Annotated in this window: 45 protein-coding genes (2 of these 45 only partly in view); 16 read left to right on the forward strand and 29 right to left on the reverse strand. The window is 67.2% G+C overall.

The window, feature by feature from the left end; all coding sequences use genetic code 11:
• The 14 genes from B0I08_RS11155 to B0I08_RS11220 form a co-directional block, all read right to left on the reverse strand.
• Positions 1–2,497: the 5' portion of a transglutaminase TgpA family protein gene (locus tag B0I08_RS11155; RefSeq protein ID WP_106212807.1), read on the reverse strand. The gene continues 26 nt to the left of window position 1, outside the view; 2,497 of the gene's 2,523 nt are visible here — the first part of the coding sequence; the start codon lies at positions 2,495–2,497; the stop codon falls past the left edge of the window.
• On the reverse strand, positions 2,494–3,861 hold the full coding sequence (locus B0I08_RS11160) for a DUF58 domain-containing protein (RefSeq protein ID WP_106212809.1): 1,368 nt from the start codon (positions 3,859–3,861) through the stop codon (positions 2,494–2,496). The genes B0I08_RS11155 and B0I08_RS11160 overlap by 4 nt, the downstream gene beginning before the upstream one ends.
• Complete coding sequence (locus B0I08_RS11165) at positions 3,858–4,823, reverse strand: AAA family ATPase (RefSeq protein WP_106212811.1); 966 nt, start codon at positions 4,821–4,823, stop codon at positions 3,858–3,860. The genes B0I08_RS11160 and B0I08_RS11165 overlap by 4 nt, the downstream gene beginning before the upstream one ends.
• A 39-nt stretch (positions 4,824–4,862) precedes the next feature.
• Positions 4,863–10,943, reverse strand: a complete 6,081-nt coding sequence (locus B0I08_RS11170; protein WP_106212813.1) for an Ig-like domain-containing protein — start codon at positions 10,941–10,943, stop codon at positions 4,863–4,865.
• Positions 10,944–12,092: a serine/threonine-protein kinase gene (locus B0I08_RS11175; protein WP_106212815.1), complete on the reverse strand. Its 1,149-nt coding sequence runs from the start codon at positions 12,090–12,092 to the stop codon at positions 10,944–10,946.
• Between the two features lie 143 nt (positions 12,093–12,235).
• The gene (locus B0I08_RS11180; RefSeq protein ID WP_146134392.1) at positions 12,236–12,775 is read right to left on the reverse strand and encodes a hypothetical protein; all 540 of its coding nucleotides are present in this window, start codon (positions 12,773–12,775) and stop codon (positions 12,236–12,238) included.
• A 73-nt stretch (positions 12,776–12,848) separates the two neighbouring features.
• Complete coding sequence (locus B0I08_RS11185; protein ID WP_146134393.1) at positions 12,849–13,418, reverse strand: hypothetical protein; 570 nt, start codon at positions 13,416–13,418, stop codon at positions 12,849–12,851.
• Between the two features lie 6 nt (positions 13,419–13,424).
• Positions 13,425–13,994, reverse strand: coding sequence for a hypothetical protein (locus tag B0I08_RS11190; protein WP_106212821.1), 570 nt, complete (start codon positions 13,992–13,994; stop codon positions 13,425–13,427).
• 584 nt (positions 13,995–14,578) lie between these two features.
• Positions 14,579–14,896: a hypothetical protein gene (locus B0I08_RS11195; protein ID WP_106212823.1), complete on the reverse strand. Its 318-nt coding sequence runs from the start codon at positions 14,894–14,896 to the stop codon at positions 14,579–14,581.
• 22 nt (positions 14,897–14,918) lie between these two features.
• Entirely contained in the window at positions 14,919–15,215 is a 297-nt protein-coding gene (locus B0I08_RS11200; protein ID WP_106212825.1) for a WXG100 family type VII secretion target, read from the reverse strand.
• A 154-nt stretch (positions 15,216–15,369) separates the two neighbouring features.
• Positions 15,370–19,866 (reverse strand): type VII secretion EssC family protein, encoded by a 4,497-nt coding sequence (locus tag B0I08_RS11205; RefSeq protein ID WP_106212827.1) that lies wholly within the window; start codon positions 19,864–19,866, stop codon positions 15,370–15,372.
• A 103-nt stretch (positions 19,867–19,969) separates the two neighbouring features.
• Entirely contained in the window at positions 19,970–22,282 is a 2,313-nt protein-coding gene (purL, locus tag B0I08_RS11210; RefSeq protein WP_106212955.1) for a phosphoribosylformylglycinamidine synthase subunit PurL, read from the reverse strand.
• A gap of 159 nt (positions 22,283–22,441) precedes the next feature.
• Positions 22,442–22,699 carry a hypothetical protein gene (locus B0I08_RS17805; protein ID WP_181243392.1) on the reverse strand — a complete coding sequence of 86 codons (258 nt, stop codon included), beginning with the start codon at positions 22,697–22,699 and terminating at the stop codon, positions 22,442–22,444.
• Between the two features lie 87 nt (positions 22,700–22,786).
• Positions 22,787–23,242, reverse strand: a complete 456-nt coding sequence (locus tag B0I08_RS11220) for a DUF3817 domain-containing protein (RefSeq protein ID WP_106212831.1) — start codon at positions 23,240–23,242, stop codon at positions 22,787–22,789.
• A 511-nt stretch (positions 23,243–23,753) separates the two neighbouring features.
• Between B0I08_RS11220 and B0I08_RS11225 the strand changes: the two genes are divergently transcribed.
• The 6 genes from B0I08_RS11225 to B0I08_RS11250 all read left to right on the forward strand — a co-directional run bounded on the left by B0I08_RS11225 (position 23,754) and on the right by B0I08_RS11250 (position 31,068).
• Positions 23,754–24,503, forward strand: a complete 750-nt coding sequence (locus B0I08_RS11225) for an NUDIX hydrolase (protein ID WP_106212833.1) — start codon at positions 23,754–23,756, stop codon at positions 24,501–24,503.
• Positions 24,500–25,801, forward strand: a complete 1,302-nt coding sequence (nadA, locus tag B0I08_RS11230) for a quinolinate synthase NadA (RefSeq protein WP_106212835.1) — start codon at positions 24,500–24,502, stop codon at positions 25,799–25,801. Before B0I08_RS11225 ends, nadA begins: the two co-directional genes overlap by 4 nt.
• A gap of 1 nt (position 25,802) precedes the next feature.
• The gene (gene nadB, locus B0I08_RS11235; RefSeq protein WP_106212837.1) at positions 25,803–27,566 is read left to right on the forward strand and encodes an L-aspartate oxidase; all 1,764 of its coding nucleotides are present in this window, start codon (positions 25,803–25,805) and stop codon (positions 27,564–27,566) included.
• Positions 27,560–28,543 carry a carboxylating nicotinate-nucleotide diphosphorylase gene (gene nadC, locus B0I08_RS11240; RefSeq protein ID WP_106212839.1) on the forward strand — a complete coding sequence of 328 codons (984 nt, stop codon included), beginning with the start codon at positions 27,560–27,562 and terminating at the stop codon, positions 28,541–28,543. Before nadB ends, nadC begins: the two co-directional genes overlap by 7 nt.
• Entirely contained in the window at positions 28,540–29,682 is a 1,143-nt protein-coding gene (locus B0I08_RS11245; protein WP_106212841.1) for a cysteine desulfurase family protein, read from the forward strand. Before nadC ends, B0I08_RS11245 begins: the two co-directional genes overlap by 4 nt.
• A gap of 111 nt (positions 29,683–29,793) precedes the next feature.
• Positions 29,794–31,068 (forward strand): mechanosensitive ion channel family protein, encoded by a 1,275-nt coding sequence (locus tag B0I08_RS11250; protein WP_106212843.1) that lies wholly within the window; start codon positions 29,794–29,796, stop codon positions 31,066–31,068.
• A gap of 5 nt (positions 31,069–31,073) precedes the next feature.
• Here the strand turns inward: B0I08_RS11250 and B0I08_RS11255 are convergent, their stop codons facing one another.
• Positions 31,074–31,769, reverse strand: coding sequence for a BMP family ABC transporter substrate-binding protein (locus tag B0I08_RS11255; RefSeq protein WP_245884758.1), 696 nt, complete (start codon positions 31,767–31,769; stop codon positions 31,074–31,076).
• 177 nt (positions 31,770–31,946) lie between these two features.
• Here B0I08_RS11255 and B0I08_RS11260 point away from each other — a divergent pair, with 177 nt between their 5' ends.
• The 3 genes from B0I08_RS11260 to B0I08_RS11270 all read left to right on the forward strand — a co-directional run bounded on the left by B0I08_RS11260 (position 31,947) and on the right by B0I08_RS11270 (position 36,330).
• Positions 31,947–33,188 carry a HupE/UreJ family protein gene (locus tag B0I08_RS11260; protein ID WP_245884759.1) on the forward strand — a complete coding sequence of 414 codons (1,242 nt, stop codon included), beginning with the start codon at positions 31,947–31,949 and terminating at the stop codon, positions 33,186–33,188.
• Between the two features lie 138 nt (positions 33,189–33,326).
• Positions 33,327–35,159 (forward strand): purple acid phosphatase family protein, encoded by a 1,833-nt coding sequence (locus B0I08_RS11265; protein ID WP_106212845.1) that lies wholly within the window; start codon positions 33,327–33,329, stop codon positions 35,157–35,159.
• A gap of 85 nt (positions 35,160–35,244) precedes the next feature.
• On the forward strand, positions 35,245–36,330 hold the full coding sequence (locus tag B0I08_RS11270; protein WP_106212847.1) for a WxL protein peptidoglycan domain-containing protein: 1,086 nt from the start codon (positions 35,245–35,247) through the stop codon (positions 36,328–36,330).
• Positions 36,331–36,342: 12 nt separating this feature from the next.
• Here B0I08_RS11270 and B0I08_RS11275 read toward each other — a convergent pair whose 3' ends face one another.
• The 6 genes from B0I08_RS11275 to B0I08_RS11300 all read right to left on the reverse strand — a co-directional run bounded on the left by B0I08_RS11275 (position 36,343) and on the right by B0I08_RS11300 (position 43,207).
• Positions 36,343–36,999, reverse strand: coding sequence for an ABC transporter ATP-binding protein (locus tag B0I08_RS11275; protein WP_106212849.1), 657 nt, complete (start codon positions 36,997–36,999; stop codon positions 36,343–36,345).
• Positions 36,996–39,914 carry a hypothetical protein gene (locus tag B0I08_RS11280; protein WP_106212851.1) on the reverse strand — a complete coding sequence of 973 codons (2,919 nt, stop codon included), beginning with the start codon at positions 39,912–39,914 and terminating at the stop codon, positions 36,996–36,998. Before B0I08_RS11280 ends, B0I08_RS11275 begins: the two co-directional genes overlap by 4 nt.
• Positions 39,915–39,924: 10 nt before the next feature.
• Positions 39,925–40,659, reverse strand: a complete 735-nt coding sequence (locus tag B0I08_RS11285) for a hypothetical protein (RefSeq protein ID WP_146134394.1) — start codon at positions 40,657–40,659, stop codon at positions 39,925–39,927.
• Positions 40,656–41,186, reverse strand: coding sequence for an RNA polymerase sigma factor (locus B0I08_RS11290; protein WP_106212855.1), 531 nt, complete (start codon positions 41,184–41,186; stop codon positions 40,656–40,658). The genes B0I08_RS11285 and B0I08_RS11290 overlap by 4 nt, the downstream gene beginning before the upstream one ends.
• A gap of 119 nt (positions 41,187–41,305) precedes the next feature.
• Positions 41,306–42,613, reverse strand: coding sequence for an LCP family protein (locus tag B0I08_RS11295; RefSeq protein ID WP_106212857.1), 1,308 nt, complete (start codon positions 42,611–42,613; stop codon positions 41,306–41,308).
• 159 nt (positions 42,614–42,772) lie between these two features.
• Positions 42,773–43,207 (reverse strand): hypothetical protein, encoded by a 435-nt coding sequence (locus tag B0I08_RS11300; RefSeq protein WP_106212859.1) that lies wholly within the window; start codon positions 43,205–43,207, stop codon positions 42,773–42,775.
• Positions 43,208–43,244: 37 nt separating this feature from the next.
• Between B0I08_RS11300 and B0I08_RS11305 the strand changes: the two genes are divergently transcribed.
• Complete coding sequence (locus B0I08_RS11305) at positions 43,245–43,688, forward strand: VOC family protein (RefSeq protein ID WP_106212861.1); 444 nt, start codon at positions 43,245–43,247, stop codon at positions 43,686–43,688.
• Positions 43,689–44,192: 504 nt separating this feature from the next.
• On the opposite strand, the gene purQ is transcribed toward B0I08_RS11305, so the two are convergent.
• A complete protein-coding gene (gene purQ / locus B0I08_RS11310) occupies positions 44,193–44,888 on the reverse strand; it encodes a phosphoribosylformylglycinamidine synthase subunit PurQ (protein WP_106212863.1) in 696 nt (231 codons plus the stop codon).
• Positions 44,888–45,160 carry a phosphoribosylformylglycinamidine synthase subunit PurS gene (locus B0I08_RS11315; RefSeq protein WP_106212865.1) on the reverse strand — a complete coding sequence of 91 codons (273 nt, stop codon included), beginning with the start codon at positions 45,158–45,160 and terminating at the stop codon, positions 44,888–44,890. The genes purQ and B0I08_RS11315 overlap by 1 nt, the downstream gene beginning before the upstream one ends.
• Positions 45,161–45,348: 188 nt before the next feature.
• On the opposite strand from B0I08_RS11315, the gene B0I08_RS11320 reads away from it, so the two are divergent.
• The 5 genes from B0I08_RS11320 to B0I08_RS11340 all read left to right on the forward strand — a co-directional run bounded on the left by B0I08_RS11320 (position 45,349) and on the right by B0I08_RS11340 (position 51,769).
• Complete coding sequence (locus tag B0I08_RS11320) at positions 45,349–46,431, forward strand: PP2C family protein-serine/threonine phosphatase (RefSeq protein ID WP_106212867.1); 1,083 nt, start codon at positions 45,349–45,351, stop codon at positions 46,429–46,431.
• A 98-nt stretch (positions 46,432–46,529) separates the two neighbouring features.
• A complete protein-coding gene (gene opgC / locus B0I08_RS11325; RefSeq protein WP_245884760.1) occupies positions 46,530–49,025 on the forward strand; it encodes an OpgC domain-containing protein in 2,496 nt (831 codons plus the stop codon).
• A gap of 56 nt (positions 49,026–49,081) precedes the next feature.
• Positions 49,082–51,034, forward strand: a complete 1,953-nt coding sequence (locus tag B0I08_RS11330; RefSeq protein ID WP_106212870.1) for a glycosyltransferase family 2 protein — start codon at positions 49,082–49,084, stop codon at positions 51,032–51,034.
• Entirely contained in the window at positions 51,034–51,366 is a 333-nt protein-coding gene (locus B0I08_RS11335) for an STAS domain-containing protein (protein ID WP_106212872.1), read from the forward strand. Before B0I08_RS11330 ends, B0I08_RS11335 begins: the two co-directional genes overlap by 1 nt.
• The gene (locus B0I08_RS11340; protein WP_106212874.1) at positions 51,359–51,769 is read left to right on the forward strand and encodes an ATP-binding protein; all 411 of its coding nucleotides are present in this window, start codon (positions 51,359–51,361) and stop codon (positions 51,767–51,769) included. Before B0I08_RS11335 ends, B0I08_RS11340 begins: the two co-directional genes overlap by 8 nt.
• 21 nt (positions 51,770–51,790) lie before the next feature.
• Here B0I08_RS11340 and B0I08_RS11345 read toward each other — a convergent pair whose 3' ends face one another.
• Positions 51,791–52,456 carry a nucleoside/nucleotide kinase family protein gene (locus B0I08_RS11345; RefSeq protein WP_219905650.1) on the reverse strand — a complete coding sequence of 222 codons (666 nt, stop codon included), beginning with the start codon at positions 52,454–52,456 and terminating at the stop codon, positions 51,791–51,793.
• Positions 52,453–53,208: an SGNH/GDSL hydrolase family protein gene (locus B0I08_RS11350; protein ID WP_106212876.1), complete on the reverse strand. Its 756-nt coding sequence runs from the start codon at positions 53,206–53,208 to the stop codon at positions 52,453–52,455. Before B0I08_RS11350 ends, B0I08_RS11345 begins: the two co-directional genes overlap by 4 nt.
• 185 nt (positions 53,209–53,393) lie before the next feature.
• Between B0I08_RS11350 and B0I08_RS11355 the strand changes: the two genes are divergently transcribed.
• Positions 53,394–54,662: a uracil-xanthine permease family protein gene (locus B0I08_RS11355; RefSeq protein ID WP_106212878.1), complete on the forward strand. Its 1,269-nt coding sequence runs from the start codon at positions 53,394–53,396 to the stop codon at positions 54,660–54,662.
• 162 nt (positions 54,663–54,824) lie between these two features.
• Here B0I08_RS11355 and B0I08_RS11360 read toward each other — a convergent pair whose 3' ends face one another.
• From B0I08_RS11360 to purD, 4 genes are all read right to left on the reverse strand, one after another.
• Positions 54,825–55,694 (reverse strand): VOC family protein, encoded by an 870-nt coding sequence (locus tag B0I08_RS11360; RefSeq protein ID WP_106212879.1) that lies wholly within the window; start codon positions 55,692–55,694, stop codon positions 54,825–54,827.
• Between the two features lie 506 nt (positions 55,695–56,200).
• Positions 56,201–56,689 (reverse strand): GNAT family N-acetyltransferase, encoded by a 489-nt coding sequence (locus B0I08_RS11365; protein WP_425432996.1) that lies wholly within the window; start codon positions 56,687–56,689, stop codon positions 56,201–56,203.
• Entirely contained in the window at positions 56,686–57,591 is a 906-nt protein-coding gene (locus B0I08_RS11370) for a phosphoribosylaminoimidazolesuccinocarboxamide synthase (RefSeq protein ID WP_106212881.1), read from the reverse strand. Before B0I08_RS11370 ends, B0I08_RS11365 begins: the two co-directional genes overlap by 4 nt.
• On the reverse strand, positions 57,591–57,671 hold the end of the coding sequence (gene purD / locus B0I08_RS11375; RefSeq protein ID WP_106212883.1) for a phosphoribosylamine--glycine ligase. Its footprint extends 1,167 nt past the window's final position; 81 of the gene's 1,248 nt are visible here — the last part of the coding sequence; its start codon lies off the right edge, out of view; its stop codon occupies positions 57,591–57,593. Before purD ends, B0I08_RS11370 begins: the two co-directional genes overlap by 1 nt.

Here is a 57,671-nt window from a genome sequence, read left to right on the forward strand (position 1 = left end):
GACGATAAGTCATCTGACTGTAGCGTTTCTTGCCGCGTCGGCCATCGCCCAGGTAGCGGCTGAACGATCTGAGCGAGAGAGCGGCTCGCGCCCTCGCCCACGGAGAGGACCCCTCGCCGAGGAGGGCCCGTTCGGAATCCACCAGCTGCCAGAATGCGTCGCTTCCTTGCTCGTTGGGAGGGATCGGACCGAACACCGCGGCATCGGCCAGCTCGGCGAGCAGCACTCCGCTGCCGTCCCTGCTCCCGCGGGCGGTTGCAAACGCATCGGCCAGCTCCGAACGCGTGAGTATCTCGGGTGCGGGCAGGCCGTGGTCGACCGCAGAATCGAGGTACTCATCCCATCCGCCAGCTATCCGCGTGGTGGGCTCCACGGCGCGGCGCCGGTCGAACCTGCGTTTCGCCTTGGCGAGCAGGATCGTGATGAACGGGGTCGCAACAACAATCGCGATCAGGAGTCCGATTCCCACCCCCCGCAGCAATGGCCACAACCAGCCGAGGGCGTCGGCAGGTGGCTCCTCGGTTGCGGGTTCGTCGTCGCCGCTGCTCGGATCGGCGTCCGGGGGTAGCTGCTCGATCGCCGAGGATTGCGTCACCTCGGTGTCGTTTTGAGGGTCACTGCGTTCCTCCTCGAGTACCGCGAGGGGGACCTCGTGTTGGGGCGTGACGTCCGCCCGCACCCAGGTGCCGTCCGCGCCAGCGACTTCTACCCAGGCGGTGAGGTTCTTGCCTGCGCACACGCCGTCGGTGCACGCGGGGATGCCGGTGGACTCGCCGGCCAGGACGAAGCCGAGCACTACCCGGGAGGGGAACCCCAGGTTCTGCGCGAGCAACGCTGCGGCGACGGCGAACTGTTCGTCGTCACCAACCGCAGACACCAGCGAGCCGCCGGTGGTTCCCACGAGGTTTTGCTTGTCGAGCATGGTGGTGAACAGGGTGCCGACGCGCTCCATCGAGTGCCCCGCGAGGCTGGGCTCGAAGGGCGCGCCGCCGAGCGCGGCGAGCCATCCCGAATCGCCCGGGGGCGTCGCTATCGAGTGGCTCAGGTAGCCGCGTTCCCTCAGTCGGGTGATAAGTACCTCGAGGCCCGCGCCGTCGGAGGAGACCTCCTGCGCTTGCACCCACTCCCTCAGGCTTTCGGGAATGTGGGACTCGTCGACGAGCCCGGCGCTCGTCGACGGTTTTTCGAGGTCTGCAAGGGCGGTCGAGTCGGGCGGGAGCGCCGCGGTGAGCGAGTAGCCGTCACCGGAGGTGGTGCCGTTCAATTCAACGCCGCTGGCAAAGTCACGGTTGTAGAAGAAGCCGTCGGCCAGCGACTGCTCGTTGTCGCCCGTGAAACTGATGCTGGTGAGGTTGCCCGCGGTAGGAAGCCAAACCTGGCCGTAATCGCCGAGCTCGATGTCAAGGGAAACGGGGTTTCCGGCAGCATCCAGTACCGAGGGCACCCGCTGGAACGCGGTTTGCCGCGCGGAGTCGCCGCGCGCTGGATCGACGGTCCGGAAGACCTGGCCGTCATAGTGGCTCAGAACGGCGAGGCGGATGCGCGTCACCTCTGGCGACGCGTTCGTCACCCGAAACAGCTCCGCCTCGTATGCGTCCGCGGAGAAGAACCCGCGATATTGCGTGAGGGGGCTGACGAAATCGTTCAGGTCGACGTCGGGGCTGATGGCGGTGCGGAGCACTTCTCGTTCGGCGGGCCGGGCAAAGGTGGAGACGGTGGTCACAGCGACAGAGACGGCGATCAGCAGGATTCCCGCTCCGAGGAGCGCCTGCCGCACCCGGTTCGCGGCCCCGGCCGTGCGCCGCCGCCGACGCACTCCGCTTGCGCTGGCGGTGACTCGGATCGCGGCTGAGCGCTCCTGCTTCACCCTCCAGACGAGGTAGCCGACCGCGACGATGAGCGCCGCGAGGCCGATCGCCGCCTCGCGTGGGCCCGCCACCAGGAATCCGGGCCCCGACGTCGGGGTGCTCTCTTCACCGGATCCGAACAGTAGGCCAAAGAGCTGGGCGACAAACATCACGGGCACGGCGAGAGCACCCCGCCGGGAGGCACGCCAGGTGAGCGACAGCGCGACCGTCGAACATACGAGCAGGAGAAGGAACATCGGCACGAGCATGCTCTGGTAGGTGCCCACCGGAATCGAGATGGTGACCAGTTGCTTCCAACTGAAGACCGTGGCGACCACGACATCCAGCACCCCGGAGAGCGCCGCGGGCACGCTACCGAGCGCTGCGGGCAGGGCCAGGGGCACGCCGAGCACCAGGTAGGCACCCAGCGTGATGAGCGCAACCGTCGTCCACGACGAGCTCCGCAGACGACCGAACCAGGCAATGAGAGCGCTTGCGAGGAATGCCCCAATGGCCGTCACCAGGAGGTAGCCGGTTTGGTAGATCGGCCAGGCGGCCCAGACCGCCACGGCAGCCATGGCGGCGATAAAGCCCGCGTTGATGAGTTCGGTTGAGGTGGGTGTTCGGGATGTCGTGCCGGAACGAGTCATCCCGCTCGCCTCGCCAACAGGGAACGAAAGTCGTCGAGAACGCCGATGGTCAGGACGCTGGTGCCCGCCAGGTTGCGATACCGCGGTTCGTCGTCCGGATCGCAGAGCACGGCGACGACGGCCACGCCCGCAGCAAATCCCAGCGTGAGCGCCTGCAGGCGTTTGGGGGTCATTGTGGACCCGCAGAAGACAAAGGCGATCGAGATATCGGGCACCACCTCGGCGGCGAGTGCGCAGACGGCTTCGACCGGCATCATGTTTGGCCCGGAGGAGATCGCGGAAAGTTCGTCGAGCAGCGTGCGCTGGGTCAGCACGCTGAGGCTGCGGATGGATCGCACCGTCGCCATCGCGAATTCGGGGATCTCCTGGCTGCCGACGACGGCGATGTCGCGACCGTCGCGAATTGCGCGGACGGCGAGGGAGCCGACGGCGCTGACGGCCATCTCGAATTCGTCGTCGCTGCCAAATTCATCGGCGCGCAGGGCGAGCACGATCGCGAGCCGCGAACGGCGGGTCTCCTCGAACTGGCGCACCATGAGCTTGCCGGTCTTCGCGGTGGATTTCCAGTGGATGTTTCGTTGCCCATCTCCGTGGGCGTACTCGCGGATCGCGTGGAACGAGATGTCGGAATCGACGATCTGGCTGGTCGGATTTCCCTCGAGGTCGCGCACGAAACCGGAGCTGGTGCTGGGAATCGACACGGTGACCGGGTGCACGTAGAGGCGGTGCACGTCGGCCCAGGCAACCTCCCTGCGGAGGATGCCGATCGGATCGGTGCGCACGGTGGTCACCGGGCCGACGTCGATCACTCCGCGCACGTAGGCGGGCACCACAACGTCTTCGACGTGCGACTGGCCCGCTCGCAGGAGCGGGACGTACACGTCGGTGAGCCCGGTGCCGATGGGAACGTCGACCCGGCCGGGCAATTCGAGTTTTTTCGATTCGTTGGTCACGGTGAGTGTGCCGATCGCCTCACCGCCGGCGACGATCCGCTCGATGCCGAGGGAGAAGTCGACGCTGTAGGAGCGTCCACCCATGAGGAACGGGAGAGACAGCAGCAGCAGTGCGACCGCGGTGACTCCGGCCGCGATCAACTCGATCCACCCGAAGATCACCCCGACGGGCAGGAGCACCACGCTGGCTGCTACAACGGCCCAGCCCGCGGGGGTGACCGTGTCGCGGGTCCAGAGTGTGGCGGCCCGCACCGCGGTGGTGGTTGCCCGCCAGGCGCGCAGCCACCAGACCAGGGTGCTGACGATCGTTGCGGCCCGCGTCGTTGAGTACTGGGTGTGGGTCGAGGTGTTGGTCGACGTGCGCGAGGACGTCGAGGTGCGGGATGACCGCGACTCCGTGTTGAACGTCACCCGAGGTCGCTGCGGGTCGGCGGCACGATGTCGAGAAGAATCTGCCCAATCACCGCGCTCGCGGTCACCCCGTCGAACTCCGCCTCGGGGTCGAGCACGATCCGGTGGGACAGGATCTGGTCGGCGAGGTTCTTGACGTCGTCGGGCGTGACGAAGACCCGCCCGTGGGCGGCCGCCCAGGTTTTCGCGGCCTTGGTGAGGGAGCGCGCACCGCGGACGCTCGCACCCATCCGCACCTGCTTCGCGTCACGGGTCGCCTCGACGATACGACCGATGTAGTCGAACACGAGGGGGTTCACGAAGACCCCGCGGGAGATGTCGGACATGCCCACCAGCGCCTCCGGGGTGATCACCGGGGCGAGGTCATGCTGCGTTGTCGCTGTTCCCTCGAGAATGCGAATCGTGGAAGCCAGGTCGGGATAGCCCAGCGAGGTCTTCATCATAAAACGGTCGAGCTGGGCCTCGGGCAGGCGGTAGGTTCCCGCCTGCTCGATGGGGTTCTGCGTTGCGATGACCAGGAACGGAGCGCCGGTCGACCGGGTGACTCCATCGACCGTGACTTTGCCCTCCTCCATGGCCTCGAGCAGGGCTGACTGGGTTTTCGGGCTCGCCCGGTTGATCTCGTCGGCGAGCACAACGTTGGCGAAGATGGGCCCGCTGTGAAACTCGAACTCGCCTTTCTTCTGGTCGTACACCGTGATGCCGGTGACGTCGCCCGGCAGCAGGTCCGGCGTGAACTGGATGCGCGAGCTTGTGCCCTGCACCGTCTGGGACATGGCCCGTGCCAGCGACGTCTTGCCCGTCCCGGGGAAGTCCTCGAGAAGGAGGTGGCCCTCGCTGACCATGGCGGTAAACGCGAGCTCCACTACGTGCTTTTTGCCGAGGAGCACCTGTTCGACGTTTGCGACCATGGCCGCGAACATGCCCTGGAACCAGACGGACTGTTCCTGTGTGATTGTCATGGCGCTGGGGTCTCTTTCGTTGTCACGGGTTTGGTCTGGTCAGCCTGCCGGCGCCGGCGCCGGCGCGGGGGCGGGGGACGAAGGCGGTGTGGTCGGTTCGGGCGCTGGCGCGGGTACGGGAGTGCACGGGTTCGCCGCGAGTGTCGTCGTTTTGTACGGCTCGAGGCCCTTGGCCGACTCCGCCGTCCACACGATCTTCACGTTCCTCACCGAGGTCGCGGTCGTCGGAACGGTGGGTCCCTCGGTCCACTCCCAGGTTGGAACGCCGCTGGAGTTGACGGTCAGCGACTCGATGGCGTCGACGACGCCGCCCGCGGTTTCGGTGCCGTCGCCGATGATCTGCACACTGAGCTTCGCCGCCGCCGCGCACTCCGTGATCGCTATCCGATCGACGCTCATCTGGTGGGCCCGGCCCGGTGTGGCGGGTTTGATGGGAGTGCTCGTCGTGCAGACCGTGTCGAGCACCGAGCTGCAATACGCCACGGAGAGGTCGCCGACCGCGCCGGACTCGGGAACCTCGGTCATTTTGACGGTGGTCTTGCGCGGAGGTACGAACTCGGGGAGGTCGATCGCGTACTTGCCGGTCACGCTTCCGTCGCTGATTGTGTACGTGGATGCGGTCGGGGGCGCCGGGTTCGACCAGGTGAACGTGGTGCCGGCGTCGGCCTGGGCAACGCCGAATCCGTTGCTCACACAAATCGTGAGGTTGTACTGCGTGTCGCCGGTAACGCCGGTAATCACCCGCGTGCTCGACGTGATCGCGCCGACGACGCTCTGGAGGCTCCCGTCGGGAGTCGCAGCGCACCGGGGCTGGGTCGCCAGCTTGTCGTACGCGATGTAGAGGTAGCTGACCGGCCGCGGAGAGAAGTTACCGTTGCCGGATGCCTCGGGCGCGGTGATCGAGTTGATGGTCGCGGCGGCGGTTCCCCCACCGACCGTGATGCTGGGCGCGGCGGCGACGGTGACGTTCGTCGATGCGGAGCTCCCGACCGGACCGTTTCCGGCCGGACGTTCGAACCGGCTCACCGGGTTCACCGCAATGGTCCGGTCGCCCGGTTCCAACTGGAGCCGGGTGGTGGTTGTCGACCCCGGCGCTTTCGGCACGGTTCCGGACCCGGAAATGTCGTAGCCGGCGGTGTCCCGGTCCTGGCTGACAATCGTGACTTCGACGACGCCGGCCGTGGTCGAGGTGACCCCCGCCTCGTAGACCGGGATTGCGGTGACGCTGTCGATGCCGGGAGCGTCGTAGGACCAGGCGACCGTGGAGACACCCGCCCGGGACTCGCCCTCGGCGTTCACAGATTTCACCTCGTAGGTGCGTTTGTCGCCGTTGGTGAGACCGTTGATCGCGGTGCACGAGCCGTCGGTACCGCAGGTCGCCACCCTCGCGGAGCCAGAGTAGACGGCGAAACCGCTGATGGCGGGGTAGGACGCGGCACCTGCCGACGCCTTGAGGGTGACGCTGCCGTCATCGTAGGAGACCTGCGCGAGCGAGGAGGGCGGTTGCGGGTATCCCTGCAGGTCGACGGTCACCGACCCGTTACGGTCGCCCGCGCTCTGCTTCGACTGCGCATCCTGCACGACAAAACTTGCCTGGCAGGTGCCGCCCGGGCTCGCCGCAGACCACGACGCCTGCACTGTTGAGCTGTCGACCACGGCAAAGGAGACGCCGGCACAGTTGCTCGCGGCGGCAACGGAGACGACCACCAGTGGCGTGGAGGTGTAGAGATTCACCTCGTTGGGGGTGCCGATGACGGTGATCAGGCAGCTCGACCCCGCGGCCTGGGAGCACGTCTGCGCGACGGTTCCTCCGCGGGGGAGGGTGCTCGGCGCCGGCCCCACCTTGAGCGAGAGCACCCCGGCGGCGACATCGGGGTGGCTCGTCAGGCTGACGGTGACCGCGTTCTCCCTGCCGGGGCTGGCGGTGTCGAGCGCCGACAGGGTGAGCAGTGAACCATTCTGGGAGACGACAAACTGGTCGCCGGCGTACTCGGCGGCGAACACGAGGTCCGCTCCGCTTTCATCGCCCTGCCACTGCACCATCTGCGACAGGTCCCAGGTGATGGGCTCGCCCGCGGGGCTGATCGTGAGCGAGGCCGGGCGCAGCTCGGGCTGTGCCTCTGCCGGTTCCACAACGATCGCGACGACGAGCTGGGTGAAGCCTTCCTGCCCGGCGAGGCGGACGGGCACCGTGCAGGAGTCGGCCCACGGCGCACCAGCGCCCGCGGTGTAGCTGATCAGAGTCCCGCTCGCCACCGCACAGGTCGCGGCCGCCCGCGTGCCCGACGTGCGTACACCGGTGGCGTCAACCTCAAGCTGCTCTCCCTCCGGCATCGACACGAGCTGGCTCATGTCGAATTGCACGGCGGCGTCTTCCGCGACAACCTGCGGCGGCGTGCCGCGCTTCAGGGTCAGGACGATAGCTTCGCGCGCCGGGATCCGAAGGAACCCGTACGTCACGACGGGTGCTCCCTGGAACGTCTCGCCGGACAGCTCGAACGGCAGGATCATGCCTTCATCGGGCACCTGCCCGCGGATCTTCCAGCCGGACACCTCGATACCCACGGGGTCGCCCCACAGGCTGAGGGTGAGCTTCCCGACATCCCCCGAGGCCCACGACACCTTGCCGGTGACGACGTCAATGCCGTCGGCGAACAGGGCGCGGTCTTCGAGCGACAAAATGGTGTCGGAAACAACCGGGAAGTCGGGGACCGACTCCCGCACGACCTTCATCACGATGAGCCCGATGCCGGTGTCGCCGGACGGATTGGTCACCGTGTAGGCGAAGGTGAACACCCCGGCCTCGTCGCTCGAGGTCAGGGTAACCCGGTTTTCTTCGACGGTTGAGATCTGCGTGGCGAGGGCGCTGTACTCGGCGGTGTCTTTCGTGGCGTCGGGCGTGACGGATGTCAGGCTGAGGGCAGCTCCGGTTGGCTCGACGTCGTTCGCGGTCGGGTGGACGACGACCTGGTTGCTGCTGCCGACCTGCACCTCGACGTAGTCGCTGAAGGTGATCGGGCTCGGGTCGGACTGCTGGTCGAGAACGCCGATCCGCACCAGCGAGGTGCCCCGTTCGCCCCGCGAGTCCTGCACGCTGTACTCGAACTCGACCGCGCCGCGGAATCCCGCAACAGAGGTGTACACGATGGCGTCCCCCGTTTCCGAGAGCGATGCCGTACCGGTCGCGGGCTGGGTGATGATGTCGGCGAGGATCACGTCATCCCCGTCCGGGTCGACGCCGAAGCTGGCGAACGGCACGCTGATCGCCTGGCCGGACAGCACCCGACCGGTCAGGATTCGCGGCAGTGGCGCGCGGTTTTCTCCGTCGGCAACCACTTCGACCGAAACGGACGCGTTCGCGACCAGTTCGGGAGAGCCCGCGATGTAGACGCTGTAGCCCAGCTCGACCGGGCCGGCTTCCATCGGTGCGAGGTAGCGCAGGGTCGATCCGGCGGCGAAGGCGAGCCCCGTTCCCGCCGGGCTCGTGATGGACTCGGGGTTGAGCACCACCACGTTGCCGTCCGGTCCGACATCGTTCGCGAGCACCGGAATGTCGACCTGGGCCCCGGCACGCACCACGATCGCATCGTTGATCGCGATCGGACGCTGCGGCACGGACGCGGGCAACAGGTAGACCGTCGCCTCGCCGCTCACGGTGTAGAGCGGGTCGTCATTGCCGTCGGAGACCGTGTAGTGCACAACACCGACGAGCCCGGGTTGCTCGTTCGCGGTGTTTCCGCGCACCCTCAACAGGTTTTGTCCCACGACGTCCACGTCGAGCGCGGCTCCGTCGACTGCGTCCGGCACGGCATCGCTGAGCAGCAGCACGTGGCTCGCCGGATTCGCGACGGCGGTAAAAACGTCGACGCTGGTGTCGGTCTTCGGGCGCACAAAAACCGTGACCGGCGAGGTCGTCAGCGCCGCGTCCGCGGCCTCAACCACCGTGATCCGCACGAGCGACACCACCTCGCTCAGGGTGTCGGCGATGGTGTAGCTGACGGAGTAGGTACCGGGCCGGGTGGCGACGAAGTCGAAGGTCGATCCGCCACTGTTCACGTTGACGGTCTGGCCCTCGGTGCCGCCCGGCAGGGTGGCGGATGTCACGCTGAAAGCACCGGCAGGATTCGAGACATGGGCGGCGGGGTCGACCGTCACGCGCTCACCGACGGCGGTGACGAGACCGAACGGCTCTGCGGTGAGCGCCGGGGTCGGGGTGACGGCGATCGCGAGTGCCTTCTCGGCTACCGCGCCGAACACGTCAGACACGCGCACGGTCAGCGGCAGCGCGGCCGATTCCAGTTCTGCGGCGTTCGGGTGCTGGAACACCACGGTGCCGGACGGGGTGGCGCTCGCCGAACCAACGCCGCTGCCGTTCGTCACCGACTGCACAAAGATCGGGTCGCCCTCCGGGTCGACCCAGCCGCCCAGCACGGAAACGGTCACCGCGCCGCCGGGTTGCACCTCGGGGGTGGGCCACTCGCGGAGGCATCCCTCGACTCCACACCACACCGGAGCGTTGTTGACCTCGTCGCCGAAGACCGTGAGGGTGACCGTAGCGAGAGCGGAGTTGAGACCGTCGTCCTGCGTGCCGTCGGAGATCGCGTAGGTGAACGTGGCGCTTCCCCTGGCCGACTCGGCAACGCGGACGGCGATTGTTCCCCACTGCTCGGTGACACTCGTCGTGCCGAAGGCTTCGGGGAGTCCGCTGACGGATGACGGGATGACGCTGAGCACGTTGTCATTGGGATCGTGGTCGTTCAGCAGAGCCGGCAGAAGCACGAGTTCGCCCGCCCGTACGCCAAAACTGTCAGCTTCGGCGACCGGAGGCTTCGGGTCGACGACCTCGGCGACGTCCGTCACCTGGGAGGTCGCGCGGGGCGCTTCGGCGTTCGCGATTCCCCAGTTCTGCGAGCTCGGCACGAGAATGCCGTCCGGTGCGGTCCACACCCAGCCGCTCGCGGACTCGTTCACAATCATCCGGGTGCCGTTGCTCTGGAACACGGGCGACGGGTCGGTGGTCAGTGCCGCCCCGCCGTAGTCAAGGCTGCTCTCCCCGTCGGAGTCGCTCCACAGGGTGCCCGCGGTGCCGGTACGCGGCGTCCAGGCGGCGAACATGGCACCGGCGAAGGGGGTGGGGGCGGCGGGAGTGCCGAGCATAGTCTCGGGGTCGCCGAGGATCCGGGTGCGCACGCCATCGTTGAGCGCGAAGGACACCAGCCCCGCATCATCCGCCAGATAAACGACGTCTGCATCCTCCGAAGGGCGCTGCAGGGCAAAGACGTCGGACACGTCGGCTGCGACCGGCTCCCTCTGGCCGTCGATCCAGACGCTTTCGCCCGTGACATCCACCATCACCCAGGTATCACCGACGACACTCAGTTGCGACCCGGGTTCGGTCGGACCGTCTGCGACCGGGTATTCGTCGGTCTGGGCGCCGGTCTGCGAAGAGAAGCGGAGGACGGTTTGCGTCTCGGTCGACCAGCTCAGCACGTCGCCGCCGACCGCGACGGCAATCGCGTCTGCGGTGTACACGCGGCGGGATTCTCCCTCGGCCACCTCGTCTTCGGCGTACGGGTCGAGGGCGACGGGCGAAGCGTCGACACCGCCGTCAAGCCGGGCAACGAAGACCGACCCGGTGCTCGTCAGGTAGCCGATGGTGTCGCCGGAGGACACGACCGTGCGGGTACCGATCGGCGTGCTGCCGTATTCGGCGGCGTCCTCGCCGTAGTCGATGGGCAGCGCGGGATCGAGGCTGACCACTCGCTCGTTGTTCTGGGCGAAGAGCAGTGCCTGCCCGGCGGATTGCACGAGCGCGCTGGGCGCGCGCAGCACGGTTTTGACGGTGTCGAGCTCGCCAAGGTCGGTGTTGACCCGGGCGTAGCGCCCACTCTCGCCGCCCTGAACCGCCCAGATGGAACTGTCGTTCACCGGGGTCTGCTCGACCTCGAACCCGTGGGCGACGACCGCTCCGCCGACCAACAGCGTGAGCGCCACGGTGACGGCGGTCGCGCGGAGAGGGCCGGGGCGAATGGCGCTGCTCAGGCCGCTGCGCGCACCCCTGCGCCGGCCGCCGCGTTGATCGCCGCCGCGCCCGATACGGAGCCGGGGCCAGACCGCCATCTAGAAGACCCCCGTGGCGAAAAGGGCGAAGGCTGTGGCGGCAATGCCGACGACGGCGCCCGCCGACACCAGGAGCGTGAGCGTTGTCGTCGATGCCCGGACGCGCCGGGAGTCCGCACCCACGATCACGGTGCCCTCGCCGGTCATCGACCGCGCGGCGTTCACCCTGGTTTTCGCGACCCGGCGTCGCGGTGAGGCCGGCTGTACCTCGGAGATGACCGCGCCCCGCATCACGGTGTTCTCGAAATCGATGGGGCTCCCGGCCGTTGCCCACTCGTCACCGGCGACTTCGAGCGGCGTCGGGGCTAGACCCATTTCGTGCTGGACCCGCTGCAACTGGGTCGCGCACTCCAACAGCGTGAGCTGGCGGTGCTCGGGCAACCGGCTCATGGTCCGAGCGAGCACCTGCTCGAGGCTGTCCGGCACGTCCGCCCTGCCGAGGGGGGTGTACTTGGCGCGGCTGATTCGCTGGGCCAGCTGCGATCGAGAGCTTTTCACCGAGGGCTGCTCAAAGGGCGTGCGCCCGGCAAGGAGGGAATAAATGGTTGCCCCGAAGCCCCATACCTCGCTCGCGACGGTGCCCGTGGTGCGCTCTTCGACTATTTCGGGGGCGCTCCACGGCACGCTCATCGCGAAGAGCTGTTCCTGGTTGGACGAGCCGAGTGAGGCTGCGATGCCGAAGTCCGAGAGCACGGGTGAACCGAACGACGTGGTGAGGATGTTGGAGGGCTTGATGTCGCGGTGCAGCACGCCCGAGCGGTGCGCCGTCTCGAGGGCGCAGGCGATCTTCACCGCGACGTGGAGCACCTCCGCCACCGGCAGCTGCTCCCGGCGGTAGCGGGAAGCCAGGGATCCCGGGCAGAACTCCATCACGAGATACGGGCGGCCGTCCGCGGAAATGCTGGCGTTGTACACCGTCAGGATCGACGGGTGCGCGCTCAGGCTCGCCATCACGTCGGCTTCGGCATTGAACATCCGAAGCACATCGCTGTCGACCACGTTCTGAAGCAGCACCTTGACGGCCACCGAACGACGGGGCATGTTCTGCTGGAACAGGAATACGTCGGCGAACCCGCCGGCGCCGAGGGGGCGGATGTAGCTGTAGCCCGAAAGCACGGGCGGCGCCGAAGGCAGTCGTGCTCCCACCATGCCCCCGAATAATCTGTGCGTGCGCCGTCGTCCTACGCGGGAGCGGCGTGAATAAAGGTCAGCTTATCCACACTTTGAGGGTGCGCGCGTCGTGCCGCGCGATCTGTCTACCGGGCGGCAGCACCAGACGGCAGTTCAGCGCATCAGCCACGACTGCCGAGGTCGCTCAGGAGAACGACATCGGTGTCCTTACGTGTGAGCCGCATTTTTCTGAGCTGCGCCGCTGCTGCGACGGCCACCGCACCTGCGGCCACGAAGAACCACGGTGAGAAGGGCTGACCTGGCGTGTAGTACAGGCTCAGGGCGATCGATCCCACCGCAAGAGCCAACGCGAGAAAAGCAACCATCCCCAGCCTGACTTCCGAGACCACGATCCCGGCCGCGTTGCGGTGAACCTGATGTTCCGGTTTCCAGCAGGAAGCGACTAAGGTCGCGAGTCCCAGAACAAGCAGAGCGCCCACCCACCACGGCGTGGGGTAGGGAAGCACGCCAGCGTAAGCATCCAGATGGGTGTCCGCAGGCGTACGTCCCTCCCCGACGGTGCCGAGAACGGCGGCCATCACAAAATTGAACGGGAGCCAGATGTAGACCAGCAGCACAATTGCTGCGACCAGCAGAACAAATGCTCGCGCGTTACTTTTTGCCACGCGGGCATTGCCGGTTCCTGAGGTTTTCGTCTGCACCAGGGTTCCCATCTTGAACGATCGTGGTGGTTTGGGCGTGGAGGCGCGTGCTCTGTCTACACAGACCTGCTCTTCAGGTCGGCGGTCGACGTCGTTGCAGTCGGCCGCGACGCTTTGCCGCGCCCCTGGGCCGGTGGTCTTCTCGATCTTGCTGCCGTCTCCGGGCGTTTGCAGCCGCGGCAACTCCCAGGGCGGCGACGGAGACGAAGTGCCAGGGGGAGAAGACCTCGCCCGGGGTGTAGTACAGGGCGAGGGTCACGCAACCGAGTGCAAGAAAAATCGTGAAAAACACGATCATTCCGGGCGTAATTCGAACGATCACTTTCGCGCCGGGGGTGAACCCGTGTATCTGGTTCTCTCGCTTCCACGACGCGGCCAGAAGAAGGGCGTATGCCGCGACGAGCAATGCCCCAACCCACCAGGGCGTCGGGTACGGGAGTATTCCCGCGTACGACGCTCGGTGCGAAACGATAGCGGTGCGCGGCTCCCGAGGGATCTCCAGAACATCGGTCATGATGAAGTTAAACGGAAGCCACAAGTAGATCAGCACGACGGACGCGCCGACCAGTGCCATCAACGCGTAGGCGTTTAACTTTCCAGCGCGGGTCGACACCATTTCGGCCTCACGTGCTAATCCGGTCATGCGGGCTCAGACCGAGGTGACGGATCCGGCGAGGCCGTCCATCAGCTCGATGGTGCGAGGAAAGTTGACCAGGTCCAACTGGCTGGTGAGCAACCGCAGCACCGAGCCGTCGACCTCAAAGGCGTACTCGATTACCGCGCCGATGACCGGGGAGTTGTCGTAGGGGTTGATGTACCGCACGCACCGAACTCCCACGAGGCCGGACTGTGTGGTGAATGGGCCCACCTCAGGCGGTTCGGCTGCGGATGGGTCGTTTGCGCCAACGTAGTCTTCGAGTGAGATCGCGCCGAGCGCTTCGCGGGGGGTGATGTACGCGTCTGCAGAAGTGAGGGGCCCGTACCACGTGGCGAGGCTGAGAAAGGTGCGCGATGCCTCGCGCTTTATGCCCTCGACCGCTTCGAACACAAAGGTCTCGTGGAGCACCTTGCGCTGGGATTTGCGCAACCGCACATCCGCTCCCGCGGCGAGCTCGTCAAGGAGGTCCTTCGCCCAGGCCTCGGGGGTGCTCCATCGTTCTGTCTCGCCAAACGGGGGAACGCCCGCCCAGTCGAACGGAAAATCAATAAAAAATGCCACGTGGTCTCCGTGAGGCTAGTTCGAAAGGGGTGCGGTCAGGCGAGAGCTGTCGCCAAAGCGGAGGGTGGCACTCATCGGCTTTGGCGCAACCACGAGACGTGTCAACCACGGCGTTGTCGTGTGGAGGATGGTCGGTCTGCACGGTCTTGCCTGACTTTGTGGATCTGCGCCACGACGGCAATTATCACGCCGGCGGCCGCTACGAAGAACCACGGGGAGAAAAGGTCGCCGGGCGTGTGATACCCCGCGAGCATAAAGCTGCCCAGCGCGAGAAATGCAGTGGCCAGCGCAATTTTTCCTGGGGTCGCCCGCAGGATAAATGGTGACCCGAGAGCGGTGTGCGTCTGGTGCTCCCGCCTCCAGCAGGCGGCGAGAAGCGCGCCAAATCCCGCTGCGATGAGCGCGCCATGACCACGTTGAAACCGAGCCAGTTGTAAACCATCCCGACGAGCGCCACAACAAGAACCGTCCGGGCGTACGCGTTCCTCTTCGCCACAACTGCGGCTCGCGCACGGGCGTCTGCTGCCGACGTAGTGGCTACCACGACGTAGCGAGACCGGCTCCTGTTGTGAGGCCTGAGATGGCTAGGGTGCAAGTACTGCAACCCGCGGCGCAGGGGCACGGTCGTGAGCCCAGGCTCCGATGTCTTCATCGGCAGCCTCGAGTCCTTCCGCGACAGAGTTCACGTTATCGTGCAGGGTAACTATCTGTTCGATGAGTTCGACCCGGCGGTGGTCCCCGTTGCTGGCGAACTCACGGACGCGACCGGCAAGACCATCGTGGCCGGTCGCGTCCGCAATACGTTCGCTGCTGGTTGTGGCTGACTCAAATTCGCTGCTCACCGAATTGAGGTAGGTCGCGGCATCGCGCAGAACCTCGGTGTCGACGTATAGGTCAGCCACAATCGTTGTCCGAAGCTGGAGACTAGCCGCGGATTGCGTTGCCGAGCTCGGTGTCGACGTTCGAGAGGGCGTCAGCGGCGCTCGTGAGGAAGCCGCTCATGCCATCGAGCCCGGTGACGGCCTGGGTGGTGCCCTGGGTGAAGAGGTCGTACGAAGCCTGGAAGGCACCCGAGGCGGAGTCGGTGACGAAGCCGGACTCGACGAGGCCATTGACCAGGGCCTGCAGCGTCGTCAGACGCGTGATGAGGTCTTCTTTACCGGTCTGCAGCTGTCCGGCAGCGTCGGTCATTTCGGTGTATGTGACGTTGAGATTTGCCATGTGATAGCCCCCGCGGTGTTAGGTTCGCGCCGGGGGAGCCCCCGGTCGCCTTACAGAACGGTATCAGCTTGGTACAGAGAATTCGTCATTTAAAGCGAATTTCCCGGCACCCGGATGGGGGATCGACCGACCGTTCTCCGAATGGCCCGGGAAACTACTCGACCTCGGGCAGCGGAAGCTGCACGCGGAGCGTCTTTCCGCGGGCGACGTACATCCCGCGGCCCGGAGGAAACTCCGAGCGGTTCACGCGCGGCAACGCCGTCTTCAGGAGGATGTCGCCCTCGATCGGATCGGGCTGCAGGAGGAATCCGCGCCGCGCGTTCTTGATCTCGGCGAACAACGGCCAGGATGCGTTCCACGACGCCGTCTCACTCTCCGCGAGGAGGAAGTGGCCGCTGCGCTTGACCTGCTTCACCAGCGCGACGATCGCGGCATCCGCCGGCGTCTGGAGAAAGTCGACCAGGTTCTCGATGACGATGACGATCCGGCCCTCGGTGTCGGGGTCAACAACTGACAGCGCCAGCTCCTTCGACAATTCGACCACTTCTTCGATGCTGGTTGCCGCCGTATCCCAGCCGAGCTGGTCAGCCAGGCCCGAGCGCGGATTTCCCATGTAGTACATGCGGGCGTCCGGGTCGAACATGCGAAGCGACTGGGAGATCGCGCGCAGCGCGGTGCTCCGCCCGGACGCGGGCGGGCCGGACAGCATCAGCGTTCCGACCGGGTCGAAGCCGACGGGCCGCAGCGTCTCGTCGCTGACGCCGAGTGCCGGCCAGCCATCGATGGTGGTGGGCAGCTCGGTCGCCGAGTACTCCCGCGGCAGCGCACCGATGGGGGCGACGATCGGGTGACGCGCGGCGATGAGTTCCGCCGCGTAGTCGCGCACGGCGATTGCCTGTTCGGAGACGGATGTCGACGCACCCAGCACCCCGATCTGAGTTTCCAGGTCGTCGAAGATGGCGCGACCGGGGGCCGACTTTGAGCTGAGAATGTCGCTCGGTACATCGAGCTGGCCGTAGGCCATGTCCTCGGACAGCCGCAGCACAACCCGGCGCTGCACGCTCGACGATACCGAGGAGGGCACGGCGCCTGGCCGGTCGGACGTGAAAGCGACGTGGATACCCAGCTGGCGACCGTCGGAGAGGATGTCCTTGAACACGTCGTACCAGACGGCCCGGCCGCTGGTGGTTTCCCAGTCATCGCGGAACGAGGGGAAGCCATCGATGAGCAGGAGAATCCGGGTCTGGTCGGGCTTACCGGCCAGGATGCGGTAGTCGCTGACCGAGGAGGCGCTGGCCTCCGCAAAGCGTCTGGCGCGCTGTTCGAGCTCGGCCTTGAGGTAGCGGAACAGGCGCACGATGCGCTCACTGTCGTCACCGGTGATCACCGATCCCACGTTCGGGAGTGCCTCGATCATGCGCAGGCTGCCCGCGCCGAAGTCGAGCGCGTAGACCTCGACCGGCCCACCCAGGTGCGTGTCTGCTGCGGCGATGGCGAGGGTGCGCAGCACCACGCTCTTGCCCGACCCGCCCGTGCCGTAGATCGCGATGTGACCGTCGACGTCGGGGGAGAAGCCCACCGGCTGCTGTTGCTGCTGCGTGGGCACGTCAGCAACGCCGAAGACGAGGGAACTGTCGGTTGCGGTGAGCAGCGGGGCGAGCGAACGCACGGGTGCAAGCTCGTCGAGCCACGGCCGACGGGGAGCGGGGATCCTGGCCACTTTCGCCGCACCCACGATCGAGGTGACCAGCTGCTGCTGGTCGGTCGGGCCGAGGTCGCGTTCCTCGTCGCCGGTCTCGTCGCGGGGGTGCTCCCAGACCGTCTCGCCACCGAAACGCAGCTCGGCGATGTCGATTTCCGACTGCTCGGGCTCGCGGGAAGTCCACCCGCCCGCGTAGCCGGACTGGAACTGCTGCAGGCGCCCGGGCCCGGTCTTCGCGATCCCGCGACCGGGGATGGAGGGATCGAAGTGGGCGGCATCCTTGATCCCCACGACGTCACTGCTGTCCGATTCATCCGCCATTCGAAGCGCAACGCGCAGGTTCGTGTTCGCGCGCAGGTTGTCCTTGATGACGCCGGCCGGTCGTTGAGTGGCCATGATGAGGTGGATGCCGAGGGACCGCCCTCTCTGGGCGATGTCGACGACACCGTCGACGAACGTAGGAACATCGCTGACGAGAGCCGCGAATTCGTCGATGACGAGCACGAGGGCGGGTGGGCACTCGGGGTCGCCGCGCTTCTCGAGCTCGATCAGGTCCTTGGCCTTTTTGCGGTTGAGCAGGTGCTCGCGGTACTGCAGTTCCGCGCGCAGGCTGGTGAGCGCGCGGCGCACCAGGTGGGTGCTGAGGTCGGTGACCAGGCCCACGCAGTGCGGCAGCGAGACGCAGTCGGCGAAGGCGGATCCGCCCTTGTAGTCGACGAACAGGAAGGTGACGCGGTCGGGGCTGTACTCGGCGGCCATGCCGAGCACCCAGGCCTGGAGGAACTCACTCTTACCCGAGCCGGTGGTTCCCCCGACGAGCGCGTGCGGGCCCTGGGCCCGCAGGTCGAGGTGCATCGGGTCGACGCCGCCGGAGCCGACGATCGCCCGGAGCCCGGTGCCGCGGCGCGCCCGCGGCAGTACACCGGGGGTGCGGTCGTGGATGGAGGTGTTCTGGCGCCAGCGGTCGATGACCGCGTCACTGGACTCCATCAGGTCGAGGCCGAGGAGCGTCACCGTCGACACCATTCGCGGCAGGTCACTCGAGTCGGCGACCATCGCCCCGGCGTCGAGCACGGGCGCCATCCTGCGGGCGAACGCCATCGCGGTTGCGGAGTCCACGAGCTCGGTCTCGACGTCGGTGATCGACTCCCCGAGACGAACAAAGGAGACGCGGGCGCTCCCGGCATCGTCGCCGATTTCGAGATAGGTGCGGCAGACAGCGGGCAGCGTCGCGACGTTGCGCGCGATCCAGATCGGGTAGACACCGGCGTCGGCGCCCTGCTCCGCGAGCTGCACGAGCCTGGCGCGATCGACGGCGACATCGTCGGAGATCACCACCACGATTGCGGGGACCGGGGACTGGGTTCCATCGGTGGTGCTGCGTGTCCCCACGTCGCCCCCGCGCTCGAGCGCGGCCTTCTGCTGCTCCATCGCGCCACGGCGTGCCGCCCGCTGGTTTTTCAGCCTCTTCGCGATGACCTCTTCGAGGGCGGACAGCACCGACGCCGCCGAGGCCGGGCTGTCGGCCAGGTGGCCGCCGGCGATCGGGCTCTGCGGCGATGAGGTATGGGGCAGCCACTTGAGCCACTCGAGTTCGCGTGACCAGGTCGGTGTGACCAGCGAGGCGACCGCAAGCTCCGCGGGCGAGTGCAGCGCGGTCAGCTGCACCAGCAGCGAGTTGACCGATCCGACGGTGGCCGAGGAGGTTCCCGCGATGCCGAGCGCGCCCGAGTCATACAGGTTGTCGATGAGGGGAACGCCCGGAACCGTGGCGTGCACCTCCCGCACCTTGTCGAGGCGCTCCTGGAACTCGGGCAGCATTTCGCCGCGCTTGACCGCCTCGATGGTGCTGCGCGAACGCATCGTGCCGATGCCGAGGCGCACGTTGAGAAAGGACCAGTGTTCTGGGCGCCTGGTCCACAGCAGCGGGCCGCGGTTCATCGCCATGTCGAGGGCTTCCGCGGTGGACGGCGACTCGCTGAGGCGGGTGGCCTGTTCGACCAGTCGTTCCTCGGCCATCTGGGCGTCGAGAGCGACCAGCCGCTTCTCGAAGCGGCCGACGGCGGTCGTCAGGTGACGGGAGTCGCGCGAGCGCGTCATAAAGAAGTTGCCGATGAGCATCATGGGCGACATCAGCACAAACAGCAGGGCGGCCGGACGCGCGAAGATGATCCACATCGCCAGGCCCATAAAGACCGGCGCCACCATGGCGAGCCACGGGAACGGGCTGGTTTCCTTCTCCACCGGAACGTCCGGGGCGCCAAAGACCTCGCCGGCGTAGCGAGCCTCGACCCGTGGAGAGCGGTTGAACGGCACCGGACCGCGGGTGTCCGCCAGGTCTTTCGCCGCGGCATCCTCCACCACGGAGATGAGCAGGCTGGTGTCGCCGATCATGATCGTTTCGCTCTGTTCGACGCGCAGGCGGGCAACGAGCCCGCCGTCGACCACCACGCCGTTCGCCGACCCGAGGTCGATGACCTCGACGATCTCACCGACTTCGAGGCGCACGTGTCGTTTGGAGATCAGCCGGTCGGTGAGGGAGATGTCGCAGGCCACACCTCGGCCGACCACCGCGGTTCCGCGGGGCAGCGGAAACGTCTTGCCCTCGTCCGGGCCGGACAGCACCGTCAGCGTGGCAAGAGTCGGGGTGTCCCCGGCTTCCTCCGGGCGGTAGTACGCGCTGGCGTCTGCGAGGGCGACGCTCGCGCCGGAGCCGACGCGCACTTCTCCGATCGGCGCGTCGGGGCGCAGCAGCAGCCAGTCGGTTTCGCCGGGGGCCGCGGTGCGCAGGGTGAGCGCGCGCTCGTCGGGCACCGAGCTCAGGCCCGACCGGGGGTCGACGCGAGCGATGGTTGCCGCGACGTCCGAGATGGTCGCTGCGGCGTCCGTGGTGATCACGATGTCGTCGTATTTGCCGCTCGAACGAGCAAGCGTGACTTTCAAGCGCATAGCGCCCCCCTAAGAGCCAGTCCCCGCACGGGGTTCACGCCCGCGCGGGTCAACCCTACCCACCGATTGCGAGGCTCCCTCGCTAAAGCGTGCGAGCGGCCGGTTACTGGCCGATGACGGCGCCGAACCGGTCGCTCATCGGGGAGCGGTGGGTGGAGCGCAGCTCATCGAGTCCGATCGTGAAGAGGTCTTGCACCTCCAGGACGGGCGCCGCGGCATCCGTCACGCCAATGCGCAGCACGGGATACCCGCGGCCCTCGCAGAGGCCCTGGAACTTGACGTCGTCTTCGCGGGGCACCGACACGATAACGCGACCGCTGGATTCGCTGAAGAGTGCCGTTGCGGCATCCACCCCATCACGTTCCATGATCTCGGTCAGCCAGACGCGCGCGCCCACTCCGAAACGCATGGTCGACTCGGCGAGTGCCTGCGCGAGGCCGCCGTCGGCGAGGTCGTGGGCGCTGCCGATGAGGCTCTGCTCGCTGCCGGCGGCGATGAGCGAGGCGAGGCGCATTTCGGCGTCGAGGTCGACCGCCGGCGGGCGTCCGCCGAGGTGCTGGTGGATGACTCCCGCCCAAGCCGAGCCGTCGAGCTCGAGTGCCGTGGTGCCGAGCAGGTAGATGTTGTCGCCCTCGTCCTGCCAGCCCGACGGGATGCGCTTGGCGACGTCGTTCATCACGCCGAGGACCGCGATAACCGGGGTCGGGTGAATGGGCACGTCGCCGGTCTGGTTGTAGAAGGACACGTTGCCGCCCGTGACGGGAATCTCCATCGCGAGGCATCCATCAGAGACGGCCTCGACGGTCTTGGAGAACTGCCACATGACTTCGGGGTTCTCGGGGGAGCCGAAGTTGAGGCAGTCGGAGACCGCGACGGGGGTGGCTCCGGTGACGGCGACGTTGCGGTACGCCTCGGCGAGGGCCAGCTGCGCCCCGACGTAGGGGTCGAGCTGGCAGTAGCGGCCGTTCGCGTCAGTGGCGACGGCGAACCCGAGGCCGCTCTCCTCGTCGACGCGCACCATTCCGCCGTCGTCGGGGAAGCTCAGGGCGGTGTTGCCCAGCACGTAGGTGTCGTACTGGTTGGTGATCCAGCTCTTGTCCGACAGGTTCGCGCTGCCGAGCAGCTGCAGCATCTGGGCGCGGAGCGCGGGGCCTGCGGTAGGGCGCTCGAACTTGGTGGCGGAGTCGGCCTGCAGGGCGTCGATCCAGGTCGGGTAGGAAACCGGGCGGTCGTACACGGGGCCGTCGACGGCGACCGTGCGGGGAAGAACGTTGACGATTTCCTCGCCGTGCCAGTTGATGATGAGGCGGCCGGTGTCGGTGACCTCGCCGAGCACGCTGGTCTCGACCTCCCACTTGTCGACCACCGCGAGGAAGCCCTCGAGTTTCTCCGGGGTGACGATCGCCATCATGCGTTCCTGGCTCTCGGACATCAGGATCTCTTCTGCGGTGAGGCTGGGGTCGCGCAGCAGCACCTTCTCGAGCTCGATGAACATGCCACCGTCACCATTGGAGGCCAGCTCGCTGGTGGCGCAGCTGATGCCCGCGGCGCCGAGGTCCTGGATTCCCTCAACGAGGTCCTGCGCGAAGAGCTCGAGGCAGCACTCGATGAGCACCTTCTCGGCGAAGGGGTCGCCGACCTGCACAGCGGGACGCTTGGTCGGTCCGCCTTCGCTGAATGAATCTGACGCAAGAATGGATGCCCCGCCGATACCGTCGCCGCCGGTGCGAGCACCGAACAGCACGACCTTGTTGCCGACGCCCCGGGCGTTGGCCAGGTGCAGGTCTTCGTGGCGGAGCACGCCGACGGCGAGGGCATTGACCAGCGGGTTGGCCTGGTACACCGCGTCGAAGTAGGTCTCGCCGCCGATGTTCGGAAGCCCGAGGCAGTTGGCGTAGAAGCTGATGCCGCTCGTGACGCCGTGCACGACGCGCGCGGTGTCTGGGTGGTCGATGTCGCCGAAGCGCAGCGCGTCCATCACCGCGACCGGTCGGGCGCCCATCGAGATGATGTCGCGCACGATGCCGCCAACGCCAGTGGCCGCACCCTGGTAGGGCTCGATGTACGAGGGGTGGTTATGGCTCTCGATCTTGAACGTGACGGCCCAGCCCTCGCCGACATCCACCACACCGGCATTTTCGCCCATGCCGACCATGAGGTTTTTGCGCATCTTCTCGGTCGTCTTCGTACCGAACTGGCGCAGGTAGTTCTTGGAGCTCTTGTAGGAGCAGTGCTCACTCCACATCACGGAGTACATGGCGAGCTCACCGCTGGTAGGGCGGCGCCCGAGGATCTCGCGGATGCTGGCGTACTCGTCGCTCTTGAGCCCGAGCGCGCCGTAGGGCTGTTCCTTGTCCGGTGTCGCTGCCGCGTTCTCGACCGTGTCGGGCACGGCGGTGGTGGGTGCGGCGATGATCGTCGCGGCGGTGCTGGGCTGCGCGGTGGTGGGGGACGATTCTGTGGGATTGCTCACGAGGGCGAAGGCTCCTGGATCGGGGGCGTACCGGAAGTGGCAATTCTACGCGGGTACGTTTCGGGGCGGCTTGCCTGCTGTGGTTGAGCGTGGTTGCCCCGGTCAGTCCCCTCCGCCTCCGCCTCCGCCATCGCCGCCTCCTCCGTCGCCCCAGCCGCCGTGGCTTCCGCCATCGCCGCCGCCGCCCCCGCCCCAAAAGCCGCTGCTCGCCCCGCCATTGCTGCCCGCCCCGCCATTGCGGCCCCTACTTTCGCTTCCGCGTGTGGGCGAGTCCGTGCTGCGGCGCCTCACCAGCGCGACAACCGCACTGATGAGAAGTAGCGCGAGTATTGCGACGATGAGGTACGCGCCGGCATCCATGGATTCTCTTTCGCTCGGGGCTCCAGCCTAGAGATGGCGGCTCGGGGAGGGAAGATTTCCTCACCGGCGGCGGCGGCGGGGGTGCACCTACTTTCCGGGCGGACCGACCATCAGCAGCACGGCCATGATGACCGCGAGAGCGACCACAAGGATGACGGCTGCGGTCACAGGGCGCCTCACGAGCCAGCGCACGATGCGGGCGGGCACGGTGTGGTCGGCCCGGGCCGCGGTCGCCTCACGCTTCCACGAGCCGTCGAGCTTGCCCGTCTTGGTGGCCCACATCTCGAACGGGAGCGACAGGTACGGAAGCACCGCACTCGCTGCGGCCAGCGCGAGCAATCCGATGCTCCACCGCTGGTTGATGCCGACGAGCGCGACAGTGAGGACGTATGCGATCGCCACCAGCCCGTGCGCGGAGCCGCCAATGGTGACCCCGAGGCCCCCGAGGTCGAGCACGTATTTGCCGATCATGCCCGCAATCAGCAGGGTCCAGGTCACCGCTTCGGCGATCGCGACGGTGCAGAAGAGCTGGCGAGGTGACACGGGTCCTCCGGTGGGGCGGGCGAGCGGATGTCGGGTGGGCGACGAGCGGTAGGGTGCACGCCAGGCAGGCGAACACGGGAGCGCGCGGTCGACAACTACGCGCGCAGCGAGCCTATCGACGGCTATCTGGGAGATGTTCGGGGCAGTCGCGCGCCGAAAGGCCACTTTGCGATTTGGTTGCGCGCCGAGAGGCCACTTGCCGATTTTTGGGCGCGCCGACCGGGCAGTCGCCGACTCTGGGCCGCGCCGACCGGGCAGTTGCGGCGCAATTTTCGCCAGAAACCGTCGATTGGCGCCCGGTCGATGGGGCCGTGCGTTCGGGAATGTCGACTTCTGTCCGATGGGCGAGGGTGCCGCCTCGACGGCGTTCCGGATCCTGCGGGATGTTGTGACGAACGCGACTCGCGCTTTTGGTCAGAATGACTCTAAGATGGGTTATCACTAAGAGTCACAGTGACCTTTAGTGGCTGCCGCGAGCGGCAACTGAGGCGGAGAAGTGGAGGGTGCGCGGATGACTACTTCGCTTGCCGTGTCGACGGTGATCTTCGCGCTGCGGCCGTCCGAGACATCCGATCTAAAAACGGTTTGGATTCCCCTGGTGCGGCGCATCCGCGACCCCTACGTGGGCAAGTGGGCGCTGCCGGGCGGGCCGCTGCTGAGTGAGGAAGACCTCGCGTCCGCGGCCGCGCGCAACCTGGGTGAGACGACCGGGCTCGACCCGCAATACCTCGAGCAGCTGTATGCCTTCGGCGGGCTGAACCGGTCGCCGGGCGAGCGGGTGGTGTCCATTGTGTATTGGGCGCTCGTGCGGTCCGAGGAAGCGGCGCGGGCGAGCGAGGGCGAGAACGTGCGCTGGTTTGCCGCAGACTCGCTTCCGCCGCTGGCGTTCGACCACAATCTCATCGTCGAGTACGCGCTGTGGCGCCTCCGCAACAAGATGGAGTACAGCCGCATCGCCCACGCCTTCGTGGGGGAGACCTTCACGCTCGCCCAGTTGCGCGAGGTGCACGAAGCGGTGCTCGGGCGGGCACTCGACCCGGCGAACTTCCGCCGCACGATCGAGGCGTCGCAGAGTGTCGTTGCGACCGAGCAACGCCTCAGTGGAACCAAGTATCGGCCGCCCCGCCTGTACCGCTACAACGACGCGATCGACCTCGCCGACCAGGGGCCGCTGGGTCCGGCATACCGGTCATCCCGTGCCCCGAGCCCGCAGCAAATTACCCCCAACCCCCACCCGCAAGAAAGAAGCACCCGGCAATGACCACAACAACCGCATCCGTCGACGTCACCATCGCGCAGATCGCGCGGGGACAAGTCGAAGGCGAGGTGTGCACCACCGACCTCGTCGAGGCTCCCTGGACGTTCGACCTCGCCATGCCGAGTTACGGACCCGGGGCCTCTATGGCGGATCCGATCCCCGCGGCATCGCCTCGCCAGGGCGAGCTGCCGGAGGAGTACCGCACCGCCAGCACACTGGAGCTGGCGGCCCGCATCGCCGCCGCGAAGCAGATTCTCGGCTCGCGGGCCGTGGTGCTCGGACACTTCTACCAGCGCGACGAAGTTGTGCAGTTCGCCGACTTCGTGGGTGACTCCTTCCAGCTCGCGAACGAGGCCAAGGCCAAACCCGACGCCGAGGCGATCATCTTCTGCGGCGTGCACTTCATGGCCGAGACCGCCGACCTGTTGTCGCGTCCGGACCAGGCCGTCATTTTGCCGAACCTCGCCGCCGGCTGCTCGATGGCCGACATGGCCGACATCGACTCGGTCACCGAATGCTGGGAGCAGCTCGAGGCGCTCTACGGCACCGAGCCCGATGCCGACGGCCGCGTACCGGTGATCCCCGTCACCTATATGAACTCGTCCGCGGCACTCAAGGGCTTCTGCGGCGAGCACGGCGGCATCGTCTGCACTTCGTCGAACGCGGCGACCGTGCTGGAGTGGGCTTTCCAGCGCGGCCAGCGCGTGCTGTTCTTTCCCGACCAGCACCTCGGGCGTAACACGGCGAAGGCCATGGGGATCCCCGTCGAGCTGATGCCGCTCTGGCGCGGCAACAAGGTGGGCGGCGGAAACGATGCCCAGACGCTGACCGACGCCCGCGTCATCCTCTGGAACGGATTCTGCTCCGTGCACAAACGCTTCACGGTTGCGCAGATCGACAAGGCTCGCGCCGAATTCCCGGGAGTTCGAGTGATCGTGCACCCGGAGTCGCCCATGGAAACCGTTGATGCGGCGGATGAATCGGGGTCCACCGACTACATCCAGAAGGCCATCGCGGCCGCAGAACCGGGCTCCACGTTCGCGATCGGAACCGAGATCAACATGGTGCAGCGCTTGGCAGCGCAGTATCCCGAGCACACCATCTTCTGCCTCGACCCGGTGGTCTGCCCCTGCTCCACCATGTACCGCATCCACCCCGGCTACCTCGCCTGGGTGCTCGAATCTCTGGTGCGCGGCGAGATCGTCAACCAGATCACGGTTCCGGAGGACGTCGCCGTACCCGCGCGGGTCGCCCTCGAGCGGATGCTGGCGGCCAAGCCCGGCACCACGATGGCGGCCTGAGATGGCTGGACGGCATGACGTGGCCGGGCGGGAACCCGCGCCAACGAAGGCCCGGGTCATCGTCGTGGGCAGCGGCATCGGCGGGTTGCTCGCCGCGCTGACCGCCAGCGCCCACCACTCGGTGACGCTGGTGACGAAGGCACGGCTCGAAGAGAGCAACACCCGGTACGCGCAGGGCGGTATCGCCGCGGCGGTCTTTGCCGATGATTCGGTCGACGAGCACATCGCGGACACCCTTCGCGCCGGCGCCGGACTCAACGTGCTCGACGCCGTCGAGGTGCTCTGTGCGGAGGGCCCCGACCGCATCGCTGACCTCATCCGCTTTGGTGTCGCCTTCGACCGCGACCTGAGCGACCCGAGTGGCGAGGGCCTCGCCCGCGGACTCGAGGCGGCCCACTCCCGCGCCCGGGTGCTGCACGCCGGGGGTGACGCGACCGGCGCCGTGATCGAACGCGCGCTCGTGGCGGCCGTGCGCGCCGCCGGGGTGGAACTCCGCGAGCACACCTTCCTGGCCGATCTGGTCGTCGAGGACGGCCGCGTCGTGGGAATCGATGTGGTGGATGCCGCGGCGGCACGATCCGGCGCGACCGAGCCCCAGCGCCCGCGCGCAACCCAGCCCGAGCGGCTCGCGGCGGACGCGGTGATCCTCGCCTCGGGTGGCGCCGGCCAGCTCTTCCTCCACACGACGAACCCCGAGGTGGCCACCGGCGACGGCGCGGCAGCCGCCTGGCGGGCCGGGGCCCGTCTCGCGGACGTCGAGTTTTACCAATTCCACCCCACCGCGCTGGCGCTGCCCGGCAACTTCCTCGTCTCGGAGGCCGTGCGGGGCGAGGGCGCGACGCTGCTGAGCGCCGCCGGCGAGCGCTTTATGCTCGCCGTGCACCCGGACGCCGAACTCGCCCCCCGCGATGTCGTCGCCCGCGGCATCGCCAACCAGATGGCCGCGCAGGGCGGCGCCCCGGTGCTGCTCGACGCGACCGCGCTCGGCGCCGAGTTTCTGCGCACCCGCTTCCCGACCATCGACGCGGCCTGCCGCGACGCCGGCATCGACTGGTCGCGTGAACCCGTGCCCGTCACTCCGGCCGCCCACTACTGGATGGGCGGGATCGCCACCGACACCTGGGGCCGCTCGTCTCTGCCGGGGCTGTATGCCGTGGGCGAGGTCGCCTGCACCGGTGCGCACGGGGCAAACCGGCTGGCGTCGAACTCGCTGCTGGAATCCGCCGTGCTCGCCCACCGCGCCGCGAGCGTGGTCCGCGAGACCGTGTGGCCAGACGCGACGGCCTGGCTAGATGCGACGGGCTTGCCAGAAGCATCGGCCTGGCCAGGCGCATCAGGGTCGCCAACCGAATCAGGCTGGGCAGGCGAGGCGGATGTCCCGTCCGCCCCCACCGCACTCACGCCGTTCTCACGCGGAGCCCTGCAGCGGCTGTTGTGGCAATGCGCCGGCGTTCACCGCTCCGCCGAGTCCCTCGCCGCGGCAGCAGAAACCCTGCGCCGCTGGGACGAAGCGGCCGAGGCATCCGACCCCCAGACTTCTCGCTCCGCCGCGACGGTTGCCGCACCCGGAGCAGGCGCCGAGGCATCCCCCTCGATCCACGACCGCGAAGACGCCAACCTGCTCACGCTCGGCCGCATCATCGTGGACGCAGCGCGGGCACGCCGCGAGTCCCGCGGTGCCCACTTTCGCTCCGACTATCCGACCGATTCCCCCGAATTTGCCCGCCACATCGTGTGGGCACGAGAGGTGCTTGCGCTGTGCTGACTCCCCAGATCATCGATTCCGTTGTCCGGGCGGCGCTCGCCGAGGATGCGCCGTGGGGCGACATCACGACGGAGCTGCTCATTCCCGTCGAAGCGCGCGCGACCGCGAACCTGGTGGCCCGCGAGGGCGGCGTGTTCAGCGGCGGTGCCGTGTTTCGCGCGGTGTTCGGCGCTGCGGCGACCGCGGGTGGCAGTGTCGTGGGCAACACTGTGGCGGTCAGCAATTCGGCGGACAGCAGCGCCGCGACCAGCAGCGCCATCTCGGTCACGCTTCTCGTTGTCGATGGTGACCGGTTCGAGGCCGGGGCCGTGCTGGCCTCCGTCACGGGGTCCGCGCGCACGGTGCTCACCGCCGAACGCGTCGCGCTCAACCTGGTGCAGCGCATGAGCGGCATCGCCACCCTGACCGCGCAGTACGTCGCGCTCGTCGAGGGCACCGCCGCCCGCATCGTCGACACCCGCAAAACCACCCCGGGTCTGCGCGCACTGGAGCGTCACGCCGTGCGCTCGGGCGGCGGACACAACCACCGCTTCTCCCTCTCCGACGCCGTCATGGCCAAGGACAACCACCTCGCGGTACTGATGGCGCACGGCGGACTCACCCTCACCGAGGCGCTGCTGCAGGTGCGCGCGCAGCTGTCGCACACCACCCACTTCGAGGTCGAGGTGGACCGCGCCGACCAGATCGAGCCGGTGCTCGCCGGGGGAGTGGACACCATCATGCTCGACAACTTCACCCTGGAGGAGCTTCGCGAGGGCGTCGAACTCGTCGCCCACCGCGCCATCGTCGAGGCCAGCGGCAACGTCAATCTCACAACGGTCGCCGCCATCGCCGCGACGGGTGTCGACGTGATTTCGGTGGGCGCGTTAACCCACAGTGTGCGCGCGCTCGACCTCGGTCTTGATGTGGTGGTGGATGTCGCGGTGCCGACGCCAGCGCGCACGGCGGTGACCCCGGCGCCGACTCCGACGCCATGATCTACCTCGACTCGGCGGCGACCACCGCGGTGCGCCGTGAGGTGCTCGAAGCGATGTGGCCCTACCTGACGGAGAGCTTCGGCAACCCGTCGAGCCACCACACCGTGGGAGAGACGGCCGCGCTCGCTCTCGCCGACGCCCGGGCCACGGTGGCCGCGTGGCTCGGCTGCCGCCCCGCGGAGGTCGTCTTCACCTCGGGCGGCACCGAAGCAGACAACCTGGCGATCAAGGGCATCGCCCTCGGCAACCCCCGCGGCCGCCACCTGGTCATCTCGTCGATCGAGCACGCGGCCGTTAGCGAATCCGCCGACTACCTGCGGCGCCTGCACGGGTTCGAGGTGACCACGCTCGAGGTGGACGGCGACGGACTCGTCGACCCGGGCGCGCTCGCCGCAGCGCTGCGTGCGGACACCACGCTCGTCAGTGTGATGTACGCCAACAACGAGGTCGGCACGGTGCAACCCGTCGCCGAACTGGCCGCGATCGCACACGAGCGGGGCGTGCCGTTCCACACCGACGCCGTGCAGGCCGCCGGCTGGCTCGACCTGTCGGTCACCGAGCTCGGGGTCGATGCCCTGTCGCTGTCCGGCCACAAACTCGGAGCACCGAAGGGCATCGGCGCCCTGTTTGTGCGCGGCAGGCTTCCGCTGGAGCCCGTGCTGCACGGCGGCGGTCAGGAGCGCGAGCGCCGTTCCGGCACCGAAAACGTGGCTGGGGCGGTCGCGCTCGCCGCCGCTATCCGGTTGGGTGACACCTACCGCGAACGCAACGCCGCCGCAGCCACCATCGCCCGGGACGGCTTCGTCGCTGCGGTGCTCGCCACCGTTGCCTCGGCGCGGCTCACCGGGCATCCCACCCGGCGGTTGCCGGCCACCGCGTCATTCGTTTTTCCCGGTACGAGCGGCGAATCGGTGTTGCTCGAGCTCGAGCGGCGCGGAGTCGTGAGCTCCAGCGGTTCCGCCTGCGCCGCCGGCAGCGACGAAGCCTCCCCCGTGCTTCTCGCGCTGGGGTTGTCCGCAGAGGTAGCGCAGACCGCGGTGCGGTTTTCCTGGTCGCCGGATGTCACGTCCGACCAGTTGCGGGAGGTCGCCGTCGCCGTCGCCGCAGCCGTGACCGAGGTGGGGTCGCTCGGCCGGTAAGACTGAGTTTGCGGAAACGGCCAGCAATGGCCCCTAACCTAGAGCTGCACCCTCCGCCACAGTTGCCGGCCATCACCGTGATTTTTCCCCAGCTGGGCAGCAAGGAGCTCTATGTTCGACGATTTTGTGTGGAAGTCCTGGATCGGCTTGCCGATCGCCGTTGTCATTGCTTTGGTCGTGACGCTGGTCGCGCTCGCGATCCTGTCGGTCGCGATGCGCGCCGCTGCCAAACGCAAGGACTGGCCCAAGGCGTTGGCCAGCGGCGCCCGACATCCGTTCCGCCTCCTGGTTGCAAACCTCGCCGTCTGGATAGCCGTCGCGCTCACCCTGCCCAACCCCGACATGGCCGACGAAGTCAACCACGTGTTCCGCATCATCACGATCGCCCTGGCCACGTGGCTGGGCGCGGGTCTGTTGTCCTTTTTCGTTGGCATCGGACTCTCCCGCTACCGCACCGACACCGCTGACAACAAGGTCGCCCGGCGCATGCACACGCAACTGGCGATTGTGCGCCGACTCGGCATCGCGGTCATCGTCATCATCGGGATCGCCGCCATCCTGCTGACCTTCCCCGGGGTGCAGGCGCTCGGCGCCAGCCTGCTGGCGTCGGCCGGCCTGCTCAGCATCGTGGCGGGTCTCGCCGCCCAATCCACCCTCGCGAACGTGTTCGCCGGCGTGCAGCTCGTGTTCAGCGAAGCGATCCGTGTTGACGACGTCGTCATCGCCGAGAAGGAGTGGGGCCGCATCGAGGAGATCACCCTCACCTACGTTGTGGTGCACATCTGGGACGACCGGCGGCTGGTGCTGCCGTCCACGTACTTCACCACCACCCCGTTCGAGAACTGGACCAGGAACAGCAGCGAGCTGCTCGGCTCCATCGAGCTCGACCTCGACTGGCGCGTGAGCCCGGCGGCGATGCGCCAACACCTTGAAGTGGTTCTGGATAACACCGAGATCTGGGACGGCCGCGCCTCCGTACTCCAGGTGACCGACGCGGTCGGGGGTTTCGTTCGGATCCGCATCCTCGTCACCGCGGTTGACGCTCCGACGCTGTTCGACCTGCGCTGCTACGTGCGCGAGGAAATGGTCGAGTGGGTCCACAGCCAGGACCCGGCCGGCATGCCGCGGGCCCGGGTCGAGATGGTGGCCGAAGCCGTGCGCGCTCAGCCTCGCGAAATGGAGAAGACCCACACCGACCAGATCGGGCTGTTCACCGGCACCGCGGACGCCGAGGAGCGCGCGTCGCTCTTCACCTCGGCGATCCCGATCATCCGCCCGGGAGACACCGCCTCGGAGCGCAACGACTCGTCGCTGGGCCTGCCGGTCGAGTCCGAGTTCGAAACGGCCGACGAGCTTCCCGACGGACAGCGGCCGAGCCGGTACTGAGCGGGTCAGAACTCGAGGTGCAGCACGATCCCGGTCAGACCGTGGAGCACGCTGGCCACTCCGGCCGAGATAGCTTCACTCGCGCGCTCCGGCGTCACCGCGGCCGGGTCCCGCTCGTCGTCACTGCTGAGTCCGGAGCCGCGAAAGGTGGCCCCTTCCCAGACGACGGCGGTGGCGTTGCCGGTAGGTTCCGCGAGCTCCGCGCCGACCGCAAGAAATTGCTGGCCAAGGTGCTGCGGGGTCAGCAACGCGAAGACGTCGACGATCCCGCTTCCGGCACCCACGACGAGGTCGGGCGCTAACTCGACCGCTGCATTGATCTGGGTTTCCACCCCGTCGTCGTCGAGCGCGGTGAGTTTCACCAGATCGACGTTGCGGGACGCGGCCCACTCCGTGACGGCGGAAACGAGGGTGTTTGTGGCGGAGTCTTCGCCGGCGGAGATCAGTACGACCCGGTAGCCCGTCGGGGGTTCCACGCCCTCCCACGATCCGGCCTCGGGGTTCACCGTTGCTTCGGGCGTGGGTGTGGTGCCGCTGAGGAAACCATCGCCCAGCGGCCCAATGCTTGTGGGCGTGGCATCCGCCTCTGAGGGAGAGGGCGCCGCCGTGCCCGTGCAGCCCGTCACGCACCCGGCGATGATCGTGACGGCAGCTGCGGCCGTCAGCAGGGACGAACGGGATCGGGCGCGCAGAGAGTTCACCGGTACAGCGTGCAGACCGAGCGGGGCAGGTCGATGACACGGGGGCACCGGGACAGTGAACGGGGCGGGAACAGTCGCCGTGGCATCCACCATTCCCACGGCACTGGCGTTCTCCCGTTGGGCGACGGTTTGCCAGTACGTCGCGGCGCGTTCACCGAGTTGCGGCAGGTTGTGCGGGTGAATCAGATCCCCTCCCCACCCTCCGCGCGCGCCCGTCCCCGGCGCGCAACCCTCGCCACGACCCTGGCGGCGGCCCTCGCCGTCGCCGGCATTCTTGTGAGCGCACTGCCCGCCAGCGCGCACGGATTCACCTCGAGTGTCTACGTCGACGTGACCGCCTCCGCAGGCGGGTCGGTGCGTGCCGAGCTCGGGCTCGAGTACGACCTGCTCGTGGTGTCGGCAGCGGAGAGCGAAGGTGACGACGCCCTGTTCGAGGACGGGATGGCCCTGTTTGAGACGGGCGACGAAGCGATTGCGATGAACGACCACGCCGAGAGTGTCGTCGACTACGTCACGGATCGGTTCACCGTCACGGAGGATGGGGCCGCGTGCGAACCGACGCAGGTCGGTGACCTCACGATGACCGAACGCGACGGTGTGCCCTACACGACCCTGGTGCTGGACTTCGCCTGCGCAGGCGCAGAGGACGCGACGACCCAGCTGACCAGTGCGCTGTTCCCCGACGACGAGGAGTACGTGACCGACACCAAAACCATCGTCACCTACGATCTCGACGGACAGTCGGGCAGCGCCGCGCTCGATGCCGACCACCCGTCCTTTTCGACCGGGCAGCACTGGACGGAGCGGTTCGCCGAGTTCTTCCTGCTGGGCGCGGAGCACCTGCTCGGCGGTCTCGACCACATGCTGTTTCTTCTCGCGCTGATCGTCGGCTCGCGCCGACTGCGGGACGTGGTGCTGGCCGCGACGACCTTTACGGTGGCGCACTCGATCACCTTCCTCATCGCGGCCGTCGGACTCGTTGAGGTTCCTGCCGCGATAGTCGAGCCGATCATCGCGCTGTCTATCGCGGTTGTCGCCGCCTGGTACCTGTGGGGATTGCGTCGTCGTTCCACCGCGGAGGACAAGATTGCGGTGCGTGGACGCTGGCTCGAATTGAACCGGGCGGACTGGTCGCGGATCGCGGTCGTGTTCTGCTTCGGGCTGGTGCACGGCCTCGGATTCGCCGGTGCCCTGGGTATCGACGAGCCGTGGTCCTGGACGCTGCTCTGGTCTCTGCTTGTCTTCAACGTGGGAATCGAGACGGTGCAGCTCGTGATCATCGCCATCGTGTTCCCCCTGTTGACGCTTCTTCGCCGCCGCGCACCGCGCGTGGCGCTGTGGGTCGGAATTGCGCTCTCGGCCGGGGTCACCCTCGTCGGGCTGTTCTGGTTTGTCGAACGCGTTCTCGGCCTCGGCTGAAAAAGTCTTGGGGAATACACAGGATTTGCGTCGTCCTCCATCCGGCCGATGGTTGACATTCATCCACGATTCACCTGACGCGACGAGATTGAACGCGCGCACTCGCGCATCCCACCACTGAAAGGCACTGGATCACTCATGTCGATTCACACCCCTCGGGCCGCTAAGCCCGTGCATCGCCGAACGGCGACGAGTCTCGCGGCTGCTGCCGTCTGCCTCGCCGTCACGTTCGGTGGCGGTACCCTCGCCGCCAGCTCAGCATTCGCCGCAACCCCCAGCCAGACAGACATCGTTCTCGGTGTCGGAGCAAACGAGACCCAGCGCAACCTGGCCTGGTACTCCGCCACCGACACCGCGCAGGTCGCGCAGTTCGCCCTCGCGTCCAAGGTCGTCGACGGTGCCTTCCCGGCGCTGGCCGTCAGCGTCTCCGCCACCGGTGGCGCGACCACGAGCGGTGAATTCAACCGTTTCGCGACGCTGTCCGAGCTCAAGGAAAACACCGAGTACGTGTACCGCGTCGGCCGTGAGGGCGACTGGTCAGCAACCTACTCGTTCCGCACGCAGGACTTCGAAGGTGACTTCAACTTCCTGTTCTTCGGTGACCCGCAGATCGGTTCGTCCGGCAATGTGCCGAGCGACTCGGCAGGCTGGGTCGACACCCTCAACGTCGCGACCGCGACCTACCCCGACACCGAGCTGTTGTTCTCGGCCGGCGACCAGGTCGAGACCGCTTCGAACGAGGGCCAGTACGAGGCATTCCTTCAGCCCGACCAGCTCCGCGAGATCCCCTTCGTAGCGACCAACGGAAACCACGACGTGGGTTCGAAGGCCTACCAGCAGCACTTCAACACCCCGAACCTCGACACCACTGTCGGCACCGGCTCGGTCACCGCTTCCGGCGGCGACTACTGGTTCATCCACAAGGGCGTCCTGTTCATGGACATCAACTCCAACAGCCGTGACAACGCCGCGCACATCGCGTGGATGAACAAGGTTGTCGCCGAGCACGGTGACGAGGCGAAGTGGAAGGTCCTCGCGTTCCACCACTCGATCTACTCCTCCGGCCCGCACGCCACGGACACCGACGTCATCGACCGCCGGAACGTCCTTCCGACGGCCATCTCCGACCTCGGCATCGACCTGGTTCTCCAGGGTCACGACCACAGCTACGCGCGCAGCTACCTCATCCACAACGGTGAGAAGGCGAACGCCGCGGAGGAGGCTGGTGCTGACTCCGTCGTCGCCGGTCCCGGTGGCGTGTTGTACGTGACGGCGAACTCCGCGTCGGGTTCCAAGTACTACTCGCTGCAGAACAAGAACTTCTGGTGGCTCTCGGCCGAGAACCAGGAGAAGGTCCGTAACTACAGCGCCATTGACGTGTCCGACGAGGCAATCACCATCAAGACGCTGCGCAGCCAGGCCAATGGCGACGACAAGCCGGTCAACAGCATCGTGGACCAGGTCACCCTGACGCGCGAGGTCGAGCCCGACACCGACGCACAGCAGCTGCAGGTCACCGTTCCGGAGACAGCACCGGGCGAGTTCGTCTGGAACATCGACGGCACCAACGGTCTCGTTGACCTCGGCACGGCAGTCGACGCGGGCGACCACTACTCGGCCGTCGGTTCGATCAACCCGATTCGCGTCACCGACACCCGTTCGTCGGGACCGGAGTGGTCGATTTCCGCTCAGGTGGGCGACTTCACCTCGGGTGAGAAGTCCTTCTCGGGCCGTTACCTCGGCTGGACCCCCTCGGTGGTTCAGTCCGGCGGCGACGCCGTTGCTGGTGAGCGCGTGGCATCCGGGTTCCTCGGGGGTGACGGTCTTTCCGTCTCCTCGACGCTCGGTCACGCGAAGGGCGGTCACGCTCTCGGTACCGCCAAGCTCGATGCCGGCCTTGAGCTGGACATTCCGGTGGATGTCACGGACGGCACCTACAAGGCGACCTTGACGCTCACCGCGCTGAGCTAGTTCGTTTCACCTCCCATGATCGGGGCGGGCGCGACGGCGTCCGCCCCGATTCTTCTTCTTTCACTCTCACCCGAGGTATTTCCGAATGAACTCTCGATCCGCCAGCACCACTGTTTTCGGCCACGCTGCGATTGTCGCCGTCGTCCTCGCTCTCGGCGCCGGTATCGCCGCGGCCGCGCCAGCGTCCGCCGAGGTGGCTCCGCCCAGCGGGGATGTGACCTGGGGCGTCCGCGCGGGGTCGAACCCCGACGGCACGGACCGGGAGAACTTCAACTACACCCTCGACCCCGGTGAGGTGCTGACCGATTCGCTGGTGGTCACGAACCACGACGCCGAGCCTCTTCAGCTCGACGTGTACCCGGCCGACGGCTTCACCACCACGAGCGGGCAGCTCGATGTCGTCACCCGTGACGTCGAATCGATCGAGATCGGCGCCTGGACCGCGGTAGACACTGACACGATCGAGATTCCCGCGGGCGAGTCCGCACAGGTCCCCTTCACGATCGCGATCCCCGACGACGCCACCCCGGGTGACTATGCCGGAGGAATCGTGACCTCGCTTCCCCAGGCCACACAGGAGCAGGGAATCAGCGTCGACAGGCGGCTCGGTGTGCGAATGCACGTTCGGGTGCTGGGCGATCTCGCCCCCGCCCTCGTGGTGGAGGACATGGTGGTGGACTACACGGGCGGGTTCAACCCGTTCGGCAGCGGCGACGCCACCGTCAGCTACACCGTTCACAACACCGGAAACGTGCGTCTCGCGGCAACGCAGACGGTGTCCCTCGCCGGCCCGTTCGGACTCTTCGGAGTCGAGGCGAAGGACGTAGAGGATGTCCCCGAGGTGCTTCCGGGTGAGTCCTGGACAGTCGAGGTGCAGGTCGACGGAGTCGTGCCGGCGTTCTGGCTCACCGCGTCGAGCGTGCTGGTTCCGGAGCTTGCCGTCGTCGCGGGCGCGACGCCCGGCCTCGAATCCGTCACCGCGTCAACGGGAACCTGGAGCGTGCCGTGGGCGCTGCTCGTGCTGGCCCTTCTGGTCGCGGCCGCCATCGTCGCGGCGATCTTCTGGCGTCGTCGCCGTCGTCGCCAGCAGACATTGCGCGAGGAAGCCCTCGTGCAGGAGGCCGTCGAGCAGGCGCTGCGCGACCGCGAGAAAACGGACGCGGCTGTCTAGACGGCGCCTGCTTTATTCCAGGCGGGTTCGGCTGTCGGCGTGGTCGATCAATCGTTGATCGTGGGATGCCACGAGCACGGCGATCCCCTCATCTGCCAGCTCCCGAAGAATAGTGATGAGCGCGTCCGCCGAGTCACGGTCGAGACTTGCGGTCGGTTCATCCGCCATGATCACGGCAGGTTCGAGCAGCAGCGCTCGAGCGAACGCCACCCGCTGACGCTCCCCACCCGAGAGGCGATCGGGGTAATAGGAAGCACGCGCTCCGACGCCCAGCCGGTTGAGCAGATCGCGGCCGCGACGGGCGAGGTTTCGCGTCTGCCCGTCAGGAATCGCGGGGAGCAGCACGTTCTCGAGCGCCGTGAGACCGGGAACCAGGTTGCCGCGCTGGTCGAGGTAGCCGACATGGCGGCGCCGGCGGGTGGTCACCACGTCGTCGGCGAGGCCGGTGATCTCCAGCTGTTGCCAGATGACCTTGCCGGCCGTGGGTGGCACGAGACCCGCGGCGACGCGCAAAATACTCGTCTTGCCCGAACCGCTCCGCCCCGCGAGGCAGTGGAAGTCGCCCGGCGACAGGCTGAGGTCGTATTGGTCGACGATCGACAGCGGGTCGAGTCCTGGCCGCTCGTACTGGATGCCGACGTCGACGAGTTCGATCACGGGAGTCGTCATGGCGTTCTTCCTTCTGGTCGCACGGCTGTTTGCGCCGGTCGCGTTGGTGAGGTTGTTCGGGCCGTGCGCGCCGAATAGATGATGACGGATGCCGTTGCGCCGGCGATCCCGGAGGTGGCGAGCAGCGCCGCGCCCGACTCCAGCCCGAGCATGGCCACCCCTGCCCAGGTGCAGAGCCCGGCCAGCACCAGGGCCGGAACCACAACCGTGAGGCCCTCGGTCCGTTGCGCCAGGGCGATGTTGCGGGTGGTCCAGCCGGCCGCGCGGAGCGTCGCCCACTGCGTCGAACGGAGCGCCAGATCACGCCGTCGGCCGAGCCGCGCCAGAACCAATCCCGCCCCGAGTCCGGCGCCGCCGAGGGCGAGTTGCGGAACCAGTTGTTGGTCGTTGAGAAAGCCCGCGAGGAGGCTCTCGCCGGCCTGCGACCGGGACTGAGTCACCGCGGAGACCAGCCCCACCGCGGACAGGCTCACGATGAGTATGGACAGCACGTGGGTGGCGGAGGTCAGGCGGTGAACAAATGACTGCCGCACACCAAACGCGGCGGTGCTGCGCGCCCCGGTTCTCCGGCTCCGGCCCGGGCCCATCCGACGAACCGCTTCGGGGCGCGACCCGGCGATCACGGCAAACGCCGAGGTGACTCCGGTGGCAGCGACGAGAATGGCGACCGCGACCAGGGAGAACCGCGACGCGCCTGACAGCACGACGGCGATCGCTCCCACAACGAGCACCACGACCAGGCCAGGAAGTTGCTCCGCTCCGATCCAGCGGGAGATGCGGGTGCGCGTGAATCCGATCTCTCGCATCACAATCGACTGGGCGCGTCGACCCTGGAGCCCTGCGATCTCCACTGCGCCGAGCAGCACCACGGTCGAGGCGAGCGCGATGAAGAGAATCGCGAGGGTTCCGGAGGAGATCGCGAGCTCGGCCCGGGCGGCAGCACCGAGTTCCGACCAGTTTTGGGTCACGTTTCCGAGGGTGCCGACGCGCTGCTTCCCTGCCGGATCCGTGGTGCCGAAGGCGTAGCCGTCGACCCGAACGGTCGTCTCGACCGGCGAAGACCCGGCCACGATGGTCGACTGAAACCCCAGCTCCTCGAACTGCCGCGCGACATCCACCACACGCTGTTGCGCCGCAGCGTCGTAGGCGAAGATCCCCCCGACCCGAACCCTCACGGCACTGATCTGGGCTTTGCCACCCCACGCCTCGGCCCCGGTGATGGACGCGATGGCGGCGGTGCGCGAGCTGACCAGCCCCAGCCCGCTCACCGCGGGTTGCAGCTCGGCGCCGTCGTACTCCCCGCCGGCCACCGTCGACCCGACCGTTCCGTAAGCCCCGAGCGGAACGTAGTGCAGCTCGTCGTCGGAGGGTGATATTGCGACGTCGGGCAGCAGTCCCACCGGCACGGCCTGCACTCCCTGCTGCATGCTCAGGGGACGCGCGTCGGTGTAGGCCGTCTCGAACCCCAGCCCCGTTCCGTCCCCGGCGAGGTGGATGCCCTTTCCCGGTTCGAAGGGAATGACCTTGGGGTCGCGGTAGCCGCTCGGCGAGAGGCTGGTGACCCCGTCATCCACCTGATAAGTGCCCTGTTCGGTCTGGCTCAGTGATGAAAAGCTCAACGAGGCATACGACGAAATTTCGCTCGACACCGCGAGATCGGTTCCCGGCCAGGCGATATTGGCCGTCGCGTCCTGAAGAAACGGATTCAACGAACCCGAAATGTCGGCCACGGTTGTGCCGAGCGTGGTTCCGGCCTCGCCGGTAGCCATGGAAGCCGGGAGCTCGGGGGCGGGAAACGAATCCTTCGGCCGGGCGATCGAGGTATCGCCGAACGATTCGACGCTGACCTTGATCGACAGGTTCGCTGTCGGCGCGGCCGACACGATCAGAGGCGTGAACGTCTGGTCCGCTACCTGAGCCAGGATGAACTCGTCATAGTCGCTGCCGTTGTCAGCGTAAAGGCGGCGGAGATCGGCAAGGGCCGCGTCGTCATACCCCTGGCCGTCGACCATCGCTGCGTTCAGCGCGCGATCCCGGCGAAACGCATCGCCGAACGGGCCGTCGTCGCCCGCTGCCCACTGCTCCATCGCGGCCGTTGTGACCGGCATGGTCGCTGCGAACGCGACGAGTGGATCGAGAAAATCACCTTCGGTGCCGAGCAGCGCCTGCTCGGCGACCGGGTCGATGAGGGTGATGCGGGTGGCCGACTGGGGTGAGTTGTAGACGGCGAACTCGAGGGCGGAGGCCGTCGCATCGTAGAAGGTCATATTGTTTTCGCCTCCCGAGTACACGCCGGGGCCGTTCGTGAAATAGTCCCTGCACAGGCCCGCGGCAAGATCGGGGTATTCCGCCGCTGTGTAGGAGTAGTCGTCGAACTGCCCATCTGACGGGGTGCACGGAGCATTCGCTACCTCGGCGGATTCGTCAATGACGATGTCCATCGAGTCCGTCGAAATGAGGCGTTCCCCCAGACCGTCGTTCGTCGAGTACTCGATGGCGACGCGATAGGCCTGCGGGTTTTCCTCGGCGGCCACGGCCTCACGCGGGATCGCGACGTGAGGTTGGGAGAACTTCAGGCCCGGCGCGATCATCTCCCCGATCGGCGCGGCGATCTCCACGCCGGAAACCGCGCGCATCGCGGCGAGATCCTCAACGGTCAGACCGGTTGTGCTGCTGAGAAGCGAATTCGGGGGCAACCGGTCACCGAGGGCTCCCGCCGCGTCGCTCGGAGTCACCAGGATGTCGTAGGCACCCCGCCAGTTCTCGTCGAGCGTTGTTCGGAGCACGGCGGCCGCGCCCGCCTGAATGCCTGAGCCGGCAAGCGCCACCACCCCGATGAGCACCACCGCCGCGAGGCGGCTGCGTTCGCGGGCGACCCGGCGAAGGGCGCCCGGAACCGGATACCGACGACTCACGGTGTCTCCTTCATGAAGTCTCTTTGTAGAGCCGATAGCCATCGTTGGCGAGGCAGCGCGCGCTCTCGTCGGCGACCGAGTCTGCGCCAGCGTCGCCCGCGGTCATCAGAACGACCACCCGACCATCGCTCGCGCGCTCGCAGGTCGTGAAGCGGGTCGGGGTGGGGGCGGACGGCTGCAGCGGCCCGAACGAGGCCTCCGCGACATCCGCCGATTGATTTGATGATTGATTCGATGATTGTGTGGCGGATGCCGTGACGATGTCGGTCGCGACCCTGAGCAGTTCATCCGGGGTGGAGTCCTGCAGCGTGCCGGCACTGTCGGACGCGACGGCCACCCGGGCGCCAGCGCAGACCGCGGCCAGGTCGAGCTCAGATCCCGCCTTCGCACGCACCGACAACCGCGCGGTGAAGACGGCCGGCACGATTGTCGCGGGGCCGTCAACGCAGTGCAGCTCCAGGGAGGATTCGACCATCATGCTGGGAGCCGCGGGCGCGGGCGTGATGGTGAGGGCGGCGGCGGTCGCGACACCGCCACCGAGCGTGGTCACGAGCAGGCCGACGATGAGGGCGCGGGACGCTGTGCGGCGGCGGTGCGTGACCGCGTCGATTCGCTCGTTGACCTGTTGCTCGACGATCGCGAGAGCCGAGTCGAGGTAGATGCCCTCGCGGGGTCCGGGCATGGGTGCGGGTCCGGGTCGGGGTCCGGGTCCGGGCGTGGATTCGGGCGTGGGTGCGTTCGTCATGACTCGCCCCGCAACGCCAGACGGAGGGTCGCGCGCAGCCGCTCCACGCGTTTGCCCACCGCGGAAGTGGTGAGGCCGAGGTGTTCGGCCGCTTCCGAATAGCTGTAACCCTCGATGAGGCACAGGTGCACAATGCGCTGGTCGATGCCGCCCAGGCGCGAGATCGCCTGTCGCGTCCAGCTGAGCTCTTCGGCGCGCTCGTGCCGCAGGCCGTCTCCGGGCAGGCGGGCCTCGTCGAGCGTCGCGGTCGGGCGCCGGGCCCGGAGGTGGTTGCGCCCGACGTTGCGGCAGGTCACGAGCAGCCACGGAAGGGCCGAGCTGTCGACGATGCGCAGTGCGCCGAGCTTCTTCCACGCGAGCACGAAGACTTCCTGTGTCACTTCTTCTGCATCACGATCGTCGCGCGTCAGGCCCCACGCGTAGCGGTACACCGCAGGAGAGTGCCGGGCGAAGAGAGCGCTGAATGCGCCGCGGTCCGAGTGCGCAGCAAGACGAACGAGGTCGCCGTCGCTCTCGGTCTCGTACATCACATCCCCCCCCCGGGCTCGCCCAGAAAAGGGCCCCTCACCTGTTACTGTCTGCCCGAACCCGAATCATGACGCGAGACGCGTATTTCTTTTGGTCGTCTTGCTTTGGCCGTCTTGCTTTAGTCATCCTTCGGCGCTGAACAGACCTGCTGGCTCGCGGTCTGACCCAGTACGCCGTCGAGAACCTCAGGTTCGCCCGCGTTGACGGGATCGGAACCCGGCTGGTCGGTCGCGCCCGCAGTGGGCTCGGCCGGGTCGGCGGGAGCAGCGGTGGCTGAGGGGTCGCCGACCGGCGGGTCCGTGGCAGCTGCTGGGTCGGGCGTAGGAAGCAGCTCCGTGACGCCGGGGCGAAGCGCATCATCCGCCAGAATAAAGAGCTCGTCGTTCTGCAGCTTTTCGACCAGCTCGCTCGCCGCGGGTTCCGCCGGCACGAGCTTGTTCGGGTTCGCAGGATTGGCCTTCGAGGGGTAGGTCACGAGGCTCATCCGGTCGAGGTCGAGATCTTTCAGCGTCAGCGCCATGCTCACCATGGTGTTGGGGGACGACAGCGTGGTCGACAACTGCACGTTCTCCGCCGTGGCGTTGGCGAGCCCGAACATCTTCGTGGGGCTGGTCAGCGTGTCATTGCTCTTGATCACCCGCAGCAACGACGACATGTAGGCCTGCTGGGACGAAATTCGGGCGAGGTCGCTGCCATCACCCACTTCTTTGCGCGCCCGCAGGTAGGCGAGCGCCTCCTGTCCCTGCACGACTCTGACTCCGGCGGGCAGGTTGAGGCCCGAGGAGGGGTCGTTGATGGCGTCGGTGAGGCAGATGGGCACCCCGCCGACCGCATCGGCCATCGCGACCGTGCCCTCGAAGGAGAACAGCGCGGCGTAGGCGATGTCGAGGCCGGTCAGCTCGGAGACGGTCGCCACAACACAGCCCAGGCCGCCGCGGCCGATGGCGGAGTTCAGCTGCTGAGCTGAGACGGCGCTGAACTCATCCCCGGTGACGGGGTCAGTGCAGGCGGGGCCGGGAATCACGAGGTCGCGGGGCAGGCTCACGATGACGGCGCTCCGATGGTCGGCCGCGACATGGAGCAGGATGTTGACGTCGTTCAGGCTCGCCCCATCGCGCTCACCGAATTGAGCGCTCTGCCCATCGACGTTGTCTGCCCCCACCGCGAGGATGTTGAAGCCGCCCTCGAACGCGCCGAGCAACGGGGGCTCCTCTTTCTGCACCGGTTGGTTGCCGTTGGAGATGTCGAGTGCGTTGCCCGCGACTCGCGACGCGATGCCCGTGAGGTAGATGGCGGAGACCGACAGGGTGCTGGCGAGAACGACGGCGAGAGCGATTGACGAGACGCGCAGCACGCGGGTGAAGCGGTGCGATGCGGAAGGCGTGCGGCGGTGGTGGACGAGTACGCTGGCGCGGGTGCTCGGCATCGGTGGCCTTCCTGATTCGGATGGTGCAATCGCTCTGAGCGTAGAGTATTTCTCGGGTGAGCGGCGACGCGGCGGGCGCTCCGCAGGCTGCGGGCGCTCCGCAGGCTGCGGGCGCTCGGTGCCCACTCGGGGTCGCGGCCCACGTTGGCTCGCTCGTGCCTATTGCTCGATTACCCAGGTTCCTGCCGCGTTCTGGGTGAAATCGAATGGCTGGTCGAGCGCGGTGAGTTGCCAGATCTCTGAAGAACAGAGCTGGAGCTTGTCAAAACTGAGGCTGGGTGCCGTTACTACCGCGCCATCATCCACGAAAACGATCGTCTGGTAGTCGTCGGAGCGGAACGTGTCCGGCTCGTCCGGCCAGTCGAAGCCCAGTCGCTCGCTGACGCTGGGGTCGTAGGGGCACACCACCAGAAACCCGTCCCAGTGTGCATCGGCGACCATCCCGAACTCGACCGCAGCGCCCTCGCTCGACTCGATTGCGTCGACGAGTTGCTGTTCGAGCGCGCTTTCGGAGCAGCCCACCAGCGCCGCAGCGACCACCGCTCCGAGCAGGGCGGCGAGCAGGGCGGGACAAGCAAGCCGACGGATCTTCATGCTTCAGTTTCGCACCGCGCGCTCCTAGGGTGGCGGCATGACAACTTCTTCGCCAGAGCCAGAGCCAGAGCCCATCGCGCGGCCTTCCGCCGTCCGGCAGCTGCGCATCGTTGTGGAGGCCGAGGACTATGACGCCGCGGTCGCCTTCTACCGGGATGCCCTCGGCTTGAGCGAGCAGGCCGCGTTCGCAGGGGAGGGTGACGCGAAGGTCATGATCCTCAACGCGGGCCTTGCGACCCTGGAGATCGCAAACCCCGCACAGGTGCGCATGATTGACCGGGTGGAGGCCGACGGGCGTCCGAGTGCGAAGATTCGAATTGCCTTCGAGGTGGATGACTCGGAGCAAGTCACGGATGACCTCGTCAACGCGGGCGCGACCCTCATCGCGAGCCCGCGTGAGACACCGTGGCGGTCACTGAACTCCCGGCTCACCGCGCCCGCCGGGCTGCAGGTCACGGTCTTCCAGGAGCTCGACGGGTGAGCCGTATTTCTCGACGGTGAGCTCGATTTACCAAGGTATGTCGGCGACCGGTCAGGTGCCGACGCGCCACCCTTCGGCGAGCGGACAGTTGTCGACGCAGCGCCGCTGCGACGCAGCGACGCTGCCGAGCGGTCAGTCGTCGATGGTGCTGCTTTGTCGACCGGTCAGCTGTCGACTGTACCCAGCGCCGAGCGGGCCGTCCCGTCGCTTTTCGTTCGGAAATCGATCGATTGTTGTCCGGTGGGCGCCGGGAATCAGAGCTTCAGGTCGACAACTGCCCGCTCGGTTAGCGCACGCAGCAACCCCCATCAGCCGGGGCCTACGAACCAGCCGAGGCCCACTAACCAGCTCGGTCCTAAGAACCAGCAGGGGCCTACGAACCAGCTCGGTCCTAAGAACCAGCTCGGTCTTACGAACCAGCTCGGTCCTAAGAACCAGCTCGGTCTTACGAACCGGCCGTGCGCCACGAACCAGCTGTGCGACGAACGTCCGGACTCAGCGCGTTTAGACGGCGGCGAGGGCCCGAATCGCGCTGGTGAAGATCGCCAACCCATCCGTACCCGAGCTCATCGCCAGGGCGGTGTCCGGTCCGAAGCCAGCCTCGACTGCGTGTTCGGGGTGCGGCATCAGGCCGACGACGTTGCCGCGCTCGTTGGATACTCCGGCGATGTCGTTCATCGACCCGTTCGGGTTCACGTCGACGTAGCGGAACACGACCTGGCCCTCGCCCTCGACCCGCTTGATCGTTTCTGCGTCCGCGATGTACCGGCCGTCCGCGTTCTTCAACGGAATGATGATCTCGGCTCCGGCGCTGTACTCGTTCGTCCAGGCGGTGTCGGTGTTCTCGACGCGCAGTTTCTGGTCGCGGCGGATGAACTGCTGGTGGGCGTTGCGAGTGTGGGCTCCGGGGATCAGTCGCGCCTCGGCGAGCATCTGGAATCCGTTGCAGATGCCCAGTACGGGCACACCCTTGTTGGCCGCGTCGATGACCTCGGCCATGATCGGCGCGTGACTGGCGATCGCTCCGGCGCGCAGGTAGTCGCCGTAGCTGAAGCCGCCGGGCAACACGATCGCGTCGACGCCCTGAAGGTCATGCTCGCCGTGCCAGAGGGCGACCGGAGTGGCGCCGGCGAGGCGGACTGCCCGCTGGGCGTCGCGGTCGTCGAGCGAACCCGGAAACGTGATGACGCCTACGCGCATTAGCGGAGGTCCTCGTCGGCGCTGACTCCGTCGACGGTGATTTCGACAACGTCTTCGATCACCGAGTTGGAAAACATATCGACCGCGAGCTCACGGATCTCGGCGAGGGTGGCGTCATCGACGGGCCCGTCTACGGTCACTTCGAATCGCTTGCCGATGCGCACACCGGTGAACTGGGTCTTGCCGAGGCGTGCGAGCGAGGCGGCGACAGCCTTGCCCTGGGGGTCGAGCAACTCAGCCTTAGGCATGACCTCGACAACAATTGTGGGCACCAAATACTCCAGAGAGTTTGTCTGTGGGCAGGACACCCCATTCTAGCCGAGCGCGCTCGCGGAGGGGCTGCGGAGCCGACGGACGGGCCGACGGACGGGCTGACGGATTCGCCGTCGGGTGCCGGGCGGGCGGTATGTTCTCCGACCTTGCACGGTAGAATTTGGACCTGCCGTTTGAGGGGACAGCGATGACGGAGAAGGCCTATCGGGTTCTGGTCGTAGACGACGACGAAGACCTGGCGCAGTACGCACGCACCATTCTGGAGCGTCGCGCCGGGTGCGTGGTGAGGTCGGTGGGCGATGCCCAATCAGCGATCGAAGCGGCCAAGGACTTCCGGCCCGACGTCGTCGTCACCGACATTGAGATGCCAGGGATGACCGGACTCGAGCTGGTCGCGGCGATCCGCGACACCTTCCCCACGCTGCCGTTCATCGTGATGACCGGCCATGTGTCGGCCGAGTACGCGATCCGCGCGTTGCGGGGCCAAGCCGACGAGTTCTTCACTAAGCCGGTGGTCTCCGCGGAGTTGGTTGCGGCCGTCAACCGGTTGGCGGCGCAGTGGCGGTTGCGTACGGAGGAGGCCGAGGAGGCCGAGCGCGCCGCCGAGGTGCAGCGACGATTGCTCCCGCAGCGAGCGGTCGACCTCGAAGGGTACGACCTCGCCGGAGGTTCCGCGTCATCCCGTGTAGTCGGGGGAGACTTCTTCGACTGGTATGCCGTCGACGATGGAATGGTCATCACACTCGCCGACGTGATGGGTAAGGGTGTGGGGGCCGCCATCATCGCGGCCACCGTGCGCGCTGTGTTGCGCGCGGGCGCTCGAGAGAACGACCTCGGCGCGGTTCTCGGGACGGCCGCGGAGGTGCTGGCGATGGACCTTGAGCATGCCGGATCCTTTGTCACGCTGTTCCACTGCAGGCTGGTGACCGCGAACGGCCAGCTGCGCTACGCGGATGCGGGCCACGGGCTGTCCCTGGTCGCGCGCGCGGACGGCAGCGTCAAGCGGTTGTCGACCTCGAGCTTTCCGCTCGGAACCGGACTGGATGATTCGTGGCGCGAGCACAGTCTCACGCTCGAGTCCGGTGACACCCTCGTTTCGATGAGCGACGGGGTGCTCGACCTGTGGGACGGCAGCCTCGCCGGCCTCGACGAGGTGGAAAAGATGGCCAGGGCGGCCTCGTGTTCGCAGGACATCGTGGATGAACTCCTCGCGCTGGCTTCCGTGGGTGCACCGGATGACGTCACCGTTGTTGCTCTTCGCCGCACCTGATTCTGAGCCCACTTCACCATGTGTCGCTTTGTGCACATTGTGGATAGCATTTAGTCCTCTGGTGCCCCCATTTCGGGTGACCGGACGGGGGAGGGCACGTGGCGTTACGAGTGCGTGGGGAACGGCCGACCGTTCGCGTCCTCCGCGGCCGCGCGACGGTCGGCGTTGTCATACTTTTCACCGCTCTGCTTGCCTTGCTTCCGCTCGACCTCGCGAGCGCTGCGACTGGTGATGACGCGGACGTCTTCAGCCCCGAGTCCGGCGCCTACTTCGGGTCAACGCTCGACTGGAGCAGTGACGGCGCTGCCGACCAGGCCCAGCGACTGGGTGGCCCGAGCGCGGTCTATGCGCACGACGCGTTCCTGCCGCTGAGCGACGGCAGCATCTCCTACCTCTCCGGGTTTGCCACTCAGACTGCCGAGCAGGGGTCACTTCCCGCCATTTCCCTGGCCCCGGGGGTGGACCTTTCCGCGATCGATGACAACTTTGCCGACGAGGTCGCTTCCGACATCGCGACGGTGCTCGGCGACCCCGCCGATCCGGTCTACGTGTCGTTCGCCCCCGATATGAACTCGACCTGGCAGCCGTGGGGGCAGCAGCCCAGCGCCTACCGTGCCGCGTTCACGACGCTCGCGGACGCCATCCACCGGGAGCTTCCCGGGGCGATGATGGTGTGGTCGCCAACCTGGGGCGGCGGGTACCCATTCGCCGCCGCGAGTGCTGCAACCGGCGCCCGGCAGGAGCTCGACACCAACTTGGACGGCACGGTCGACGGCGGCGACGATCCGTATAGCCCCTACTATCCCGGCGATGCCGCCGTGGACTGGGTGGGTTTGTCGCTCTACCACGATGACAGCGACGGCGGCACGGCGGTGAACACGGTCCCGGCGCCCGGAGAATTGGCAGACCGGCTCGGCCCGATCGCGGGCACGGCGGGGACCGATCCCGCCGCGCAGTTCTACGCGCGCTACGCCGAGGGCGCGAACAAACCGATGATGCTCCGGACCGCCGCGCTCTACAGTCCAGCCGGCGGAGGACCCAGCGAGCTGGCCATCAAACGGGCCTGGTGGCAACAGGTCTTTGCTGCGGTCGGCGATGACCAATACGACCAGATCGACGTTGTGCTGTGGCAGGATTCGACCGCAACCCGGGGGGCGGTGGGCGAGTCCTTCATTGATTGGAGTGTGACCCTCAACTCGGTGACGCGGCCCGACTTCGTGAGCGATCTGACCGCCAGCGAGCTGCGTCTTGGGCCGGTCGTCGAGGCCGCCGCCGCTACAGGGGGCAGTACCGGCACAACCATCACCGGTCCCTGGGCTTGGCTCGTGGCGGCAGCGGTGGTACTCGCGGCCCTCGCTCTCACGCTGCGGGCTCGCTATTCGCGCAACCGGTTCCGCTGGGCCTACAGCGGACCCGGCAACCGCGACCTGCGCATCGACATGCTCCGGGGAATCGCAATCGTCTTTGTGATGGTGAACCACATCGGCCTCACCTCGATCTTCCAGAACGGCACCCAGGAGGCGATTGGGGTGGTCTCCGGCGCGGAACTCTTCGTTTTGTTCTCGGGCGCCGTAATCGGAATGGTCTACCGGCCCAAGGTTGTGGCCGGCGGAATCGGGGAGGTGGTGATTCGCTCGACGCGTCGCGCCTGGAAGTTGTACTACACCGCCGTCACCGTGGTGCTCATCGTCTTCGCCGCCAGCCGGCTGCCGTTCATCGACGCGGGCCGGGTCACCACGTTCACGGATCAGGGCTCGGGAGCTGCGGGAAGCTCCGCGTCCGGCCGGGTCTACAACCTCTACACCAACGCAGAACAGCTTCTCGGTTACCCGGTGAACCCCCAGATCGTCGTCGATGTGCTGTCGCTGAGGCTTGGCCCGTGGCAGTTCAACGTGATGGGTTTGTACGTGGTGCTGTTGCTGCTGTCTCCGCTCGTGTTGTGGGCGTTGTCCCGAGGGTGGTGGATGCCGGTGCTCGCGGTCAGCGGAAGCCTGTACGTTCTGGATGCCCTCACCCGGTTCCGGCTGCTCCCCTCCCAGTTTGAGGATTCTTTTCCGCTGCTGAGCTGGCAGCTGCTGTTCGTCCTCGGGATGGTGGGAGGGTACTTCCGGAGAGAGCTGGTGCGGTGGTTCCGCTCCCGCGCGGGTGCCGTGGTGCTGACCTCGGCCGTGCTTGTCGCGGTGGCCCTGATGCTGTTTTCCTGGAGCAACCCCTACCTGTCGTCGCCGCAGGACGTGCGGTTGTCGCTGATCTCCGACAACGCCTACCGGGGCATCTACGCCGCGTTCTTCGAGCGCACGTATGTCGAGCCGGGCAGGCTGCTGAACGTCGTGCTCGTCGTCGTCGCCGGCTATGCGTTGCTCAGCGCGTACTGGAAACCCATCGCTGCGGCCACCGCCTGGTTCTTCGTTCCGCTCGGGCAGGCCACGCTCTACGTCTTCATCATGCACATCTTTTTCGCGCTCATCGTCTCGAACGTTCCGGCGTTGCGGGAGGGCAGCGTGTGGCTGAACTCGATCGCCTACCTGGTGTTGCTCGCGGTGATGTGGGTCATGGTGAAAACGAAGTTCCTGTTCAGGATCGTGCCGCGATGACGAAGCACCGTGCAAGTAACCCGCCCCCCTCTCGACCTTGGTTAGGAATGCGCGTTATGACCAGAATGTTCCTGCTGAGGGTCGTCGTGTTGTTGACGCTGCTGCTCGGAGTGAACTATGTGGCCTGGCGGTGGGTCTTTTCGCTGAACTGGGACGCGTGGTGGATCGCCGTGCCGCTCGTGGCAGCAGAGACCTACAGCCTGATCGATGTCTGCCTGTTCGGCATGACGATGTGGCACGCCCGCACACGACCGCTGCCGCCTCCACCGCCCGAGGGCGCGACCGTCGACGTGTTCATCACCACCTACAACGAGCCCATCGACCTGGTGATGACCACCGCGCTCGCGGCCCAGCGCATCACCCACCCGCACACCACCTGGATACTCGACGACGGCGCACGGGCCGAGATGCGCGACGCCGCAGCCGCCGCGGGGCTGAGCTATCTCACCCGCGGCGAAGAATGGGACGATCGCCCTCGCCACGCCAAAGCGGGCAACATCAACAACGCCCTCATGGCGACAACGGGTGAATACCTGCTCATCCTCGACGCCGACCAGATCCCGCGGCCGACCATCCTCGACAACACCCTCGGCTACTTCACCGACGACCGGGTCGCGCTCGTACAGACCCCGCAGGTGTTCAGTAACGTCGCCACCGGCGACCCGCTCGGCAGCCAGGCGCCGCTGTTCTACGGTCCGATCCAGCAGGGTAAGGACGGCTGGAACGCAGCGTTCTTCTGCGGATCCAACGCGCTGCTGCGACGCGACGCCCTCATGCAGCTGGGCATCGTCGGGTACGTGCGGGAACTCGACCAGTCGATCGGTTCTGCACTGCGCAATGCTGCCCGGGCCGTGCAGAAGTCGCGCCGACATCCCGCCGCCCGAAATCCGGCGGTGCTCGCCGCGCTCGACGCCGTCGCCCTTGCCATCGCGGAGGCCCGGGAGCAACTTCGGGACCGGGCGCCGTTTGCCGAGGTGACCTACGAACTGCATCGCAGGGTCGACGAGGCGACCATGTCGATCGTTGCGGTCGACCTGGCGTCGATGGAGGAGGACCTGCGGGAGATTCGCGCGCTGGCCGCGGGGAGCGCCCTCGGCACCTCAATGGCCGAGCACCTCGCCGAGGTGAACTCGACCGTTGCCGTGCTCGCCACGCGGGACCTCTCTCCGCTCAACGCGCTCGAGGCGGTGCAGGCGGCCTTGCGCGCCATCGCGATCGATCGCCCGGACGAGGCCCAGCCGGTGATGCCCCTCGCCACCATCTCGGTGACGGAGGACATGGCGACCTCGATGCGCCTGCACGCGCTCGGTTGGAAGAGCGTCTACCACCATGAGCTGCTCGCCGACGGGCTCGCCCCAGAAGACGTGGGCACCATGTTGATTCAGCGGCTGCGGTGGGCGCAGGGCACGATGCAGGTGCTGCTGCGCGAAAACCCCCTCACCCAGTGGAAGATGGCGCTGCCGCAGCGGTTGATGTACTTCGCCACGATGTGGAGCTACTTCGCGGGCTACGCCGCGGTCGTTTACTTTGCCGCGCCGATCGTGTTCCTGATTCTTGGCATCCTGCCGGTGGACACGAACACCTTCGACTTCTTCGTCCGCTTCATCCCGTTCTTCGTCGTCAACCAGCTGCTTTTCCTGATAGCCGGGCGCGGGGTGCCCACCTGGCGGGGGCAGCAGTACAGCCTTGCCCTGTTCCCCGTGTGGATCAATGCGTGCACCACGGCCTTCCAGAACGTCGTTCTCGGCACCCCGCTCGGCTTCGCGGTCACTCCGAAAACCCGGCAGGCGACCGGGGCGCAGTGGGGGCTGATCAAGGCCCAGCTGGTCGTGATGGGGCTCCTGGTGATCGCGATCATCGTCGGAGTGCTGCGGATGGTGTTCAACGACGCCGAGCCAATCGGCACGAGCGTCAATATCGCCTGGGCCATCTACGACCTCGTTGTGCTGAGCGTTCTGCTCAAGGCAGCGACCTATCAGGGTTTCGAACCGAAGGAGAATCTAAGCTGATGGAATTTCACACTGAGCTGCTGCCGGAGGGCATCGTGGCGATCGCGGGGGAGGGCAGGCTGAACATGGTCTCGGCCCCCGAGCTGCGTGCCGTCGTGGAAAAGGAGATCGGCGCGGGCCACACCCGCGTGGTCGTTGACCTCAGCGAAATCGAGTTCATCGACTCGTCCGGCCTCGGGGCTCTCGTCGGCTGCCTGAAGGGCGCGCGCCAGGCCGGCGGCGACCTCCGCATCGCCGGCCCCAACAAACAGGTGACGATGGTGCTGCAGCTGTCCAACCTCGATCGGGTGCTCAAGTCCTACGGCACCGCTGGGGACGCCTATCGTGAGTGAACCCGCGCAAACTCTCGTCCTCCGGTCCCCGCGCGACAACGTGGACCTCGTCCACGGCTTTCTGGAGAGATTGTGGGTCGCTCACGCCGATATCGGCGAGCTCGACCGCATGGCCTTCGAGACCGCGTTGATTGAGCTGGTCTCCAACGTGATCGAGCACGCCGACACTGGTCACGGCGTCACCTGCGTGATCGGCGTGACGGTGAGCGCCACGACGCTGGTCGCGAACCTCAGCGACACCGCGGATGCCGGCGAGATCCAGGTCGTCGGACGCCTGATGCCGTCCGTGGCCGCGGAATCGGGGCGCGGAATCGCGCTCGTCCAGATGCTCGTCGACGACCTCCAGTACGAACGCGTCGGCGAAAAGAACCTCTGGAGCATGAGCCGGAACCGGGTCGAGTAGGCGCCGCGCCGTCGTCCCGGCTCAGAGCTCGACGACGTGGGTGGCGCGGTGGCTGGTCCCCTCGATCAGCCGCGCGTTGGTCTCGTCCGGCCCCAGCGCCCATGCCCGCGCGGCGTCGGGTGATTTGCCGAACCGCACGTGGCGGTCAATCAGGCGGGCGAGGCGGATGCCACGTTCCAACCTCACAAATATCGTCATGTTGAGCAGGGGAGCAACAGCGCCCCACCCGTCACTGTCCAGCAGAAGGTAGTTGCCCTCCACCACCACGATCGGAAACTCAGGACCAATGACGATGGCGCCCGGTACCGCCTCCTCGATCGTGCGGTCGAAGCCCGGCGCAGACACCGCATTTCCTGAATTACCGAAGGCCGAGGGCGACCGGAGAGCCGTCAGCGTGCTCACGAAACCGGCGACGTCGAAGGTGTCGGGTGCCCCCATGCGCGCGCGGCTCCCCAGTTTTACGAGCCGCTGCTGGGGCAGGTGGAACCCGTCCATCGGGAGCAGCGCCGCGCCGACGCGCGCGTCTGTCTTCGCGCCCTCCTCCGCGAGCCGCGTGACCACGTCCTCCGCAAGGGTGGACTTGCCCGCGCCGGGCGGCCCGACGATGCCGACGATGAGCCTCTGACCGGGCACGACCGCGGCGGCGATCACGGCGACCACCTCGTCGACAGACCGAAGTACGGTCACCGCGGCTGCCCCGGGGTGGCTTGCTCGGGTGCGATCAGCCCCAGGTCCGCAAGTGCGAACTCCACCCAGTCGCGGTACCCGTTCGCGCTCGGGTGGAAGCGGTCGCTGGCGAAGAAACCCTCCGTGTAGGGCGGGGGCGGCGGTGACATCACCACGCCGGGTTCGCCGGCCACCACGCGTCGCGCCGCAGCCTCAAGCGAACTGGAGTGCAGGTATAGCACCCACCGTAGCGGGTTCGGTAGCGCCTCGAAGCGAAAAAACGCGGGCAGGCTCGACACGAGGATCAGCGCATGTGGGCTCGCGGCGCGCAGTCGGCGGAGGATGACACGGATGTCGCGGGCGAAGGCACCACGCGAGCGGATCCCCAGCGCGTCGTTGGCCCCGATCGACAGGAACACGAGGTCGTACTCCTCCGCGCTCGCCGCATCGAGGTACCGCAGCACGACGTCCCGTGCCGTTGCCCCGTTCTCGCCGATAGCGTTCCACGTGGAACCTCGATGCCAGTGCCGCTGAAACGCCCGCGCCAGGTTGCCCGGCAACGCGGCATCCTGAGTCTGCGCCCCCACACCGGCAGCGGTCGAGTCGCCCAAAACGAGGATCCGCGCGGGGTCGGCGCCCTCGATCGAGCCAGACCAGGGCGGGTCGGCATCGGGCAGGCGTGGGATGTCCCGGCGCAGCGCCCGGGCCTGAACAACGAGCACCGGTGCCAGCAGAAGAGCGATGTGCCGGCTCAATCGGGGATCGACGGGCATGGCGTCTCCTTGTGGTGAGTGGTGCGTGGTGAGTGGTGAGTGGTGCGCGGTGAGTGGCGCGGTGTCGGCTTGCGGTGCCGGTTTGCGGTGCCGGTTCGGGCGATCACCGTGCGGCGACCCGTCAGCCAGATTAGCGGGGACTACCCTTTGGGCGGCCCTGTTCGGGCCAGGCGAAGGGAAGACCGATGGCACAGATCTGGACACTGCACGGCGATGGCAAGAATGTAGGCGCCAAGGAAATCGTTCAGCCCGAGGAGCGACTGAGCTGGCCCCGCACCATCGGCTTCGGCGCCCAGCACGTGGTCGCGATGTTCGGTGCAACCTTCCTGGTGCCGCTGATCACCGGCTTCCCGCCCGCGACCACCCTGCTCTTCTCCGGCATCGGCACGCTGCTCTTCCTGATCATCACCAAAAACCGGCTCCCCAGCTATCTCGGGTCGTCGTTCGCTTTCCTCGCTCCGATCGGTGCGGCCGTGGCATCCGGCGGTCAGGGAGTCGCCCTCGGTGGCGTCATCGTGGTGGGCGCCCTGCTCGCGATCGTCGGCGTTGTGGTGCACCTCGCAGGAACCCGCTGGATCGACCTCGCTCTGCCGCCCGTCGTCAGCGGCGCAATCGTCGCCCTGATCGGCTTCAACCTCGCGCCGGCCGCGAAGAACAACTTCGCCGCGTCGCCCCTGATCGCGGGCATCACGCTTCTCGCGATCATCCTCGCCGCCGTGCTGTTCAAGGGCCTGCTCGGCCGCCTCTCGATCGTGATCGGTGTTGTCGTCGGCTACATCGCCGCGGTTCTCGCCGGCCAGGTCGATTTCTCTGGCGTGGGGGATGCCGCGTGGGTCGGTCTTCCCGAATTCACTTCGCCCAGCTTCTCCACTGACAACCTCGGCGTCTACCTGATGTTCCTGCCGGTCGTGCTCGCGCTCATCGCCGAGAACGTGGGCCACATCAAGGGTGTCGGCCAGCTCACCGGCCGCAACCTCGACCCGCTGACCGGCCGCGCGCTGTTCGCCGACGGACTGGCCACGGTCATCTCCGGCATCGGCGGCGGCTCGCCGACCACCACCTACGGCGAAAACATCGGCGTCATGAGTGCCACCCGCGTCTTCTCGACCGCCGCCTATTGGGTCGCCGGCATCACCGCGATCCTGCTCGGGCTGTCGCCGAAGATCGGCGAGATCATCTACACGATCCCCGCGGGCGTGCTCGGCGGCGTGACCACCGCGCTCTACGGCCTGATCGGAATCATCGGCGTGCGCATCTGGGTCGAGAACAAGGTCGACTTCAGCAAGCCCAAGAACCAGCTCACGGCCGGCATCGCCCTGATCATGGGCATCGCCGATTTCACCCTGACAGCGGGGGATGTCGCGTTCACCGGCATCGTGCTCGGCACGGTCGCGGCCCTGGTCGTTTACCACCTCATGAACGGGCTCGGAAAGCTCCGCGGCACCGACGTGTAGCGGGCGGGTCCACCTGTCGATGACCAAATTCTGAAGTGACGAGATTTGTCGGAACGGGTTGTTGAAGTGACGAGATTTGTCGTAGTGACGGCGCCCGAGACGACGAATCTCGTCACCTCGAAAGCGGCACCGACGAATCTTGCCACGTCAGACCCCTGACGACTACGAGGCGGCGGTCACGCGGATCAGGTTTGCCCACGGGTCGTCGATCGTGACGGTCTGGCCGTCGTCACGGGTGCTGACGCCGAAGTGCTTCATCCGCTCCTGCAGCGCGCCGAGGTCGTCGGGCGACGGAACCACGATGTCGACCTGGCTGAGGCCGAGCGTGGCCTGGCGGCGGCCGGCGCCCTTACTGTTCCAGACGTTCATTGCCATGTGGTGGTGGTACTTGCCAGCGCTGACAAAGAGGGCCGAGCCGGGCATTTCGACGGTGGTCTCGAAGCCGAGGCGGTCGACGTAAAACTCGCGGGCGGTGGCGGTGTCGCCGACCGACAGGTGCACGTGGCCCACCACCGCGCTGCCATAGACGGGATTGTCGATGACTTCCTCGGTGAGGTTCTCCTGAAGGAACGCGTTCGGGTCGAGGTAGAGGGTGCCCATCTCGAGCACGCCGTGAGTCCAGCTCCAGGTGCTGCGGTCGCGGTCCCAGTACAGCTCGATGCCGTTGCCCTCCGGGTCGGTGAAATAGAACGCCTTGCTGACGAGGTGGTCGGCGCTGCCGGTGAAGGTTCCCGGGGAGTGGCGGGCGACCGAGTAGAGCGCTGCCGCGAGGGCGCGCTCGGAGTCGAAAAGAATCGCGGTGTGAAACAGGCCGGCCTGTCCGGGGGATGCCTGGCGTAACTGCGGCGAGTGCTCGAGGATAACCAGCGGGGTGGTGCCGCGACCCATCGTCGCGCGCCCGGGTCCCTCGTCGATCACGGCGAGGGTGACGGCGTCGCGGTAGTACGAGATCATCGCGTCAAGGTCGGCCACCAGGAGCGTCACCGGCCCCATCGCGGTGTCTGCGGCGAGAAGATTCTGGTCGATCGTCATGGTGGTGCCCTTTCCGGTTCCCTGCTTCCAGCTTAGTTGTAGCTTCAACTATTCGGAAGGGTTTCCGAAACGGGTCCCGGTCACTCCGGCCGGGACCCGTCTGCCCATCCACCGAGGGGCCGGGGCCACTCACAAAGTTCGGGTCAATGAAGTGGCGCCTAGTGGTTGTTCGGAGCTTCCGGCCGACGAGATTGGTGCGGGGCGCGGGGTGCCGCGAACAACCCGACACCGAGCGGACACTTGGCGATGCGACCCCTCATCGAGAGGGCAGTCCCGTCGCGTTTCTGCGAGAAAATGGTCGCTTACCGCCCGGTGGGTGGGCTAGCAGGAGGGCTCGCGCGGGTAACTGGCCGCTCGACGAGAGACAGCGACGACAAGTGTCCGCTCGGCGAGGCTGATCGTTCGGCGGGCAGCCCGAGCGAGGTCAGCCCGAGCGAGGTCAGCCCGAGCTGGGGCGGGCCGAGCTGGGCGGGCCGAGGAAGCCGGACCGGTCGCGCGCGGTAAAGCTAGCCCCGCGCGACCGCCTTCTCGAAGCAGAGCGAGTCGGCGGAATCCGCGTAGTGGCCGAACTTTGCGATGGGGTAGTACCCCTCCCGGGTGTAGAACCGCACGGCATCCGGCTGCATCACGCCCGTTTCCAGACGCAGGGTGAACCAGCCCCGGTCGAGTGCGGCTTCCTCGAGCGCCCGGACGACCGCGACCGACACCCCCGTGCCCCGGTGGGCGGTGGTGACGTACATCCGCTTGATCTCGGCGGACGAGGCATCCAACTGACGCAGCCCGCCGCAACCGACTGCAACGCCGGCGGCCGTGTACGCGACGAGGAATACCGCGATGTCGTCTCCGGTCGGCGCCGGGCCGGGTTCGGAGTCTGGTGTGCCGTAGCGTTCCGCGATCTCGACGCGCTGGGCCGCGCGCAGGGCGGTGGAATCCGGGTGGTCCCACGGGCGCGCAACCACGGCGGGTGGGGTGGCACGCAACGCGGTCGCGCTCACGCTCCGGTCAGCCGCTCGATCAGCTCGCGGTAGCGCAGCGCGGTCTGGGCCACGATCTCCTGGGGGAGCGTGGGCGGGATGCCCTCCATGTCCCAGTTGGTCTTCAGCCAGTTGCGCACGATCTGCTTGTCGAAGCTGGCGGTGCGGTCGCCGGTCGCGTAAAGCTCGGCATCCCAGTACCGGCTGCTGTCGGAGGTCAGTACCTCGTCACCGAGGGTGAGCACGCCGGCGTCATCCCCGAATTCGAATTTCGTGTCGGCCAGGATCACGCCGCGGGACTCGGCAATGGCTGAGGCAGTGGCGAAGATCGAGAGGGATGCTGCGCGCAGCGCCTCCGCGACATCCGCCCCCACAATTTCGACCGTGCGTTCAAACGAGATGTTTTCGTCATGCTCGCCCTGCGGAGCTTTCCACGCGGGGGTGAAGATCGGTTCGGGCAGCCGGTCGCCGTCGTTCAGGCCCGCGGGCAGCGCGACGCCGCAGATGCTCTGGCTGGCCTGGTACTCGATCCAGCCGCTTCCCGACAGGTAGCCGCGCACCACGCACTCGATCGGATACATGGTCAGGGTCTTGACGAGCATCGAGCGGTCTGCGACCGATGTGGGGACGAGGGCGGATGTCTCGGCCGCCGGTGCCAGGTGGTTCGACACTCCCGTCAGCTGGTCAAACCACCAGAGGCTGAGACTGGTGAGCAGCTCGCCCTTGTGAGGGATCGGCGGCTCGAGCAGGTGGTCGAAGGCGCTGACCCGGTCGCTCGCCACCATCAGCACGCGGTCGGGGTGTTCGGACGAGGTGTAGAGGTCGCGCACCTTGCCCGAGTAAGCGTGCTGCCAGCCGTTGCCGAGGGTGGTGCTGGTGCCAGTGCCAGTGCCAGTGCCAGTGCCGGTGCCGTCGTCCGACATCAGGCGACCCGAGCGGCGATGTCGGTGCGGAACTGGCCGCCCTCGAGCGAGATCAGGTCGAGTGCGCCATAGGCCTTGCT

Source organism: Glaciihabitans tibetensis (assembly GCF_003003265.1).
GTDB classification, from domain to species: domain Bacteria; phylum Actinomycetota; class Actinomycetes; order Actinomycetales; family Microbacteriaceae; genus Glaciihabitans; species Glaciihabitans tibetensis.

Bases quoted from the DNA above. Each gene is read 5' to 3' on its own strand.
- purQ (WP_106212863.1), bottom strand. From the start codon at position 44,888: ATGCGCGTAGGCGTCATCACGTTTCCGGGTTCGCTCGACGACCGCGAC.
- B0I08_RS11245 (WP_106212841.1), top strand. From the start codon at position 28,540: ATGATCTACCTCGACTCGGCGGCGACCACCGCGGTGCGCCGTGAGGTG.
- B0I08_RS11200 (WP_106212825.1), bottom strand. From the start codon at position 15,215: ATGGCAAATCTCAACGTCACATACACCGAAATGACCGACGCTGCCGGA.
- B0I08_RS11300 (WP_106212859.1), bottom strand. From the start codon at position 43,207: ATGAAGATCCGTCGGCTTGCTTGTCCCGCCCTGCTCGCCGCCCTGCTC.
- B0I08_RS11165 (WP_106212811.1), bottom strand. From the start codon at position 4,823: ATGACAATCACACAGGAACAGTCCGTCTGGTTCCAGGGCATGTTCGCG.
- B0I08_RS11370 (WP_106212881.1), bottom strand. From the start codon at position 57,591: ATGTCGGACGACGGCACCGGCACTGGCACTGGCACTGGCACTGGCACC.
- B0I08_RS11270 (WP_106212847.1), top strand. From the start codon at position 35,245: ATGAACTCTCGATCCGCCAGCACCACTGTTTTCGGCCACGCTGCGATT.
- B0I08_RS11305 (WP_106212861.1), top strand. From the start codon at position 43,245: ATGACAACTTCTTCGCCAGAGCCAGAGCCAGAGCCCATCGCGCGGCCT.
- B0I08_RS17805 (WP_181243392.1), bottom strand. From the start codon at position 22,699: ATGGATGCCGGCGCGTACCTCATCGTCGCAATACTCGCGCTACTTCTC.
- B0I08_RS11225 (WP_106212833.1), top strand. From the start codon at position 23,754: ATGACTACTTCGCTTGCCGTGTCGACGGTGATCTTCGCGCTGCGGCCG.
- B0I08_RS11205 (WP_106212827.1), bottom strand. From the start codon at position 19,866: ATGCGCTTGAAAGTCACGCTTGCTCGTTCGAGCGGCAAATACGACGAC.
- B0I08_RS11275 (WP_106212849.1), bottom strand. From the start codon at position 36,999: ATGACGACTCCCGTGATCGAACTCGTCGACGTCGGCATCCAGTACGAG.
- B0I08_RS11170 (WP_106212813.1), bottom strand. From the start codon at position 10,943: ATGGCGGTCTGGCCCCGGCTCCGTATCGGGCGCGGCGGCGATCAACGC.
- nadA (WP_106212835.1), top strand. From the start codon at position 24,500: ATGACCACAACAACCGCATCCGTCGACGTCACCATCGCGCAGATCGCG.
- B0I08_RS11185 (WP_146134393.1), bottom strand. From the start codon at position 13,418: ATGACCGGATTAGCACGTGAGGCCGAAATGGTGTCGACCCGCGCTGGA.
- B0I08_RS11295 (WP_106212857.1), bottom strand. From the start codon at position 42,613: ATGCCGAGCACCCGCGCCAGCGTACTCGTCCACCACCGCCGCACGCCT.
- B0I08_RS11320 (WP_106212867.1), top strand. From the start codon at position 45,349: ATGACGGAGAAGGCCTATCGGGTTCTGGTCGTAGACGACGACGAAGAC.
- B0I08_RS11285 (WP_146134394.1), bottom strand. From the start codon at position 40,659: ATGACGAACGCACCCACGCCCGAATCCACGCCCGGACCCGGACCCCGA.
- B0I08_RS11350 (WP_106212876.1), bottom strand. From the start codon at position 53,208: ATGCCCGTCGATCCCCGATTGAGCCGGCACATCGCTCTTCTGCTGGCA.
- B0I08_RS11250 (WP_106212843.1), top strand. From the start codon at position 29,794: ATGTTCGACGATTTTGTGTGGAAGTCCTGGATCGGCTTGCCGATCGCC.
- B0I08_RS11360 (WP_106212879.1), bottom strand. From the start codon at position 55,694: ATGACGATCGACCAGAATCTTCTCGCCGCAGACACCGCGATGGGGCCG.
- B0I08_RS11290 (WP_106212855.1), bottom strand. From the start codon at position 41,186: ATGTACGAGACCGAGAGCGACGGCGACCTCGTTCGTCTTGCTGCGCAC.
- nadB (WP_106212837.1), top strand. From the start codon at position 25,803: ATGGCTGGACGGCATGACGTGGCCGGGCGGGAACCCGCGCCAACGAAG.
- B0I08_RS11330 (WP_106212870.1), top strand. From the start codon at position 49,082: ATGACCAGAATGTTCCTGCTGAGGGTCGTCGTGTTGTTGACGCTGCTG.
- B0I08_RS11265 (WP_106212845.1), top strand. From the start codon at position 33,327: ATGTCGATTCACACCCCTCGGGCCGCTAAGCCCGTGCATCGCCGAACG.
- B0I08_RS11335 (WP_106212872.1), top strand. From the start codon at position 51,034: ATGGAATTTCACACTGAGCTGCTGCCGGAGGGCATCGTGGCGATCGCG.
- B0I08_RS11175 (WP_106212815.1), bottom strand. From the start codon at position 12,092: ATGGTGGGAGCACGACTGCCTTCGGCGCCGCCCGTGCTTTCGGGCTAC.
- B0I08_RS11355 (WP_106212878.1), top strand. From the start codon at position 53,394: ATGGCACAGATCTGGACACTGCACGGCGATGGCAAGAATGTAGGCGCC.